Genomic DNA, 56,288 nt, shown 5'->3' with positions numbered 1-56,288 from the left:
GGCAACAAGCTCTCCCCGTTCATTATACGTATAATTATGTGTCAAATCGGGATTGGGAGTGTTGAAGTAATCCATTTTTGTCATGGGACGTCCCAGGATATCATAGGTATAATCAACCTTTGCGGGATAATTCTGCCCTCCGGGCCGAAGATAATCTACTTTAATGAGCAAATTCCTCTTTTCTTCCCGCGTATACCATCTTTTGAGGGTATTAGGGTAGGAAAGCGTCTCCAATAGCCCATGGTTAACATTGTAACCGTAATTAAAGGGAGCTTCCAAACCATCCATGGAGACATTCCCCAGCCTTCCCTTGGTATCATATCCATAGGAAACGGCCTGTACGGTTTCCTCCCCGCAAAGAAGGCTGTAGCCTGCAGCACGCCCCAGAGAGTCGCGAGTATTAGAGAGGACACAGGAAACAAGTCCTTGCATCTTTTCCGCCTCCAGTTCATTGTACTGGTTGTATATAAATTCCCGTGTCCCGGAGCCGTCCGAAACCGAAACAGGCATGCCGAGGTAGTTGTAAGAATAAGTGACCGGAGGCGTTTGCGTAGTAGAGGAATCGTCACAGATGACAGAGAGAAGTTCCCCGGTGAGCGGAGCATAAGTCCTTATTGCTGCGAGGGAACGGGGATTGATACTCCTCTCCAGCCGGTTCATGGAGTCATACTCATAGTTGGCGGAAGTTCCATCAGCATAGGTCTTGCTAAGAAGCAAACCGGTGGACGCGTCATAACGCCAAGTAGTCGTATCGCCATCCGTACGTTCCGTGGGATCTGAAACAATGGCCTCTTCCCCAGCCCGGAAAGTGGTCAGGGAAACCACGTTGTCCGCGTCATCATAGGCATAAAGGGCTGGCTGGACACCTGTACCGTATTCAGCAATTTTACGTCCCCGGCAGTCATAGGAGAAGCAGACCGTATTTCCCAAGGCATCCGTCACAAACGAGGGTTTTCCTGTGGCTGGATCATAGGATGTCGTGGTAACACCACCCATGGCGTTCGTTACCTTGACGGAGCGCCCGGCGACATCCTGCTCCAAGATGGTAGCATTGCCGCGGACATCCGTATTAATCAGTGTTAAACCATGTTCCGTATAAATGCGGGCGTGGGTGGTCGCGACGCCTGCCAGATCTGTTCCTGAAATCAGGAAACCATCTATCAAAACATCCTCCGCCATGGTATTGGAAGCTGGAGTTTGCCGTTTGATAATTCGTTTGGCGGATGTTGAATATTCCGTCCATGTAACGCCTTCATTACCCCGTGTATCCCTAATCACGGTTTTTCCGGCCAGGGTGGCATGAGTTGATGAAATGAGACTGATTTCCGAAGTCCTGACAGGGGCCCCTTCCGGCGTATAAATGGTAGAGGTCTCTTTCAGATAGACTCCATCTGATCCATCCTCAAAAGAGACAGCCCATTCCGTAATGCGGGAGTTGAGTTTTGTAGGGGAATCATCCAGCTTGACAGTTTCTCTGATGAGGTTTCCCATCGTATCATAGTCATAAAGAATGGGGGCCAAACCAACCGTCTGCTCCTGTGTTTTTTGCCCCTTTTCATTGTAGACATAGTCGGTAACAATCCATCCTCCTTCCGTATTGGGAAGTTCTTTCTTCACCGTCTGCCCGAATCCGTCCACGGTTTCCCGGGAGAGTACGATGCCAGCGCTACCTTCCGGGGAAGGGGTTGAAATGGTGGTGCGGACTCCGTTCTTGAGAGCCTCCACCATATAAATCAAGTGCCGCTGTCCTGTTCCTGATTGCTCCAGAAGAGTGCCGTCCGCGTGCTTCCGTGTGATAAGAGTAGCTCCTGTGGGAGTTGTTTCAGTTGTGGTCAATCCGTCTTCACTATAAGAGTAGGTTGTTACGCGCCCCAGTTTATCCGTGTAGGAAACACGACGTCCCAGCAAATCATAGCTCGTCCTGGTGATGGTTGTCATTGGACCGATGTCTACACGAGTTTCAAGAATACGGTCCATCGCATCCCTGGTATAGGAGGTGATCATTTCCGGAGTAGTTTCTGTTGCGGAGCGGATAACTTCTACAAGCTGCCGGGCCGTATTGTAGGAATAGGTAGTGAGAATACCGTCTTCATCCCGTTCCCACAGAGGACCGCAGCACATCATTTCACGTTCTGTAATACGGCCATTGGCGCGCGTGCGTTTAATCCAGCGGTTTTCACAGTCGTATTCGTAATCCATGGCTTCAACCAGCTTCCAAGTACCGTTAGAAAGCAGAACGTAATCTTCTATCCGCATGTCATTTCCCTGAGCAGAGACATAACGAATTTGACGCGTGCTTTGACCATGAACAGCTTTCCCCGATACTTGCGTTTCTTTCGTAACTTTGTAAAGAGATCCGTAAGAGTTATTGGGCTCATAGGTATAAGCTGTCTGTACTCCATTGATATCCCGGTGGAATTTAATTCGTCCTTGGGCATGGGGATTGGGAGCGGTGCCCAGCCAGGTTTCTGTCGCCTCAAACTGTGTTTTACCAGACCCAAGAGCCGTGGTCCGTTTTTCTACGCGGCGCACATGATTGACTGTGGAGTATTTGTAATTGATACGCCGGTACTGGGTAGCATTTCCTTCTTTAACAAGGGCGATGCGTTGATGGTCAATGTCCGAATCATAGAAATCCCCATCCTTATAATACGTATAGATAGCCTTGCGAGTGCCTCCGGCCCATGGCTCATACGAGACAGTGGGGCGGCTGTGCGTATCATAACCGCTAGACCAGATATTGTCTTTTGTGGAGGCGTTCTTATCCACTACATTGCCGCGCCCGGCATCGTCATAGGAATAGGTAGTCTTCCGGGAGATGGGACTGCCGTAAGCCATGGTTTTGTCATTTCTCTGCGTTCCTTCATCCGTCTTAGAGAAAGTTTCTGAAGTGCATGAAACTACCTCTCCCTCCATTCCTCTCTTGACTTTTGCAGTAAGCCTATAGCGGTTGCCTCCAAGTTCTTCTCGCTCTACCAGTGTGACAATCTCGTCTTCTCCGGTGCCTTTTGACATGCTCCAGGCGCCACCAGCCTGCCACCAAGATACCACATAAGGGGGACGACCAGCCGCCCGCTCTGTAACAATGATGCGGTCACGTTCTTCGTTGGGGCCAATATCAAAGGATTTGAAAGGTTCCCCTGTGAGCTGATACAAACCGGTGGAATTGTCTTTAACTCCTACCTGGTTTGGAAGATACAGGGCGATGGAGTAACCATTTTCACTAATATTTTCGATATTTGCCACCCCATCCCACAAGTTCCATATCTGACGCAGACTCCCGTCTTCAGCTTTTACAATATCAAGGTAACGGGCAAATTCGGAAGAAGAAATCTGTTTACCGGACCAAGTGTTATAACTGGAAGGCATTCCTGAAACAGTTGAATAAATAGTGGAACTTTTGGTATGTGTTTTAAATTCTATGTGGGAGGTTTCTCCCGAACTTCCGTATTGAACCCGGGCGGAGGTGGTTGTACCGGTAGAAACTCCGGCGCCGAAGATGGAATTGCCGTCTCCTCCGATGAGGTAATGATGTTTGCTTGTTCCGGAGACAACTTTCACCATGGTGTTGGGCTGGCCGATATAGCTGGAGCCGGATGGTTTCTCCAGACGACTTGCCATCGGATGATTGTAGGCAAGAGAGTGGATTGACCAAGCCGTTTCTGAAAAATTTTGGCCGTAATTTCAAGCATGCCTCCCGGTACGCCTCCCATGCCTCGGAAGGTACCGAAATTCGCCTGCCAAAGCATGTTGTTCTTGCTAATGGTAGCTGTGATATTTTTACCGCCGGAAGAACTGGCCCATTCTGCCGAGCGGATTTTCCGAGAAGCAGGGGCCCCTTCCTCTCCGCCCGGCTGCGTTGTATTTTCGTTCTGAGCTCCTTTCTGGCAATCGCAGTCATCTCGCTCACAATCTCCGGCATTGTCTTCATTGTCTTCCGGAACAGCTTTGCCCGGACTGGCATTCAGGCTAAATTCCAGGAAGGCTTTGTTAGCGTTCTTTTTATAGTCAATATTATCATAACTTAACGTAGCGCAATAAAAACCGGGAGGAAGTTTCCCGGAAGCAGAATCACTCTGTCCGGAGCTCCCCCATTCGGCCCCTGCTCAGGCAAGCTGATTTTCAAAGGACCCATGGAAAATTCGCCTAAATCGTCGACGCTCAAGTCTGCTGTAACTTGAATGGGTTCCCTGGTCTCCCCTGATGGATCACCAACTTTAACTATCCAGTAAAAATCCTTGTGGAAACCTTCAGAAGGAGGGCCCTCTTTAATGGATTCATGAATATTTTGAGGTTCACCAGTGCGCGTACGGGTAGCGGGAATGTAATATTTAAAACCAGGACATTCCTCAGCAAGAATCATGTTGGAGGAATCGGATCGGGATAGGGAATTTCCATTATCCCTGCTGTTATCGAATGTTTGTTCGTTCATCGATGTTGTTTTGTTAGATATTGATAAACAAAATATTGAGACTTGCATCACGATAGTATGCGTATTCTCAATAAGTATTCTCTGTAGCATACTTCTTTTTCAAGAATCAACGGAAAGAGTTGCCGGGTAATTCATGCCTGCAATGGCAGGAGAATAAAATTCGCATTGCGTTATTTTCGCAATCTCATTTTATAAGAGGAATTCTTTTCTTATTCCGCTTCATGGTTCACGTTCCAGCAGAAAAATCCATCCCCCTTCTCTTTCGCATATCAGTAAAATAAATAAATCCCGCGTATGATTCATCAAGAATTTGATCAAGTGGAATCTACGACAAAGAATATTCCATGGAATCAACCACGGAATATCGGAAAAGAAGGCTGTCTGCTACCAATTGAAGGTAACAGGAAAAAGTTAACAAAAAAGGCGGGGAAATCCCCGCCTGCTCAAGTTTTTTATCAGATGAAAACCTACTTACTCTCCTTTTTGGTTTCCGCCGGCTTCTCCGCTTCCACGTCAATGGGCTGGGAAAGCTCGGGAGAGGGGCGGGACTCCGGCTTGGAAGCGGGAGTATCGCTCATGGTTTCCTTCTCCGTCTTCAACAGCTCCTCTTCAAACTCGGACTTGGCCTTCTTGAACTCTCCCAGGCTCTTGCCCAGACCGCGGGCGAATTCGGGGAGTTTCTTAGCGCCGAACAGCAGGAAGACAATCACCAGAATGGCGATAATCTCCGGCGTTCCCAGTCCAAAAATAGCTAACGTGTTCATCATGGAGTGCTACGGTCTTTTTAACAGATTTTTTTCATGCCGGATACCTCATAATACGCTTCATGCGTCATCAGAGGATTGCTGTTCCTGTTTTTGCTGCTCCGCAAGCCTTCTGACGGCAAAACGGTGGAAACGCCAAACGACCAGGAAGATCACCAGGGAAAGCGCCGCCATGCTGCCCCACAGCAGCCAGAACGCGGCGGAAGCCGCCCCTTCGTCCCCCAGTTCTCCGGCCTGGTTCCAATAATAATAGGACAGCACCGGATTCCAGGACATGGAACTGCCCGGCAGAAGATGGAGGCGCGCCATGCGGTTCATGGCCGGCAGATAAGCCGCCTGGGCGGATGCTTTCATCAGGGAATCCCCCTGCGCATCATCGCCCCGCGTATAATACACCTGGGCCAGCATATACATGGCCTTGGGGTCCCCCGTTGCGTCTGCCGCGCGCCGCAGCAGCCTGTAGGCTTCATCCGCATCCAGTTCCCCGCCCTTCCCGTTCTGGAGCAATTCCGCGGCCTTCAGGGCGGCAGGGGGGTAACCGATGGCAGCGGCTTCACGGTACAGGGCCAGCGCACGCGCTGCCTGTTCTCCGGAAGGAGAGCCTTCCATCAGCATGTCCGCCAGGGCAGCCATGCTGTACGGATCCTTCCATTCCGCGCCTTTTTCAAACCAGTTGAGGGCTTTTTCCCGGTCAGGGGGCATATACTTACCGTCCCGGTACATCATGCCCAGTTCCATTACGGCGCCCAGATCCTTCCGGCCAGCCGCCTTTTCAAACCATTCCACGGCCTTGGCCGCATCCTGCGGGACGCCCAGACCATCCCGGTACTTGAACGCCAGAAGCCCCTGCGCCGTCAGGTTGCCGCTTTCCGCAGCATGAAGGAGGTACGGAACCGACTTTTCCGGAGAGCTGTCCGGAACCAGCTTCCGTTCATAAACAAGGGCCGCCCACAACGCCGCCTTGGAATCGCCGGCGTCAGCCTCTTTCCTCCATGTTTGGAGGGCTTTTTCATAATAGCGGGCCGCCATTTCCTCATTCTTCGGACCGCCTGTTCCCTTGGAAGCCATTACAGCCACCTGGTACTGTGCCGCGGCATTGCCGCCGTCAGCGGCGCGGGCAAACCAGTACCGGGCCTTTTCAAGATTCCTGGGGTACAGGCGGCTGCCTGTATAAAACAGCTTGCCCAAATCCAGCATGGAATCCACGTCCCCGCCATTGGCCTCCTTCTCCGCCAGGGAAACGTATTCAGACATCCATTTGGACGTCTCCGGGGCATTCCCCTCCACATCATAATGCACTGCCAGCTCCCGGGCGGCAGCTTTATCCCCGTTATGGGCTTTCTCCTGAAGACTGGACAGGTACGTCCCAAAATCCCCCTCACCGGCAGGAGCCGGGGAGGGAGCATCCTGAGACGCATGAAGCGGAGGCTGAACGAGGCACAGCCCACACAATCCGGCAAGGAGCCACCATTTGCACTGCTTCTTCATACCGGAACAAGTCAATCATTAACGGCCCCTGTTTCCGCGGGAGAAACCGCCGGAAGATCTGCCGCCAAAGCCCGGTTTGCGAAAACCGCCTTCACGACGCTGGAAGCCTCCCTCGCGGCGGTCTCCTCCGAAACCGCCTTCGCGGCGTTTAAAGCCTCCTTCGCGGCGGTCTCCTCCAAATCCACCTTCACGGCGCTGGAAACCTCCTTCACGGCGATCTCCGCCAAATCCACCTTCACGGCGCTGGAAGCCTCCCTCGCGGCGGTCTCCGCCGAAGCCACCTTCACGGCGCTGGAAGCCTCCCTCGCGGCGGTCTCCACCGAAGCCACCTTCACGGCGCTGGAAGCCTCCCTCGCGGCGGTCTCCACCGAAGCCACCTTCGCGGCGTCTGAAACCTCCCTCGCGACGGTCTCCTCCAAATCCGCCTTCACGGCGCTGGAAGCCTCCTTCGCGGCGGTCTCCTCTGAAACCCCCTTCACGACGCTGGAAGCCTCCCTCGCGGCGATTGCCACCGAAGCCGCCTTCCCGGCGCTGGAAACCGCCTTCGCGGCGTCCACGGAAACCATCTTCCCGGCGTTCACGGGAACGGAATCCGGAATCATCCCGAAGGTCTTCACCCTCCTTGATTTCATCCTCGTCCTCTGTATCCGCAAAGCGGGTTTTCATTTCCGGAGTAGGTTCATAAGAATCCCCGGCTTCAAAATCTTCCGGATTAAATACATAACCTTCATCAGAATCAGCGTTCTTCCCGCTCTGTTCGCCCTTGGCGGAAGTCCCGGCGACAAGCTGGGAAGCACCCAGGTATTTGCGCTGGCGGGGAGGATTCTTCAGCAGCAGGGCTACATCCGCATCATCCAGGAATCTCCAGCTTCCGGGTTCCAGATCGCCCCCCACAGGGAACCGATGCGCACGCGTACCAGCTTGCGGACGCGGAGGCCCAGGCACTGGAACATCTGGCGCACCTGGCGCTTCAGCCCCTGTTCCAGAACAACACAGGCGCGGCGCGCGGAAGCGCGGCAGACGTACTTGGCCTTGGCATTGCCTTCCGGAATGCGGACTCCGCGCAGGAACTGCATCAGCACGGAATTGTCAAAATTCTGATCTACCGTCACCCAGTATTCCTTTTCAATCCCGCCGGTGGGGTGGGAAAGGGTTTGGGTCAATTCCCCCTTGTTCGTCATGATCAGGAGGCCTTCGGAATCGGCATCCAGCCGTCCCACGTAATTCAGATGGCGCAGGCGCGGCGGCAGCAGGTCGTAAACAGTGCCTATGGCCCCCTGGGCTTCACGGCTGCATACGTACCCGCGCGGCTTGTTCAACAGCACCACGACTTCCTCCATGGGAGTCATGTGGCGGCCGTCCACTTTCACGAAATCCTTCTCCGTCACCCTCATTCCGGGCGTATCAATAACCTTCCCGTTCACTTCCACGCGTCCTTCCTCAATCAGTCTGTCAGCCACCCGGCGGGAATCAATGCCGCAGGATGCAAGGAATTTATTAATGCGGATACCTCCGTTTTCTTCGGAGCCATGTTGTTCTTCACTCATATTGGTATAATGTCCGCTATCTCAGCGGATGGTTTTGTATTGTTTGTATTACGGCAATTCGCGCGCCCCAAAAAGAGGGATGGCCTTCTTTGCCGGAAGAAAAAAGCCTCTCGGTTCATAGACATCCGAGAGGCTTCCTGTATTAGGAAAATGACTTGCCGTGCATGACTCCGCCGGGAAACTCTCCGGAGGGGGTAAAAGCAGGCTTAAGCTTCATGCTTGGTCTTCGGCAGGCCGAGAGGGCTTTGACCCTTCTTCCATTCGCCGCGTTCCTTGAGAAGCTTGACGCGTTCAAAACGCTTCAGGACGGAACGCTTGCCGCCTACGGTACCGGTTGCTTTGAGGCTGGAATGCTTGGACATGATCTTGTGTTTTGTAAAAGGTTCAGAAAGGTGCTTCACACCACCCTCACGGTGGCAGGCGAGGTCTTATAACGGAAGGCCCCGGTCTTGGCAAGAGAAATTTGACGCGGCGCTCAAATATCTCATTCCACGGCATCCTCCGGATGCGCCTTCAGCCACGCCCTCCATAAATCCGGACGGTTCAGCCGCGTACGCTCCAGAGATTTCCCGTGCTTCCACTTTTCAATGGCGGGATGGTTGCCGCCCAGCAGGATGTCCGGAACGGCCATCCCGCGGAACACGTTCGGCTTGGTATAGGCGGGCGCCTCCAGAAGGCCGTTGGAAAAAGATTCCTCCACGGAAGAGCGTTCATCCCCCAGCACACCGGGAATCAGGCGCGCTACGGCATCAATCACCACCACGGCGGCAATCGCCCCGTTCGTGAGAATATAATCCCCGATGGACAGCTCCACATCCACCAGCTCTTCCACCACGCGGTGGTCCACCCCCTCATAATGCCCGCAGAGAATGATGAGGTGGCCGCCGGATGCGGCCAGCTCCCCGGCCAGGGACTGATTGAAGGTGCGGCCCTGCGGGGTCATCAGCACCACGCGCGTTTCCGGCCTGCGGAGTTCCTCCACGGCGGCAAAAATGGGTTCCGGTTTCAACAGCATGCCCTGCCCGCCCCCGCAGAGGTAGTCGTCCGTCTTGCGGTGCTTGTCCACCGTCCAGTCACGGATGTTATGGCAGCGCACCTCCACCAGCCCCTTTTCACGGGCCTTCCCCAGGATGCTGCCGCCCAGGGGGGCTTCCACCATCTCCGGGAACAGGGAGAGAACGTCAATAATCAGTCCAGCGGCCATAAGAAGGGAAGGAAAACGTCAGCGTTCGCGCTTGTGGCCGCGCAGCATGGCCTCAATGAAGGGGTCCAGGTTGCCGTCCATCACGTCCTGAATGTTGCCGGATTCCACGCCCGTGCGCAAATCCTTCACCATCTGGTAAGGCTGGAAGACGTAGGAACGGATCTGGTTGCCCCAGCCGATGTCCCCCTTTTCACTGTACTGGCGGTCGGCTTCCGCCTGCTTCTTGTCTTCCTCAATCTGGTACAGCTTGGCGCGCAGCATGTTCATGGCCTCCTCCTTGTTGCGAAGCTGGCTGCGTTCGTTCTGGCAGGCTACAATCACTCCGGAGGGAATGTGCGTGATGCGCACGGCGGTTTCCACCTTGTTCACGTTCTGGCCGCCCTTGCCGCCGGAACGGTAGGTATCCACCTTCAAATCCTTGTCCAGAATCTCAATACTGATGGAATCGGAAACCTCCGGCGTAGCGTCCAGGGAGGCGAAGGAAGTGTGCCGCTTACCGGCGGAATCAAAGGGAGAAATGCGCACCAGGCGGTGGATGCCGCGTTCATTCTTCAAATAACCGTAAGCATACTCTCCATCCACCTTCAAGGTTACGGAACGGATGCCGGCGTCATCGCCATCCGTGCTTTCCAGATAAGTCACGGAAAAGCCGCGGCGCTCACACCAGCGGATATACATGCGCATCAGCATGGACGCCCAGTCACAGGCTTCCGTGCCGCCTGCCCCGGCGTGAATGGTCACATAACAGGAAGCCTGGTCCTGCGGGCCGTTCAACAAGGTCAGCAGCTCAAAATCCGCCAGGGACTTCTGCCATTTGGCAAACTCCTCCACGGCCTCCCGGCCCAGGTCGTCGTCATCCGCCTCCTGGGCCAATTCAATGGTAGCGTCAATATCCTCCAGACGGGATTTCAATGCGGAAAACGCCTCCATCCTGTGTTTCAGGGGATTCACTTCCGCCATCAGCGCCCGCGCGGCATTCTGGTCATCCCAGAAATCCGGAGCGCTCATGCGTTCGTCCAATTCGGCCACTCGTTGTTGAATGCCGTCCAGGTCAAAGATAGCTCCCGAGCTCGGAAAGACGGCTGTGCAAAACAGCCGTGTCGAGCGCCGAGAGATCTGCAGCGATATGGGGATCCATGCGCGGGAACCTATCACGAATCACCTGAACGGAAAAGGGCAAAATACCGATTCTCCCGGTCATTCTTTTTTCAAGGAAAATTTCTCATGGAGATACTCCATAAGATTCTGGCAAGGAACGGAAGATCCTTGTTCCCGGCAGTGCGGCTATCGGAAAAAGCAGGGGAAAGGACATATCCCACAGCCTGAACGAATCACAGGGCCGTGTATGGAGGTATCCCGTCCTTCCCGGATAGCCGGCACCCAAAGCGCAATGGAGGCTTGGTCCAAATCCCGCCCGCCACCGGAACTAAAACCTATCCGGCAGAATCTTCCCCGGCCCCCTCAAAAGGCCGTATCCGGCAGGACTTGAGCTTTTCAATCTCCTCAAAAGTCATGATATGCTCAATCTGGCAGGCAACCTCATTGGCGCGTTCTTCCGGAAGAGCCAGTTCCTCCCTCAGGAAATCAAACAAAATACCGTGGCTGACAATGATTTTTCCCGCGATTCTGCGGCCCTGGGGCGTCAGCTTGACGGGAGCATACTGCGTGTACTCCACCAGCCCCATGTCCGCCAGCTGCTTGACGGCAGACGTGACGGAAGGCATCTTCACCTTAAGCATCTCTGCAATATCCCGCACCTGGGCCGTTCCGCTCTTTTCAGACAGCAGCCCGATGGCCTCCAGATAATCCTCATTGCTCTTGGTCAGCTCCAACATGGTATAAGAGAACAGTTAATCCCTTAGGTGAAACTAACTCAAGACTTTTTCCATCCTTATTTGGAATGAGAAAAAAACCACCGCGAATATCACTATTCGCGGCGGTTAAATCAATCAGTGAATTACGTAGATAAGCTTACTTCTCTTCAGAAGGGCTCCATTCTTCGTTTTCACGGGTAGCCAGGTTGAAGGCGTGTTCCAGGCCCACCATGTCGCTGCTCGGGCGGAGAGCTTCAAAGGAGGCGGTTTCACGGCGGAGCTGTTCGGTGTCGTAATTGACGGCCTTGATGGAAAGGCCGATGCGGCGTTCGATGCTGTCCACCTTGATCACGCGGGCGGTGATTTCATCACCCACCTTGATCACGTCCTTCACGCGTTCCACGTGGTCTTCGCTAAGCTGGGAGATGTGAATCAGGCCGTCGATGTCCCCGTTCAGGTTCACAAAGGCGCCGAAGCTGGCGATCTTGGCCACTTGGCCGGTCACCATGTCGCCCACCTTGAAGCGGTCGTTGATGGATTCCCACGGATCAGACTCAAGCTGCTTGATGCCAAGGGAGACACGCTGGTCTTCCTTCTTGATTTCCAGAACGATGGCTTCCACTTCGTCGCCCTTCTTGAGGACTTCGGAGGGGTGGTTGATTTTGCGGGTCCAGCTCATGTCGGACACGTGGATCATGCCGTCGATGCCTTCTTCCAGGCCCACAAAGGCACCGTAGGGAGTAAGGTTGCGGACCTGGCCCTTGATAACGGTGCCGATCGGGAAGCGGGATTCGATATCCGCCCAGGGATTGTCTTCCAGCTGGCGAACGCCGAGGGAGATTTTCTGTTCCTTCACGGAAATGGAAAGCACCACGGCTTCGATTTCCTGGTCCAGCTTCAGCACGTCGCTCGGACGGGTGATTCTCTTGACCCAGGACAGTTCGGAAACGTGCACCAGGCCTTCCACGCCCTTTTCCAGCTCCACGAAGGCGCCGTAAGGCAGAAGCTTGGTCACGCGGCCCTTGACATGGGAATTGATCGGGTACTTGCGTTCGATGTCCGCCCAGGGATTGTCCGTCATCTGCTTCAGGCCCAGGGAAACGCGTTCCTTTTCGCGGTCCACTTCCAGAATCACGACTTCCAGGGACTGGCCGATGTGGAGCATTTCGCTCGGGTGGTTCACGCGGCCCCAGCTCATATCCGTGATATGAAGCAGGCCGTCCATGCCGCGGAGGTCGACAAAGGCGCCGAAGTCCGTGATGTTCTTCACGAGGCCTTCCACCTTGTCGCCTTCCTTGACGGTTTCAAGGAAGCGCTGGCGCTGGTCGGCGCGTTCGGCTTCGATCACTTCGCGGCGGGAAAGGACGATGTTCTTGCGGTCGTCGTTCACCTTGACGATTTTGAATTCGTAAACCTTGCCCACGTATTCGTTCAGGTCGCGCGGGGGAATGATATCCACCTGGGAACCGGGAAGGAAGGCTTCCACGCCAACGTTGACCATGAGGCCACCCTTGACGACGCTCTTCACTTTACCCTTGACCAGGCCGCCATCGCGGTACACGCCCACGATCTTATCCCAGTTCTGCTTATGGGCGGCCTTTTCCTTGGAAAGGACGACGATGCCTTCGTCGTTTTCGAGGCGTTCCAGAAGGACCTCAATCTGGTCCCCCACTTCGATTTCCTCGTCTTCAAACTCGGAAATGGAAATAGCGCCTTCGGACTTGTAGCCGATGTCCACCAAAACGACTTGGGGACGGATTTCCTGGATGGTTCCGGTAACGATGGAACCTTCACGCAATTCGCGGAACTTGCTGTCAATAAGTTCCGCCAGTTCAGTTGTGCTCATTTAAATGGTTGATGAGTTAGTATTGCCGATTTTTCTCATGGCCCCTTATTGGCCGGCGGGCAATCGGGGCGCCTTCCCCCGCCGGGCGAAAAATCGGTTGCCTTCAATACCAGTTTCACGCAAGAACTCAAGGCTTTTCTTGAAAAACTCCTTCCGATTTTTTTCCGGCCCTGCGGCGCCCTGACGGATGGCGGCAAAAACAAGCGCACAAAAACCTTGTAGCCCTCCCTCCCCATGTTAAATTCCGGCTAATGGGAAAATGCGGAACATCCGCATCCATCAACCACTCCCGCCGCAAAGCCATGAAAAAAATCATCCTGTCCCTCCTCGCTGCGGGGCTGTCCGGAACAGCCCTCCTTCACGCCGCGGAACCCGTCAAACTGGACCAGCCGGACCTGGAACGGGGGGCGCCAATTATGAAAGCCCTGTCCGACCGCCAATCCATCCGGAGCTTTTCTGAAAAAACGCTCTCCCAAAAAGATCTGTCAGACCTGCTCTGGGCCGCCAACGGAATCAACCGCCAGGAATCCGGCAAGCGTACCGCCCCGTCCGCCATGAACCGGCAGGACGTCAAAATTTACGTATGCACGAAAGACGCCTCCTACCTCTATGACCACAAGGCCCACGCCATGGTCCCCGTAAGCGACGGGGACGCGCGCCCGGCGGACGCGCCCGTTTGCCTGGTTCTTGTGACGGACACGGCGGAACCCTGGGCAGCCATGGACGCCGGCATCGTCTCCCAGAACATCTCCCTGTTCTGCTCCGGAACGGGACTGGCTACCTACCCACGGGCCAGCATGAACAAGGAGGCCCTGGCAAAAGCCCTGAAACTGGCCTCTCCCCAAACGCCCATGCTCTGCCATCCGGTAGGGTATAAAAAATAACAACTTCCGGTTCCATCCTTTGGATGGGCCGGAAAAGGGGCCATCCGGAACCGGAAATGAATTCCGCAACAGGCGGAATCAGGGCTCCGGCAGAATATCCACGTAAATGCCGGGAGAGCTCCCTTCAATGGGCATCGCGCCTACCGTCCGGGCATAAAAATCGGCCGGCCCTACCCCGCCGATGATGCCGTAGGCATGCCCCATCTCACGGAGTGCGTTCAATGCGGAAACCAGCAAAACCTTGCCCACGCCGCTCTTGCGCGCCTCCTCCGCAACCCCCATGGGGCCAAGAAAACCGCGCGCCGTCACGTCATAGCAGGCAAAGCCGAGAATCTTCTTCTCCCGTGTGGCAATATAACAGGAAATGGGCTGGCGGCTGAATGCAGTCTTCGTTTCACTCACCCACTTGGGAGAAAAATTCCGGCCTACCCATCCAGCCACCAAATGGCGTTCATAAGCCCCCGGCCGCCGGATCAAAATGCCGTCCTTCTCCAGCTTCCGCAGCTCTTCTTCAATATCGGGCAAATCATACAGCCGTACCAGCATATCCATCATAACCCCGGCACCGTATCACAACCAAGTGCCGCGGCGAATAAAAAAAACTGGACAAACCCTCCTTTCAACCGTAGACTTCGCCGCACCACAAACAACGAGCTGTAGCGCAGGCTGGTAGCGCGCTTCGTTCGGGACGAAGAGGTCGCAGGTTCGAATCCTGTCAGCTCGACCACTTTTTAAAGCTGCCTTCGGGCGGTTTTTTTGTTGTTTGAATACTGCTTTTCAAACAATTTCACACCTTAGAAACCCTATTTTCCTGTTATTTTACACTAAGGTGAATATAGCCCACTAAGTTTAATAAATGGTGCCATACTGATTGATTTTGAATCCATAAAGAGTATCAAGGACACAAAATCACATGAGCAAACCTCTCAGATTTACCATCTTCAAAATGCAACGTTGGGGCAAAATTCTCTACAGGATCAGAATACCGACCAGATTTGCAGCATCAGGGGAAAAAACCGACTTGTACTACAAAACAAGAGCTGAGGCTAAGAAGAACAAGCCCTGCTCAGAGAAAAGTTGCCTTGCCGCGTTCTCGCAAAGAGAGCAAGCATTCTTTGTTTTTAAAAAAAGGTTTCTGAACATCGTGTCTGGAGAAGGAACTTACAGGTTTCCCTCTCCTGGAATCCCTCATTAAACCTACCCTTCACAATCCAGCCTCATTTGAGCACGTTTCATTAACCTGTAAATTCAAAAAGGGTAAGAAAAAACAGACCTTGGACAAATCATACTCCAAGAAGAATTTCGAGGAAAAAATGCTCTTGGCAATAAGGCAATCAACTACGCCGTTGTCGTCTATGATTACGACAAAGATACTTTCCTTGACGAAAAAGCAACAACAAACACAGAGCCATCTTTCCAAGGGACTTTAATTGAAGACGTGCAAAGACACCAAGTTGAAAATCCACAATAAAAAGCCCCGCTCATATTTCATGAGCGGGGCTGTCCCAATTTTTCAAATTCACCTGGGGATTTGATCCATGACGATAAAATCCTTTTTCCCCACATACTCCCTCCGGGTACCAGGATCTCCATATCCGTCCCGGAAACGTACTTCCAGTTCGTATATTTTTCCGCTGGCCAGAGGTTGTAAATAGGTCAGCAGCAGGTATGCATCCTTGACGGGCACTTCATATTTTTCTCCGGGGTTCAAGGTAATAAAGCGCATAAGATCCGCGACACGTTCCATTTGATAGGAGGGAAGATACCATGCCGTTGGCCTTTCTCCCTTCTTTCCGTTTCCCTGACTCCATATCTTGATGATGATATTCGGCCCGCGTTCCTTGAGAGGATAGAAGTCGTCGAAAAGACGCACAGCCTTTTCTCCCTTGTTGGCAAACACAAGCTTGAAGTCCGGAAAAGCGGCTCTTGGATCGAACGAAGTCTTTTCCATCACCACGGAACATTCAATCCCATTGTCCGCCTTGTCCCCCCATGCAGAAGCATGGAGGGACAGGCTGGCCAGAAGTCCTAAAATCTGGAAGATTTTTTTCATTACAGCACGAGTTTAGTCGCCGCCCGGAGAGTCCCCAGGAAACAATTCTTACCCTGCTGATTATAGTAGCGCGTTTCCAGTTCACAAGAACATTGTTTCCAGTCTTCCAACTCGACGTTATCCAGACAAACCGGAATTGTCACATGGTATTCCTCTCCGGGTGCAAGCTCCCGGTAGTTCAATGCACGATGAAACGTCATTGTTCCCATCTTACGCTCAAGAACACGAACGTCTCCCCGTTCGGTTCCCAGAATCGTCATGAAGAAGAAATCGGACGTTTCGTCGTCGATTTCGTCCAGAATCCGGACAGGCAGACTTCCCTCGTTGCGGAAACAGACTGTAATTTCTCCCTGCATGAACCTGGATGTGTCAGCAATGGAGAGCTTCAGGGATGTTGATTCCTCCGCAACTGCCCTGCTCCGTGTTTTCCCTTCGTTGACCGGCGGCAGGAAGCAAGGAGGCTCAATCGTGCCGGGTTGAGTAATATCCGCAGAAACGTTCCATCCATTGGTTAACGCCTGTTCTATAACCTGAAGGGTAGCATTATTCAGGACTTGTTGTCCGGCACAATAGGGGCGGTCGTTGGCGCCGTCCGGCAAACGCATCACATAATCTTTAACTTCGAGCCATAAAATATCTTTCCACGTTTGGACAGCCTTATTCATAGCTTCTATGGCGTCATCCATCTCCGGCTTTTCAGTGCAGGAAACACTCTGCTTTTCCAATTCTTCCTGTATTTTTAATTCCTTCCAGTAGTATTTGTAAGCATCTTCCCATTGCCGGCGGTGGTGTTGTTCGTGCGCGAGCGAGGCGGCCTGAGTATGCCACTTCCACACTCCTGCACGAGATTGATAGCCGTTCATGCAGTCAACCGCTTCGATGGCCTCAGCCTCTGAAACGGGAGGGTTGGCCAAAGCATCTCTGTAAGAGTCAGTTTTCAGAGAAATCTTGGAACCACAAGTAACGAGCTGAAGGCGCAACCTCCATACATTGGCGGCCTCATCCTTGCAGGCGGTAACATAGAAATTTGGAGGCGTGCCCGTTGTTTCACTTCTATTCAGACTGTTGTCAATCGTAAATTCCGGGTGGTCCCATTGGATTTCGACTTGTTGAGAAGGTTCACATGTAATGGAAGCCTCCCGTTCAATCGTCCAAAGCTTGATTTTGGGAGATGCTGAAAATTCACGGTTCATGGTGGAGTTTCCCTGGTACTTCCCTTCCATAATAGGTTTGGTATCCATGGTAACGTTGAATGCAATGGCATTGTTGCTGACAGGCTTGTAAGCGTGATTGCTGTATATCAAAGAAACCTTGTAATACCCGGCTTTCAGATATCTTGAACCCGTTTCCAGAGACAATTTCCCATTGGGCGGATCTCCTTTTTTCCCGCAGAGAAGTTCTCCTGCAAGGCTGAGGTACCCCTCATCATCGGCTTCTACACCGAAATAATACAAGCCGTCATGTTCCACCTTGATGAACATTTCGGGAGCTCCGGCACAGGTGGCATAATCCGAAGGAGTTCCGTCAAAGCCATATATCATTTCATCAACACCGAGCGTCTTGTTGATAAGAGGCTCATACCCTTGATAAATGCAGACGGGATTAACTGCCTTGTTGATTGGTATGTAATTATTCATTGCTATTGTTTGCTGTTTATTTTTTGGAAAGACTGAACCATCAGTCTTCTAGTATCCTGCCGATGTTCCATTGAACATATCAACACGTTTAACGCGTAGTTCACCCCACATTCGCCACGTAGGGGAAGGTTAAAACGACACGATAATCAAGCGGAAAATAAAGGGTATGAAAGGGGTACAAGAACACAACCATTGACTATCAATAGCCAAAAACTGAATTCTCTTCGTTCGGGACAGAGCGGAAGCCAGAAGGGAACAGGCAAAATCAGGAATCTACACAAGAGAAAAAATTATGGAATTGAAGATTTCAGAAAAGGAGCGGCAAGAACTCTTAAATCTCTTGAAGCAAACCGAATCTGAAAAGGAAAAAGCAAAAGCCATATGTGAACAAAAGCGTGTAAACAAAGAAGAGGATAAGAAAGCATTTGAAGAAAAGCTTTCACGAATGACTCCCGATGAAAAAGCCAATTACATCTTTGCCAAACTGAAAAAGGGATATTCTGCGATCATTGAAGTTGCCATCAAAGAAAACATGCATGACCCTGACATGTTTGAGTTCATCTCTTTTACAGGGCAACCTCTAAAAGTTGAGTCTGGCCGGACAGACATAAAAGCCATTTACAAATTCAGAGGGAAAAACGCCCTTGGAGCCAAAGTCCTCAACTCTCTGGAATGCAAAATCAATACCGACACAGGAGCACTCTACGACATCCAAAATCCCAAAGCAGGAGAATGAACCTTCTCCACAAAAAAGCCCCGCTCATATTTCATGAGCGGGGTAGATTTTTCAGAAAAGTTATTTTGTCACAAATTCTTTCCTTGCCACGTATCCTACCGAATGGCTCGGTGTCCCGTAATCGTCCCGGTAAGTCACTTTCATCAAATACTTCTTCCCCCTTTCCAAGGGATGGAGGTAGATGACATGTTTCGCAAAATTCCGGATGGGAACCCGGAAAGGAATCCCGGGCTTCAAGGCGGTGAACTTCATGTTCGCTACACTGCGTTCAACACGGTAACGCGCCCAGTAATAAGCCATTTTTTTAGCTTCTCCATCCCATATCTCCAGAATGATATCCGGTTTTACGTTATTTGCAGGATAGAAGCTGTCCAGCAGGCGCACTTCTTTCCGGCTTTTATTGGTAAAGATCAGCGTAAAATCCGGAAAAGGCTTGCCCGTCTCGACAGGTTCGGATGCCAGAACAACGGAACATTCCACCTCCTTGCTCTCCGGCCAAAAGTTGAATTCGCCTCCCAGGGACGGGAGGCAGGTCAACAGGATCAGGCAGGGAAGAGAATTTTTTTCATAAAAGTACAGACGCGGTTGTTTCCAAAACTCCATGAAAACAGCCTGTTCCATGCCAGTTGCAGAAGAGCATTTCCAGTTCTCCGGATTGAACTTCCATCAATTTTCCTGAAATTTGGGAACTATCTACGGGAATGTCAAGCCTGTATTCTTCTCCGGGAGACAGCTCAAGACAGGGCAACTCCCGGGAGAAGGTGATTTTCCCTACCTTGGAATTCAATCGGTAGGTCCTCCCTGCCTGCAAACTTGTATAGAAAAAGAAATCCGACGTACGATTGTCAATCACATCAGGAAGTTTGACCACATCTCCGCTGATATTTTTTAAACCGACCCTTATTCTCCCTCTCAGCAAGTCCGCAGTATCCGCAATGAACAGCCGCAGAGGAGCCACAGTCCTGATTCTGGAGCCCCTGGCACTTTCCCCATTGACCGGAGGCAGATAACACACTGGCTCAATGACTCCAGGTTGGGTAATTTGACGCGGAACGTTGCTCCAGCCGTTCCGATCCACCAGATTGATGACGAACTCCGTGGCTTCATTCAATTTTTTCTGCCCGGCGTGATAGGGCCTGGTATTTTCTTTATCCGGCAAACTCAGGAAATATCTATCCGCTTCATCGTGGAATTTCTCCATAGTAGCTGCTATCTTCATTTTCATTTCTTTCAAGGCGTCATCCATTTCAGGAAATTGCCCACAGGACACCTGGATCTTTTCCAATTCTTCCTGCACCTTCAAGTTGGTCCAGTAAAAATTGCATGTGTCCTTCCACTGTTGCTTGTGATGCTCCTCATGGGCCAAAGACGCCGCAAGAGTATGCCACTTCCAAACTCCCGGACGAGACTGGTATCCGTTCATGCAATTGACAGCCTCAATAGCCTCGGCTTCGGTAACCGGTGGCTTGAAAAGAGTATCCCTATAGAAACCTGTATGAATTTCAATGTCACATCCGCTGGATACCATCTGGACGCGCAATCTCCACACATTGTTCTGGGTATCCTTGCAGGCAGTCGTACGAACATCCACCAATAGAGGGATACACTGGCACTCACCGGTCCCCTCATCTTGAGTCAGGGAATTTTTCTCCCATTTAATCTCTACATTTTGAGAAGGTTCGCATGTAATTCCTTCTTCCTTTTCAATCGTCCAAAGTTTGATTTTTGGCGAAGGAGAAAAAGAGCGTTTCATGGTTGATGCTGCAGAGTAGTCGCCTTCCTTAATGGGTTCTTTATCCATCGTCACATTCAAGGCGACGGCATTGCCGCTGACAGGCTTATAGGCGTTATTGGTATATGAAATCCTGACTTTGTAGAATCCGGGTTTCAAATACTGTTTTCCAGTAGCCAATTCCAAACGTCCGTGTTTTTCAGGAGCCTGTTTGTCACATACGCAGAACTCTCCAATGAAAAGTTGACCAATATCATCAGCTTCCACGCCAAAATGATACAGCGCCTCTTCTTCCACCTTGATGAACATTTCCGGTGCTCCGGCACAGGAGGCATGTTCGCACGAGCCTCCATCAAAAGTGAAGGTCATTTCATCGACACCTAGTTTCTGCGGAATGAGGGCTTCGTAACCGTCACAGAGAACCTTCGGACCAATAGCCTTATTGAAAGGAATATAATTATTCATTTTATTGAGTGTTGTTTATTTTTTGGAAAGACTGAACCATCAGTCTTCTAGTATCCTGCCGATGTTCCATTGAACATATCAATACGTTTAACGCGCAGTTCACCCCTCATTCGCCACGTAGGGGAAGGTTAAAACGACACGATAATCAAGCGGAAAATAAAGGGTATGAAAGGGGTACAAAAAGTATAACCATTGATTATCAATAGTTAAAAATTGAATTCTCTTCATTCGGGACGAAGAGGTCGCAGGTTCGAATCCTGTCAGCTCGACCATATTTCCCCATTGCAAGGCCTTGTAACCCATTCACGTTACAAGGCCTTTCTCTTTTCCGACTTGTGTATTCCGCGACCTTGTGGATAAACTATCCTGCCCCCGTACTTTTACTTGAACACCAGCTTGAGCCCTCTCTCCTGCGGTTCCATGCACAACAGCATTATCTTGTTCGTACGGAGAGATATGCACAGGAAAAGCGGCCTATCCATTCCGGAAATTTAATAGCCCCCGGCGCTCTGACGACTTGCGACATGGCTTTTATTCAAGGCCAGGCATCTGGCATGGGACTTTATCAGTCATCCGTCAAATTCCCATTGCCCAGAGCCTGCTTCTTTTTCTAAAATACAGGTAATGAGTGAATACTTCCTGAAACTCCCCGGCGATTCCCAGCCGAGAGCCTATTCCGAATATGAAGTCCGTGAATTTCTGGGACAGGGCGTGATCGACTCAACAACGCTCACCTGGAAACAGGGCATGGATGGATGGCAGCCTGTGGACCAGGTTCTGCCGTCAATGTCCCCCGTCCGGAAAGAATTGCAGGAGGCAGAAGAGGAAAACCAGCCAGCGGAACAGGAATACCGTTTGCGTTATCCTCTGGCCGGGCTTGCCAAATTATCCATCCTGGCGTGCTTCGTGCTGCTGCCTTTCATGCTCTGGAGCAGCTGGATTGTTTTCTCCAACAACGTCACCAATTATGAGGAAATCCAGATGCTCATCCAGCAGAACATGGCTCACCTGCCGTCCTTCGCGGTTCCGCTGGTTTTCCTTTTCAGCATCCTGTTCATTCCTTCCCTGCTCATCCAGTTGATCTGGCTGTACCGGGCATCCGCCAATGTCCAGGGCTTCCAAATTCCGGGGCTGCGGTTCACGCCATTCCTGAGCGTCCTCCTGAGCTGCATGCCGGTAGTCGGCATGGTGCTCAATGCCCTGATCCTTCAGGAATTATACCGGGCTTCAAAGAATCCGGCGGCATGGATGCTGCAAGCCCCCTCCCGGTCGCTGCGGCTGTATCTGCTCGTTACCACGGCTTTGACCCTGTGTGCGCTCTTCCCCTTTGGGGCGGAACATTACCTGACGGCATTTCTGGTGATCGGCTCGCTGATGACGGCGGCCAGCATTCTGTGGCTGGTCTGCGTCCTGCAAATCACCAGGAAGCAGCAGGAGCTGGTTTCCAAAAATCCGGACACACGCTCCTGACGGGGAAAACGCCGGGGTCAGCGGTCTCCCTTTTCCTCCGTGTCCGGACGGTCGTCCGGAAGGATTTTATCCAGCGCTTCCATACTATTGTCCTTGTACAGGTTCTCCAGCAGCTTTTCCCATCCCGCCGCCATTTGAACCTGTTTCAGGGCAATAACGGGATCAGGCATCATCATTTCCGGGGAGGGAGCGTATTGTTTCAATACTTCATCCGGATTGATCCGGTTGAACGTCGTTTTTCCATAGCCCGGCATTCCCGCTTCATGGGCGATGGATTCAATCATCTCAAAATGCAGATGCGCCAGATAGTTGCCGTGCGCCGTTCCGACCGTGCCGATCTGCTCTCCGCGCCCCACCAGCGCCCCCAAAGGAATGTCGCTGACGGTTTTCAAATGAGCGTACAGGCTCTGCACAAAACGCCCGTCCGGCAGGCGGTGGAGCAGGACGACGACATTGCCCCAGTCCGGCGAAGGCTCTCCCGCGTAAATCAACAGCCCGCGTCCAGCGGCCCTCACGGGCAGACCCTCATCCGTGTTCTCGCCACCAATCCCATTCAAATCCTGTCCGGTATGCCGCCCTCCACGGGCGGCATTCATATCACCCAGTCCCTGGGCAACATAGGTAAAGGCGCCGTTTTCATCTCCGAGAGGGGACGTGAACGCATCCGCCAGCGGAGCCTTTGCCAGCTCCTGGGGCGTCAGCAAAATCATCCGGTAATCCACAGGCACCGGAGCAGACCGGGGAACATCCTCATCATAAATATTATGGCGCATCCCGGCATCCGGAGAGGCGGCATGGCTGGTTTTATACCAGGCAAACGCCGTAATCAGGATGCAGGCCGTTCCCAGAAGGCCCAGAATGACGCGGGATGTCGTCTTGTCTATCATCGTGCCGACTTTATATCCAATGAGCCGTATTTACAATCACAAGATGGTCAGACCAGCGTCTCCGGAAACTTTTCCGTCCACAATTCGCGCGCCGCACGGATGTCCTCCGCGGAAGCGCGTCCGGAGAGTTCCCAGACGAGCGGAACTCCATGCGGGAAAAAAGGCAGCAGGCGTTCAAACGGCACTCCGCCGCCCAGCAGGGGAACCTGGTGGTCCCGCGACGGCCACTTGACGTCGTTTACATGCCCACCTATCAAATGGGAAGACATCCTGCGGAGAAATTGTTCATGATTCAATATAAGGAGATTGTGCTTCCTTTGAATATGACCGAAGTCATGCCAGTACCCGATGAAGGGATTTTCCCCAAATTCCTGCATCAGCAGGCCCATTTCATCCTCGCTGGGAACCTGTTCATAATGGCTGCGCCCTTCAATGCCCAGCTTTACGCCAAGTTCCGCAGCATGGGGCAGAAGCTGCCGGATGGCCTCACGGGCACGTTCCAGATAAACGGGAGCAAGCCGGTTGCGGCGGCGCACAAACTCCCCCTTGGTTCCGGCAAATGACTCCGTTTCCACCATTCCCTGACGCGCCAGGCTCTGCAAATGAGCCGTATCCGTACGCTTCACCAGAGGTTCCACCGTCCCCATGTGCAGCACAATGTATCCGGCGCCCAGGGCGGCCCCCTGCTCCATGGATTTTTTCGTCAGCTCAATCGCCTTGGCGCGCACCTGCGGCAAATCTGCGGTAAACGGCCTGCTGTCCGGAGCGTCCCCCACCTCGTCGATGGGTGCCGGGAAATAATTATGGACCCCGGCCACCTGAACCTTTCCGGCTTCCACCGCCCTCATGATGCCGGGCAGAAGGGAAAGCTTGATGCCGTGGGAAAGTTCCACATGGTCAAATCCCAGGGAGAGGATTTCATCAATCATCTCTTCCCCGTCCTGGTGGCGGTGGGAGTTCCAGCATGTAGAAAATACCAGCATAGGCAACGGTCAACTGTTATGAACTGATGGAGCCGGGGTCCGTATAGGAATCCTTCATCCATTCCCTGACGGCGGCAGTCATGCTGCCGGCCACATCCGCTCGCGGTTTGACGAAGGCCGGGACAAACCACGGGAACGCCCCCACCAGGTCATGAATCACCACCACGTCCCCGTCACACGTATGCGCGCCGGAACCGATGCCCAGCGTGGGAATGGGGGAATGCACGGTAATCTGGCGGGCCGCATGAGGCGTCACGCCCTCCACGACCACAGCGCAGGCACCCGCCTCCGCCACGGCTTCCACATCCTTCACCAGGGCTTCCTCCTCAGCGGAGGATTTCCCTTTGATTTTATATCCGCCTTCCTCCAGCACCTTTTGCGGCAAGAGGCCGATATGCCCTACCGCGGGAATGCCGGCATCCACAATGGCACGGATCTTTTCCGCCTGGGCGGCTCCCCCCTCCAGCTTGACGGCGTCCGCTCCGGCCTGGAACAGCCTCCTTGCAGACTGCACGGCCTGCTCCACCGTATCATAGGTATGAATGGGCATATCTCCCACCAGCAGGGCATTCTTCACGCCGCGCGCCGTGGCTTCCACATGGTGAATCATGTGGTCCAGCGTCACATGGGTGGTATCCGGAAACCCCAGAAGCACCATTCCCACGGAATCGCCTACCAGCACAATATCCACGCCGGCCTCATCCAGAAGGCGGCCCGTAGGGTAGTCATAAGCAGTCACCAGCGTCACGTGCCGCCTGTTCTTGCAGGCGCGGATGCGTTCCGCTTTTTCAAGAGATTGATTCATGATGTTCTATAAACATGCAGTTACCAGCGTTCCGATACCAGGAGCGGGTCAGCCTCATCCGTATCCAGTTCCGCCAGCAGGCAGGAAACCGTTTTAGCCTGGCGGGGCAGAATGAGGTCCGGCCTGATGTCGGAAAGAGGCTTCAAGAGAAATTTTCTCAAATGAGCCCTGGGATGGGGGAGAATCAGGCGGGGCGGATCGTTGACCACCATGTCCCCCGCGTAAATGATGTCCACGTCCGCCGTACGGGGTTCGCAGCGGATTCCGGAGCGGATGCGTCCCAGGGCGCGTTCTATGCCCTGGCAATGCACCAGCAGTTCTTCCACCGTACCGGGCCAGGTGAACTCCACCACGGCATTCAAATAATCATCCGCGCCATGCGGACATCCCTGCGGACTGGTAGCATACAGGGAGGATTGCAGGAAAGGATCGTCGGACAGGCTCATCTTCAGCAGATGGTCCCTGGCCTGAACCATCAGGCTGTTTTTGTCCCCCATATTGGATCCCAGTGCGATGCCGGCTCTCTTCATCAGCAAAAAAGGCATCATGGCCGTTCCGGGAAGGGGAGACGACCATGATGCGGAAAAATTATAATTGGGAAAGGCCCAGAACGTCTTCCATGGTATACAGCCCCGGTTCCCTGCCCTGCAGCCAGAGAGCTGCACGGACCGCTCCGGAGGCAAACGTCATGCGGCTGGATGCCTTGTGGGTAAGCTCCAAACGTTCTCCGTCAGAGGCGAACACCACGGTATGGTCTCCTACTACATCCCCTCCGCGCAGGGAATGCATGCCTATTTCATTGGCGGGACGGGGACCCACCAGGCCTTCGCGGCCAAAAACCACGCTGTCTTCATAATTCCTGCCAATGGCGCCGGACAGGATTTCCGCCAGCGTCCGGGCCGTGCCGGAAGGAGCGTCAATCTTGTGGCGGTGATGCATTTCCATCACCTCAATGTCGCAGCTGCCGCCCAGGATCTGGGCCGCCTTGCGCGTCAGCCAGAACAGGGCGTTTACTCCTGCGGAATAGTTGGACGCGAATACGATCGGGATGGATGCGGCTGCATCCATAATCTCCTGACGTTCCAGCTCCGTATGCCCCGTGGTGCCTATCACCAGGGGCTTGTTATTGGCTACGGCTTCCGCCAGCAGGGTGCTGGTGAAAGCATGGTGGGAAAAATCAATGGCGACGTCGCATTTGGCGAGAGCCGGATAAAGCTCCTGCCCCTGGTCGTACGTGGCGCCCACGCAGGTGTCCGGATTCTGCGTCACCGCCTCCTGGACAGCCTGGCCCATGCGGCCCGAAATGCCTGTAACAAGAATGGAAATCATATAGTTGAGATATCAAAGAACGTTGAAACGTTGAAGAAGCGCGGAAAGCTGGGCTTCCTTTTCTTCCGGCAAAGGAACCAGCGGAAGCCGCACGCCGGGCTGGATATCCCCCCTCAGCGCCAGCGCCGCCTTGATCGGGACGGGGTTGGAATCCAGTGTCATGAGGCCCTTCATCAGTGGATAAAATGTTTTCTGGAGGGAAAGCATTTCACCCATATTCTGATCCAGGCCGGCTTTCACGATGGAATTCATGATTCCGGGAACCAGATTGGACGTTACGGAAACCAAGCCACTGGCGCCACAGGCCATAAAGGGAACCGTCAGGCCGTCATCACCGCACAGGACGGTAAAATCTTCCGGAACCACCTGCATCAGCTGGTTCACGCGGTCCACGCTGCCGCCGGCCTCTTTCACGCAAATAATGTGGGGACAGTCCTTTGCCAGGCGTCCCACCGTCTCCACGCTGATTTCAATACCGCAACGGCCCGGGATGCTGTACAGCATGATCGGCAGGCGGGTGGCGTCCGCAATGGCCTTGAAATGGGCATAAACGCCATCCTGGGAAGGCTTGTTGTAATAAGGGCACACCTGAAGCGTACCGTCCACGCCCATCTTCTCCGCCTCCTGGGTCATATGGATGGCCTCCGCGGTAGAATTGGCCCCCGTACCTGCAACTACCTGAATGCGGCCTGCCGCGCTCTCCACGGCCAGTTCAATCACCCTCAAGTGTTCTTTTACAGTCAAGGTGGGGGATTCACCCGTGGTGCCGACGGCCACAATGCCGGCCACGCCGGCAGCCACCTGGGCTTCCACAAGCATTCTAAAAGCCTCTTCATCGACCCGATTGCCGACAAACGGAGTCACAATTGCTGTATAAAGACCTTGAAACTTCATAACCTTACTTGGAAATATACTATATTAACAGACACTTTTTGTCACGACAGAATACAGAAATATGGCATGCCTGTCAGGCATCCCGGAATACCGTTCGGGAACAGACGGAACAAAATTCCAGACAGGAGTTGAACAAGGAAAGAGATGCTTCCGTCCTCATGCCGGGCTTCCAAGCGGCTTTTCTTCCATTGACAACGATGTATTCACGGTGAATATGACGCCCTTCCCTCCCGCACAGAAATAACGCCGCCGCACACGCGGAGGAAGCCAGCCTGGACTGGGAGACGTGCCGAAATACCGGACGGTGAATCACAACCTGGTTTATCCTGACGTCCTTCCTATTCAGACAATTCTCCAACCCTGCGGCATCTTCCTTCCAACATTGTTCCCTCCATCTTACCTTTCTTCCGGAACGGGAGACCATATTCACAATCATGGCGCCGGAAACAAAAGCGTGCTCAAGCAGAATGGACAGGCGACTGCGTGCGGAACAATTCAGGCCCTGCACCTCAACCGCGGCATCCTCACAGTTGATCAAATAATCGACTCGTCCATAGAGGGTATGTACCAGCCCTGCGAAGGAAGCCAGATCCGGAGGATGGCCCAGACAGCCCGACATGCCAAAGTGATTGCCCCCTGGCAGACAGTCCACCACGCGGGAAGACTCTTCACCGGCTTCATGCAGCATGGCAACCACAGTTCCCCGGCACGCAAACGCCTTGGCGGCGAGGTATCCTATGTTGCCGGCGTTCCCCAGGATGACCGCAACGGGCTTCTGAATGATATGGGATTTCATACGCCGCCATTTTTGATGGAAGAACGGGTGCCGTCAATAGCAGGAATATTCTTAAACCGTTAATAAAGAAAGAGTGATAGTTAAGAAAATGTTACGTAAGGTAAGAACTCTATTACGACAGGGATAGCCGTCCTCCTTGTTTGCCTCATCCTCCTTCAGTTCCTTTTAGCAAAGTAGAGGAAGATCGCGCCATCAAGAAACCAACAAGCCCCGCCAGTTGAGGAACTGGCGGGGCCTGATGAAAAAAAATCCCGGCGGCGACCTACTCTTGCGGGACCTATCGTCCGACTACCATTGGCGCGGCAGCGTTTCACTTCCGGGTTCGGAACGGGACCGGGTGGGACCACTGCGCTCTGGCCACCGGGCTTCAGGGGGAAGAGTTTTTCATTTTCTTCATCCTGCCTGCCCGGGAGCCCTTGGGGGGGCTTTGAGGGGGATTTTTTAAGGGTTGTTGTGTGTGTGGCTAAGAAGATTTCCTCTCGTTACGAGGGGAAGGAATCAGCGTAAACTGACATCTGCGTGGCTGGTGGTGTTACTTTTAAACATACATCCAATGAACAAGACAACAGCAAGTTGTTATTCACGAACGGGAGTGATGTAATATGATGAAGTCTATTGGTGATTAGTATCGCTTGGCTCAATACATTGCTGCACTTACACCTGCGACCTATCAACGTGGTGGTCTTCCACGAACCTATAGGGAAAACTCATCTTGGGATGGGCTTGGCGCTTAGATGCTTTCAGCGCTTATCCCGTCCGCACTTAGCTACTCGGCCATGCACTTGACAGTACAACCGATGCACCAGTGGTGCGTCAGACCCGGTCCTCTCGTACTAAGGTCTGAACCCCTCAATTTTCCAACGCCCACAGAGGATAGAGGACCGAACTGTCTCGCGACGTTCTGAACCCAGCTCGCGTGCCGCTTTAACCGGCGAACAGCCGGACCCTTGGGACCTTCTCCAGCCCCAGGATGCGACGAGCCGACATCGAGGTGCCAAACCACGCCGTCGATATGAACTCTTGGGCGTGATCAGCCTGTTATCCCTAAGGTACCTTTTATCCGTTGAGCGACGGCAATTCCACTTTCTACCGCCGGATCACTTGGGCCTGCTTTCGCATCTGCTCGACTTGTTGGTCTCACAGTTAGGCGGGCTTATGCCCATGCACTCGACACCCGGTTGCCAACCGGGCTGAGCCCACCTTCGCGCTCCTCCGTTACTCTTTGGGAGGATACCGCCCCAGTAAAACTGACCGGCTGACACGGTCCTCTGGCCGGATTCACGGCTCAGGGTTAGATCCTCCAGTTTCAAAGGGTGGTGTCTCATTGATGACTCCGACGCCCCCTAAAGGGCGTCTTCAGCGTCTCCCACTTACTCTGAGCATTAAAACCGAAGAAACAATGACAGCTTACAGTTAAGGTCTATAGGGTCTTTCCGTCCTTCTGCGGGTAGGCGGCATCTTCACCGCCACTACAATTTCACTGAGCGCCTGGTTGAGACAGTGCCCAACTCGTTTCACGATTCGTGCAGGTCGGAACTTACCCGACAAGGAATTTCGCTACCTTAGGACCGTTATAGTTACGGCCGACATTCACCGGGACTTGGGTTCAGAGCTTCGCCTTGCGGCTAACCCCTTGCCTTAATCTTTCGGCATTGGTCACGTGTCACACCCTATACTTCGACTTGCGTCTTTGCAGAGTGCTGTGTTTTTGATAAACAGTCGGTTGGGCCATTTCTCTGCGGCCTGCATCGCTGCAGGCACCCCTTCTTCCGAAGTTACGGGGCTAATTTGCCGAGTTCCTTAACCAGGTTTCACTCTTACGCCTTGGTATATTCTACCCACCCACCTGTGTCGGTTTGCGGTACGGGTCGCTTAGCATACGCTGGGGCTTTTCTTGGCACTCGATCCAATGATGCGCTGAGTCCGTGGACTCAACTCGGAATTCAATAACCTAGTCATCTTTTCTCATGCGTCCCCCCAGTTTAAGGGTCGCGAGCTCAGGATTATTAACCTGATATCCATCGCCTACGCCTCTCGGCCTCGGCTTAGGTCCCGGCTAACCCAGGGACGAAACACGTTGCCCTGGAAACCTCGGGTTTACGGCGGCCGGGGATTTCACCCGGCTTTACGTTACTCATGTCTGCATACTCACTTGCATGTGCTCCAGGGTCAGTCGCCATCACCCTTCAACGCGCATGCAACGCTCTTCTACCACTCTACCGTAAGGTAAAGTCCAGAGCTTCGGTATAACGCTTGATCGCCAATCATTTTCGGCGCAGGATCACTCGATGAGTAAGCTATTACGCATTTTTTAAATGGTGGCTGCTTCTAAGCCAACATCCTCACTGTCTGTGTAATCCCACATCCTTTCCACTGAGCGTTATTTAGGCACCTTAGCTGCTGGTCTGGGTTGTTTCCCTCTCGACAATGAAGCTTATCCCCCACTGTCTCACTGCCACGTTCCATTGCACGGTATTCGGAGTTTGATAAGGTTTGGTAAGCGGGTGTGCCCCCTAGCCTTGTCAGTGCTCTACCCCCGCGCATCAGCACGTGACGCTGCACCTAAATGCATTTCGAAGAGAACCAGCTATCACGGGGTTTGATTAGCCTTTCACTCCTACCCTCAGCTCATCAGAGAACTTTTCAACGTTCACCTGTTCGGTCCTCCACATGGTTTTACCCATGCTTCAACCTGGCCAAGGGTAGGTCACCTCCGCTTCGGGTCCAGTACCTGCGACTTAATTCGCCCTATTCGGACTTGCTTTCGCTGCGACTCCGGGCCGGAAGCCCTTAGTCTTGCCACAAACACTGACTCGCAGACTCATTAAACAAAAGGCACGCCATCGCAGATTGCTCTGCTCTGACACTTTGTAGACATACGGTTTCAGGTTCTATTTCACTCCGCTCACAGCGGTTCTTTTCACCTTTCCCTCGCGGTACTTGTTCACTATCGGTCGCCAACTAGTATTTAGCCTTGCGCGGTGGTCCGCGCTGATTCATACATCGTTCCACGTGTGATGTATTACTCAGGATTCCACTAATTCCCACGCTGGATTTCGTCTACAGGGCTTTCACCTTCTACGGCCAGCCTTTCCAGGCTGTTCTACTATCCAGTATGGTCGAATATCTCGTGGTCCTACAACCCCGAAGGAGTACCTTCGGTTTGGGCTCCATCCGCTTTCGCTCGCCACTACTTACGGAATCGATTTCTCTTTCTTTTCCTCCGCTTACTGAGATGTTTCACTTCAGCGGGTTTCGCGTTTCATACCCTATGTATTCAGGTATGAACGATCGAGTATTGCCTCGATCAGGTTACCCCATTCGGATACCCCCGGATCATCGCTTGCTTGCAGCTTCCCGAGGATTTTCGCAGCTTGCCGCGTCCTTCTTCGCCTGTTGGCACCAAGGCATTCACCGTACGCCCTTACTTACTTCATCATATTGCAAAAGTTTTTTACCACTTCCACAATACCACAAAGCCCTTTCGTGACTTACTGTATTGTCTTATTTCTTGGTATGCATGTTTTAAATTGTGTATTGTAGTTGTTTTTCAACTACCCACTTTGTTGGAAAGCAATTGCTTCTCAGCAATTGTTTTCTTTGCCACGCAGATGTCAATTTTCGCTTTCCCTCAATAATCGATTTTTTTGGTGGGCCTGACAGGACTTGAACCTGTGACCCCGCGCTTATCAAGCGCGTGCTCTAACCAACTGAGCTACAGGCCCGGCTTTGGGTCTCTGAGAGACAGTTACCAAATACTAAAGTTTAGTTACTAAAGTTTTCCGGCTCCCGCCTTCTTACCGAAACTGGTGGAGGCACGGGGACTCGAACCCCGGACATCCAGCTTGCAAAGCTGGCGCTCTACCAACTGAGCTATACCCCCAGTTGCGGTTCTTTTTGAAAAAAGGTCGTCACGCACGTCGTGCCTAGTTTCGCTCCAAGCGAACTGGCTGTTTACACATCTTTGGTTCGTTGCGGGCCCTCGCGGGTTCCGCTCTCTCTTCCCTCGGGAAGAGATCCGACCTGTGCATTTTTCATGCACTTTCTCCATAGAAAGGAGGTGATCCAGCCGCAGGTTCCCCTACGGCTACCTTGTTACGACTTCATCCCAGTTACCAGTCTCACCTTAGGACCCTGCCTCCTTGCGGTTGGCTTCAGATACTTCGGGTGCGACCGGCTTCCATGATGTGACGGGCGGTGTGTACAAGACCCGGGAACGTATTCACGGCGCCGTAGCTGATGCGCCATTACTAGCGATTCCGGCTTCGTGTAGGCGGGTTGCAGCCTACAGTCCGAACTGGGCCCAGTTTCAGGATTTCCTCCGCCTCGCGGCTTCGGCCCCCTCTGTACTGGGCATTGTAGTACGTGTGCAGCCCTGGGCATAAGGGCCATACTGACCTGACGTCGTCCCCACCTTCCTCCCAGTTGATCTGGGCAGTCTCGCCAGAGTCCCCACCTTTACGTGCTGGTAACTGGCAACAGGGGTTGCGCTCGTTGCTGGACTTAACCAAACATCTCACGACACGAGCTGACGACGGCCATGCAGCACCTGTGTAACGCCTCCGAAGAGTCGCATGCTTTCACATGTTGTTCATTACATGTCAAGCCCAGGTAAGGTTCTTCGCGTTGCATCGAATTAAGCCACATACTCCACCGCTTGTGCGGGTCCCCGTCAATTTCTTTGAGTTTTAATCTTGCGACCGTACTCCCCAGGCGGCACGCTTAACGCGTTAGCTCCGGCACGCAGGGGGTCGATTCCCCGCACACCAAGCGTGCACCGTTTACTGCCAGGACTACAGGGGTATCTAATCCCTTTCGCTCCCCTGGCCTTCGTGCCTCAGCGTCAGTTAATGTCCAGGAACCCGCCTTCGCCACGAGTGTTCCTCTCGATATCTACGCATTTCACTGCTACACCGAGAATTCCGGTTCCCCCTCCATTACTCTAGTCTCGCAGTATCATGTGCAGTCCGGGGGTTGAGCCCCCGCCTTTCACACACGACTTACGAAACCGCCTACGCACGCTTTACGCCCAGTGATTCCGAACAACGCTTGAGACCTCTGTATTACCGCGGCTGCTGGCACAGAGTTAGCCGTCTCTTCCTCTTGTGGTACTATCTTTTTAATTTGCTCCCACATGACAGGGGTTTACAATCCGAAGACCTTCATTCCCCCACGCGGCGTCGCACCATCAGGGTTTCCCCCATTGTGAATGATTCTCGACTGCTGCCACCCGTAGGTGTCTGGACCGTGTCTCAGTTCCAGTGTGGCCGGACATCCTCTCAGACCGGCTACCCGTCATCGCCTTGGTGAGCCGTTACCTCACCAACTAACTAATAGGACGCGAGCCCATCCCCAAGCGCATTGCTGCTTTAATCTTGCGATTTTATGCGGTATTAATCCCAGTTTCCCGGGGCTATCCCACTCTTGGGGGCAGGTTACTCACGTGTTACTCACCCGTGCGCCACTAGAGAATTATTAGCAAGCTAGCAATTCTCTCGTTCGACTTGCATGTCTTATCCACGCCGCCAGCGTTCGTTCTGAGCCAGAATCAAACTCTCCATCAAATATAATTTTTGAAATTGCTGGACCAAATGGAATCTTTCGATTTCATCTGCGCCATGCTTCAGTCAGCTCTTCCCTCAAGTTGTGTCTCTTGAAGTCCTCTTCGCTCTGCCAAGCACGGCGCGCGTCACGACCTTTTTTCTTTCCCCTTGCTTCTACCAATCCGCCCCTCTCGGAGCTAGGTCGCTCCTTTGGGTTTTTTCTCCCTCACACGTCTCTCGACGCATTCGGGAAAACCCTCGGCGGGTTCGGTAGTCATTCCCTTGAAATCTTCTTATCGGCCCCTTTAATGAGGCTCTTCCGGGTGGCCGGCCCCGGCTTCATTCAGGCCCTCTTTCGAGTCCCTCCTGCCGCCGGGCTTTTCATCCCGTCGCCGTGTTGGCGTGCCGAGAAGTCTACCATTTTCACCTCCCTTGTCAATTTTTTTCGATATGTTTTTGCGGAGATTTTTTTAGAATTCTAAATATTACTGATTCTTAACGTATTACATTTTTCTCTTTTCCCGCAAAAAAGGCCCCTTTCATCACGAAAGGGGCCTAAACGTTTCAGAATTCTTAAGCTTCCGCCTGTTTTTTCTTCATGGCTACATACTGGTGCATGAGGGGTAATTCCCGGAGTGCATTCACAGCGTCTTTTTTCGCCTGGGCGTAGTCTTTTTTCTCCATGGCCATTTCCATCATGACTTGATAGCAAGCCGCATTATAACCACCGTCATCCCGCGTATTGAAGTCTTTCATGATCTGGAGGGCATGCCGGGCCGCTTGATAGTTGTATCCACGCATTTCATCCGACCCATTCAGGATTTTCAGGAGGTAAGAAGCCAGGGAGTCTTCCTTCGGAAAACGCTTCAGCACTTGGTCTATGATGTCCGCCACCTTTTGGTAGTCCTTCTCCTTCCAGGCTTTCCCCGCCTGAACTTCCGCCACTGTAGAGGCAAACCATCCGTCATCGGCAAATCGCTCGGCGTTTTCCTCAATCAGTTTTTTGTATTCATCAAATTTCTTTTCCTTGCGCAGTTCAAAAGATTTTTTGATGACAGCCTGCAGGGCCTGCTGATGAGCTTTGCGCTTCGCATCCTCCTCAGCAAACCGGTTCTTGTCAAAAGAGTCCCAGAGGGCCGTTTCCGCCACCCACGCGGGCATCCTTTTAATTTCCCCTGCCCACAGCAATGTTCCGTCACGAACGACGGCGGCGGCAGGGAACGAATTAAGCTTCAGGGAATCAAAAAGTTCCATCACGGAATGGTCCGACGGAATACCGACAGGGTAGGCAGTCCATCCTTCCGGACCAGACAGATATTCCTGCATCTGTTTTTGATCCATCGGAATGACACCCAATACCACAGCCTTCACCTTGGGATTGTCCAGAAGACCATATTTTTTCAGGACTACATCAAGCGTTTTCCCCGGAGCTCCATCACTCCACATGCCATTGTTCCTCGCAGCTCCTCTCCAGAAGCTGATAAATACGGTTTTGTCAGAAGGCAAGCCCGTCAGCCCGGGATGATTGAACCAATTCAGCTTGCTGAAAAGGGGCGTGTATTCCTTGTCTTCCTGCACAGGCCCCATTTCCTGCATTTTCCGAGGAGGCTCCGGCTTAATTTCCTCAGCTACCTGGTCCACAAGGGATTGGAACGTCTCCGAATTGCCCGAAAGCTGCTGCAGCTTCGTCCACGCCTTGCTGATGGAGGTCAGGGAAAGCGCCTTTTCCATATCCCGAAGCGCTTCCTTCATGTTGCCCTGCCGCTCCCGGAGTTCACCCATCAGACGCCAGGGAAGGGAAGCTTCCTTGTTGCCTTTCCTTGAGATTTCAATGCAACGGTTCAGACACCGCTCCACCAGAGCGGCATCCATCTTGCCGGCAGGAACTGATTTTCCTTCCATCAAGGTTCCAGCCACATTGATCTGCACGCGGTAGTTGTCCGGATATTCCTTGCACAAGCTGTCAAGTACCGACTGAGCTTCCTGGAATTCTCCTTTTTCCGCTAGTACGATGAACGGGATCATCTTCAGTTGAATCATCTGATCCTGTTGAAATTCCCTTGAATCCTGGATTTGCTTTAAAAACGCCATGGCTCCCTGTTTTCCTTCTTTCCGGACCACCTCGCCCAGCTTTTTCGAGACTTCCCGATAACGCTTCCACTCACGGGCGCCCGCATCAGAATTTTCCGACGGAAGGGAAGCGGCGGAAAAATCAGGTTTCAACATGGCCTGCATGATTTCTTCCGAGAGTTTTACGGGATGTCCGCGCCAGATGAGTTTACCGTTCTTTACGGCAAAGGCATGCGGAATGCCGTTCACATCCATAGGAGCCAGCCATTTTTCCCTGGTTCTCTTTCCATCCACATCCACCGCCATTGTGTAAGTAAGGGGAGACGGCCGATTTTTTAAAAATTCCTTCAGAGCCTCCGGAGATTTCCGGTCCATGACATTGACTCCTATGATTTGCATGCCCGGGTTGTCTTTAAATGCCTGATGCAGTTGTTCCATATGGGGCATGGCGGCCAGGCACGGTCCGCACCAGGTGGCCCAGAATTCAAAGATGTATACCTTGTCCTTTTCCCATTCCTTGACAGGCGTTCCCTGCAGCCATACTTCCGGCAATCCCTCCAGGGAAAGGGTGGGAAGAGCATCCGCAGAAGCGGCAGTTTTATTTTCTTTTTTTTCAGGAGAGGCAGCCAGTAAAGGCATTCCCGCAGACATCATAAAAACCGCGGAACACCCCAAGGCGAATAAAGAGGAATTTAACATGATAACACGGTACTCCCGGAACGGGCTTCGTCAAGCCAATAGAAGAAGATGAACCAGAAAGGATCCCTCCCAACGGGCGCTCCTTTTCCGGAACAGCGGTAAAAATACCTTGAAGAAGGAAGAATATTAAACATGAAGTTTTTCGTCTAAAATAAGAAAACAGGCGCTTCCAGGATTCACATTTTTTTGAGTTTCATTGGATTTAGGAAAAACGATTTACCTTTTCGGATACACAAAGACAATATTATTTTCTAAAATAGAAAATATGCCAGAAATGGCTTGCCAGATTTTTCTGAATGCGAAAAATGCGCGCATGGATGAAATGAAGTCCAGCATCAGAAAGTTTCTTGCCCTTACGAAGATGACACGTGACGAGTTCGCCGATCTTTGCGGCGTTAGCAAAAGCCAGGTTGATAAATGGCTTTCTACTGTTCCTATTCCCCGTGCACGACAACGCCTCATCATCAGAATCATGAAAGAGGAGTACGCCAAACACGCACGTTTGGTGCAGACCAAGAACCCGAACAGTATTTATGTTCCCGTTACTCCTCAAAAGTATGAGAAGTTCAGAAATGAAGCGGAACGCCACGGTTTGACCGTTCCGGAATGGGCCAGTGAGGCTTTGGATGCTCTTTCCAGCATCAAGAGCAAAAGTTAAAAGCAGGGTTCACTATCCCGGAACAGTTCCAAGGAAAGAGAAAATAGCGTTTCAAACGCTGCCATCCTATTTTTTCTTTCATCACATAACCTGCATCAATTCATGTCTGACGACGATATACGCACCATGGTCAAGGAATGGCTGCAATGCCAAAAACGCAAGTCCTACCAATTGGCGGAGGAAATAGGAATCCGGCCCCAGACGTTTTACGCACAGATGAGCGTTCGCAAAATATCGGCCAATACGAAAAAAGCACTTTCCCGAATCATTCCGGAGCTGGCTGCCGATGCGGATTTAAACGCTTCTTCCTCTGAGAAAGAAAACAATCCTGAAAAGCTTAAAATCAAGGAATGGCTCCGCACACACGGTAAAACGCGCCAATGGCTGGCGGAACAATGCCGGGTTTCCGTCCGCACCGTGCACACCTGGTTTGCCTTTCGCGGCAGCATTCCCGTCACCCAGTCCCTTTTCATCGGCAAGCTGATGAGTGAGGGCGAACCCTGGAAAATTCAAATATCAAATACCATTCCCGTGATTTTTTCAGAGACGGAAATGAGCATTATCCACAAGTTTCAGGAACGCCATCCGGAGATTGACCTTCCCATGTACGGCATGCATAAAATTCTGGAGTTGTGCGTAAATGTACTCGTTCAGGATGAATATTCAAATCCGCTCCAAACTTCCGGTTTCATCAGAACCCCAGAGATTTGCACCCGGCAGTCAGAATAAAAAATATTCAGCCTCCCGGTTCCCTTTCTGTGAATACATGCGCTATTGAATGCACTAGCCCCGTGCGCGGACCATCTCCGGAACGCCTCAGTATTCCCGCCAGTCTGAACCGTTTCTTTCCATCCAGTATGGCGCCCATTCGGAGGCCCTTCCCTCCCCTTCCGGTGTGATGACGGCAGAAGGATTTTTTAACTACGGCCCCCATTCCATCAGTTCCATCGCCCAACAGGATTGATTGAAGAACAGGAGGCCCCCTTTTCCGTGCACAAGATAAGAACGGGAACTGCTATTTCTTCCGACAACGGAGCAAGACAGCCACACGGGATAATGCCGCTTTATTCAGGCCGCCCATCCGTATTTGCACCATTTCCGGCCCCGTGCCACCGTTCTTGCAGGGATGCTTCCACCGATGAAAGAAACTTTTCCCTCACATGAAAGAACCCCGTTTTTCTTAAAAAGAATACGGGGTTCCGAAAGATGGCACGTCCAACTGGATTCGAACCAGTGACCCACTGCTTAGAAGGCAGTTGCTCTATCCAACTGAGCTATGGACGCATGGTGCGGAAAAAGATTAACAGAGTTCATCTCGGCTTGGCAAGCCCGTATCTTTTAAAAGCGCGCTTTCAGCCGCCGGGTCAGCAGTTATCCGGGAAAGAGATGCCTGCCAGGGCAGTCCCGAATTCCCGCACCAGCGGTTCCTGACGGGAGAACATGCGTTCCCGTTCTTCCGGCTCCGTGTCTATGTAGCCGTGCAGGTGCAGGAGACCATGCACCATGTACCGGAAGAGCTCCCTGAAAACCGGCTCATTGAATTCCGACGCCTGCCGGATGGCGGTATCATAACTGACGATGATTTCCCCCATTCCGTCCCCATGCGGGAAGGTGATGACGTCCGTCACCGTGGGATCATTCAGAAAACGGGCGTGCACGTCCCGGATCACGTCATCGTCCACCACGCTTATTTCCACCTCGTCCAATACGGAGAGGACGGGCACAGGGCCTTCAGGCAATGCCAGCACAGCGGGGAGGCAGGCATCCAGGGCGCGGGCCAGGGCATCCGCAACGGACGGACTGAGACGCCCTTCTTCCAGATGATTATAAAGTTCAAGACGCGGTTTCATTTTTCTCCGTATCCGTCCCGTCCTTCTGCTCCACCTCTGCGGGCTTTTCCTGCTGACCGGCATCGGGCAGTTCCATGATTTCCGGAACAGCTTTGCCTTCCTTTTCCTTTTTCTCCGCTTTTTCCTCTTCCTTCATGGCAGTCACCACAGGAAGAACAGGCTTTTCAATTTTTGCCTCCGGATTGTGGGAAGGATACGCAATGCGGTTGTGGTGAATGCTTTTCAGCGTCTTGATGAAGCTGTTGCGGATTTTCTTGAGATCCCCGAAGGTAAGGCCGCAATCGTCCAAATGGCCGTCCACCACCCTCTGCTTCAGGAGTTCATCCACCCTTTTCTGCATTTCCTCACAGGAGATTTTTCCCATGGAGCGCGTGGCGCTTTCCACGATGTCCGCCAGGCTGACGATGCCCGTTTCCTTGCTCTGGGGGTTGGGGCCCTTGTAGCGGAAGTTGGATTCCACCACTTCCGGCACATCGTCCGGAGAGGCCAGCCCGCTTTCCACCCGGCTCAGAATTTCATCCCGGTATTGAAGGGCCTTCCGGTAAAAGAAGTAGGCCAGCGAGGTGCCGTGATGCTGCTCAATAACGTCCACCAGAGGACGCGGAAGGTTGTTCGCCCTGGCCAGCTCCACCCCGTCCTGAACGTGGTCGATGATGATGCGGGCGCTCATGCTGGGCGTGAGCTCATCATGGGGGTTGGGGCCGTCCATGATGTTTTCAATGAAGTAGAGGGGGTTCTGCATTTTGCCGATGTCATGGTAATAGGCCGCTACCCGGCATTCAATGGGGTTGGCGCCGATGGCTTCCGCCGCCGCTTCCGCCAGCTGGGCGACCATCAGGCAGTGGTGGAAGGTACCCGGAGCTTCCATTTGCAGCCTCTTCATCAGCGGGCGGTTCATGTCCGCCATTTCCAGCCAGGAAATGGGCGTAATGATTTTAAAGACCCCTTCTATAATAGGCAGTACGCCGCTGATCAGCACGCTGGTCAGCATGCTTACGCCAAACGCCACGGCCAGGCATACCAGTACGCCTACCAGGTTGTAGTCCCACGCCTGGAGATTGATGACGCCCATGATGCAGCACAATACCATGACGAGCAGCCCCACGAAGAAGCCCGCACGCAGCAACTGGGCACGGTTCCGCAGGTTATGGGTAAGCAGCACGGTGAGCATGCCGGAGAGGGAGCTCAAGATCCAGAATTGGACCTGCTTTTCCGGTACGTACTGCTCCGGCAGGATGAAGAATCCACCGAGCATGCAGATGGAGATGGTGGCGAACATGCCCAGCAGCGGCCCCAGCAGCACCGTTACAATCAGCGGTGCCATCATATAGGGCAGGTACAGGAGTTCGTTGCCGATGTCGGACGTAATATCAGCCGTCACATGCCGGATAAGGCCAAAGAACAGGAGCTGGACCAGAATGGCCCCCCACGTGACGACAAAGGTTTTGTTTTTCCTGCGCAGGGAACCGGCGCAGAGCCAGTACATGGGCATCAGCGCCAGCGTCACGGAGAAGAGCAGAAAGGCTTCCGACACATGGTGCCAGACGGATTTCCCCCAATGGGGACTGTAACTGCCCATCCATTGAAGAACGATGAAGACCAGCACGCACAGGCCCACGGATACCGCCAGGCTGGAGTCCAGTCGGTCACCGGGGAGCGGGGCACGGAGGCCGCCTCTTCCGGTTTTTTTCCTTCTTTTGCCGCTGCTGCGGCATGTTTTTTCAGAAAATGAAACATGATTGATTATTTGGGGTACACTTCGGAAACCTCCGGAATAGTGCCCAGCCTGGCCATCTCCTCTTCAATGAGGGGATTGACACCCTGCTGCACCATTTCCATGGAGACTCTCAGGGCATTGCGGATAGCGACGGGGGTGGAGCTGCCATGCGCAATGATCGTCACGCCCCGGACGCCCAGCAGGGGGCTTCCCCCACGGAGTCTGCAGAGGCGCGCCTTCATGGCGCGGAATGCGCCGGAAGCGCAGGCGGCTCCCATCATGCGGAGCGGGTTTGCCTGAAGTTCCTCCTTCAGCCATTTGCCGAACGCCTTGGCGGTGGCCTCGCAGGTTTTCAGCAGGACGTTCCCGGTAAAGCCGTCCGTCAGCGCCACGTCTATTTCATGTTCAAAGAGATCGTGGCCTTCCACATTGCCCACAAATTTAAAAGGGAGCGCGCCGCGCTCCTCCAGATGCTTCAACAGACAAAAAGTTCCCTTGGTAAAGTCCGTTCCCTTTTCATCCTCGGAGCCATTGCTCATGACGCCCACCTTGGGCATCGGCTTGCCGTATACGGAACGCGCCAGAATGCTGGCCATAACGGCATAGCCCACCAGATGACGGGGCTTGGCGTCCGGATTGGCTCCGGTGTCCGTCACATTGCAGACTCCGAATTCATTCGGAAGCTGGGTCACGATGCCCGCGCGCTCCACGCCGTCGAGCAGCCTGAGCTTGATGGTGGCGGCCGCTACGGCCGCGCCCGTGTTGCCCGCGCTGACCACGGCGTCCGCATCCCCGGTCTTGACCAAGTCCACGGAGACGGACATGGAAGAGTTTTTCTTTTTCCTTACCGCCAGCAGCCCGGATTCATTCATTTCCACCACTTCCGCGGCGGGAACGATTTCCACGCGCGGGCCGGAAAGCCCCCAGCGGTCACAGGAGCTGCGCACCACCTCTTCCCTCCCCACAAGATAGATTTTTTCAATGAGAGGGAAATCCTGCAGGGCCCGCTTCGCCCCGTCCATGTTAATATCGGGCGCATTGTCGCCGCCCATCACATCCAGTGCAATCTTCATAGTATTTGTTGAAGAAGTGTGTTAGCAGAAAAAATAGCCTGCTTCAAGCAAGTTCAGCCGCTTTGCGGAGCAAAAGCGGCTGGAGAGGTCTACATGGTAGCGCCGCAGTACGGCGATAACTTTCAAGGCAAATGCGGCGCCTGCGGAGCTTACGCTTCCGCCTTCACCACGATTTCCTTGCCGGAGCGGGTCGTGTACGTACCGCAATTGGGGCAGGCGGTATGACCGGGGGTGCTGCTGCCGCAATTCTGGCACTTGCGGAGCTTCGGAGCACGCCATGCCTGCGCGGCAAGGCGGGTACGCTGCTTCATCTTGGACGTTCTGCGCTTAGGTGCTGCCATAATTTTAGTTGGTAAAAAGGTGATTAATGATGATCCCCCAGCTCATTGAGGGCGTCCCACACGCCGCTATTCTTGCTCGGGGCAGAACTGTTTACACCCGTTCCCCCCTCTTTGTCCACTCCAAAATATGGAGTTTTCGCCATACAGTCATTTTCCATGCCTCCGTCCGCACATTTCGGATAGGCAGGAAAATCCAGGACTATTTCCTCCCTCATGGAGTCTGAAACGTCCACAACACTCTGTGCGTCAATTTCAAAAGAGGCGGCAAAATCGCTCACCTCCACCACGTAGTCAAAGTAGCCCAGGCAGCGCACGCAACGGAATTTGAACGGAGCGGAAATATTGCCCCGTACGAATAATTCGTTTTCAAATCTCTGCACCTGCAAGTCAAAAGCAAGAGGCCCAATGGAAGTAACCTCTTCATCATCGATGCCGAAGATTTCGGAATCCAGCTCACCGCTGTATTTTTTCCCCGCTTCCGGCAAGTTTTCAAGCTCTACCAGCAATCTTTTCATGAATGCATCTTACAGGCAGACTCCACGCCTGACAAGCAGACAGGGCGGCACCATCCCCGGAAAAGGGCAGGAATGACACATCCCCTCCCTCCCACCGGCGGCACTAATTCCGCTCCGGCCTAACCGGGAGGCCATTCCAGCTTGCGGCCTGCCAGCAGGTGCATGTGCAGATGGGGTACCGCCTCTCCGGCGTCCGGGCCGTTGTTGATGACTAGGCGGAAGCCGCTTTCATCCAGGTGGAGGGTCCGTGCAATCCGTCCGGCGGCCAGCATCATATGGCCCAGCAGGGCGGCATCTTCCTCCCCTGCACCGGAAAGGCGGGGAATGGGTTTGCGAGGAACCAGCAGCAGGTGTTCCGGAGCCTGGGGGCTGATGTCCCGGAAGCAGACGCATTGTTCATCCTGGTACACGATGTCCGCAGGGATTTCCCCGGAACAGATTTTTTCAAATAACGTAGCGGCCATAAGTTCAAAAAGGGATTCGCGGTGACTGTAGCATATCCGGGGAGCCGTGGACAAGTCATTCCCTGGAGGCGGAGGCGCGGCGCAGGCGGTCCATGATGGCCCGGCCCAGCCCGGCTTCCGGAACGGGTTCCGCCACGATGACGTCAATGGCTTCATTTTCATCCATCTGCCTCATCAGGGCAAACAGGCGCACGGCAGCCTCCGCCAGCCGTCCGCTGCCGGGGCTCATGGCCACCACTTCCGTCCACCTGCCCTCCTGGGCAAGATCAGACGTTCCCTCATAGGAGAGCAGACCGTACCGCACTCCTTCCACGGGCACGAATTCTTCCCCGGCTTCCAGCAGCGTCATGGGTTTGCGCGGAGCGTAATGGCTGCCGAGCTGGCCCGGAGCATCCGCCGGAGCTTCTTCCGAAACGGGACGGACAGCAGGCTTGCGGCGCACCACCTTCACCAGGTTCCGGAACTGCTCCCGGGTCACCGGACCTTCACGCAGCAGTTCCAGCGCGGGCTTTCCCTTCTCGTCAAGCATGGGACGCACGATGGTGCTTTCCAGCCCCTCGGAGCAGGCTCCGGCGTCCAGAATCATTTCTATGCGTCCATCCAGCTCCTTCTGCACGGCGGAGGCGGAAGTAGGGCTGATATGGCCGAAGCGGTTGGCGCTGGGCGCAGCCACGGGACGGCCCAGCGCTTTCGCCACCCCGCGCATGGCGGGATGCGCGCTTACGCGCACGGCCACCGTAGGCAGGCCGCTGGTCACGATGTCCGGGATGATGTCCGCCTTCGGCAATACCATCGTCAGCGGCCCCGGCCAGAATTTGGAGGCCAGCGTATGCACCAGTTCCTTCAGTTCCTCCGGAATGGCGGTGTATTTGTCCACCTCCTTTCCATGATGAACATGGATAATCAGGGGATTGAAGGAGGGCCTTCCCTTGGCTTCAAAAACTCTGGCTACCGCTTCCGGATTCAAGGCATCCGCTCCCAGGCCATACACGGTCTCCGTGGGGATTCCCACCAGCGCTCCCGCAGCCAGCGCTTCCGCCGCACGGACATACAGCTTGCGGTTGTCTGACAGGGGGTCTACCTCGAACATTTCGGTTTGCATGGCCTTATCCTTGCCTGAAGGAAGCTCCTGCGTCAAGTAAGACCTCCTTCCCCGGAGGGGAGAAGCCGTCAAATTCGCGGAAGTGCGGCATCTCAGCCGGACATGAAGGTTCCTGGCCTTCCCCTATTTGCCAAACCGGGTCTCCTTGACCCTTCCCATTGCGGCATTCCGCCCGGAGCGGAAGAGGGAGACGGAAAAGGCCATACGGCTAAAAAGTTGTTTTCTCACGCCGCCGGATTGAGTACAATCAGGCCATGAAGGGGGCCGCGCCAACATCCTTGCCAAACATCATCCTGATCGGGCTGATGGGGTGCGGCAAAACGACCATCGGGAAGGAATTGCACCGGGAGACGAGCCTTCGTTTCACGGATACGGACCAGATGATCGAGCACCAGACGGGAATGAGCATTCCGCAGATTTTCAAGGCTCATGGAGAATCACATTTCCGTGACCTGGAAACCGGAATTCTGCGCCAATTGCATGGGGCGGCCAGGCAAAGCCGCATTATTTCAACAGGCGGCGGCATCACTATCAGGCCGGAAAACCGGGACCTGCTGAAAAAGCTGGGCTTCGTCGTCTGGCTTCATACGGATGTGAACACCCTGTACCAGCGCATTTCCAGATGCACCAACCGCCCCCTGCTCCAGCAGCCCAATCCCAAAGCCGTGCTGGGGCGCCTCATGAAAGAGCGGCATGATTTTTACCGGGAAACGGCGCACCTGACCATTGACACGGCCAATCTTCACATTCATGAGATCGCGTTCGGCATTCTGGAATCCGCCAGGGTGTTCCAGTCCCGCCGGCAGTGACGCCGGGCCGTTTTTCTATGTACGGGAGATTCCCGACGCAGGGATGCCACCTGACAATTCTCCCGCATCAGCGCAAGAAACAACAAAAGGCGGTCCCCGTCAGAGGAACGCCTTCAGGAAAGATGATGAAGAACCGGGCTTAGGCCTTGCGGGCCTTGCGGATCATGGAATTGACCGTTTCAGAGGGCTGCGCGCCGTTGGCAAGCCACTTGTCAACCTTTTCCAGGTTGATGGTGTAGTTGACGCCTTCCTTCATGGGATCATAGGAGCCCACTTGTTCGATGTAACGGCCGTCGCGACGAGCACGGCTGTCGACAACTACGATTTTATAGTAAGGACGGTCCTTGGAACCCTGACGGTTGAGTCTGATTGCTACTGCCATATCAATTATAAGTAAAAGGTGTTAATGGGGAACTTGCGCGCCTTGTCACTCACATGCGTGCGCGTTCAGCTCCCCACAGCGGGTGCAGATGTATGCGATATAATGGAGTCATTGTCAATACCAGAGTTATTTTTCCGAGAAAAAAGCCGTTCCCTCCCATCTCCGCATCAGGAAAAACTTTCCACCGCCATGCGCCCGAAGGAGTACAGCATGCTGAGGCCGAACCCCGCCAGCACAAGAGACAGCACTCCATCCACCCCTCCGGCATGCCGGTCATAAAAGGACCGGATAGGCTGCCAGCGGAAAACCAGAGCCCACAGAATCCACCCCGCCGTCCCAGTCACCACAATCAATGCGCCAAGGAACAGGGCATAGGAAGGGTCATGATTCTTTTCCAGCAGCGGGGCGGAGAGGGCCACGAAGAAGAACGTGGCCTTGGGGTTCATCAGGTTGGTCACCAGGGCATCCCGGTAAATGCCGGAAGCCGGGGGAATATCCCCGCTCCCGGCAAGGCTGCCCTTCCTCCCCCGCGGCCATATCTTCCACGCCAGGTACAGCATCCAGCAGGAGGCGGCACAGAAAAGCACCAGCCCCAGGGAGCTGTGAAAAACGGAAGCCCCCACCGTGCAAGCCAGCGCCGCGTGGGCGACCACCCCTGTTCCAATGCCCAGAGCCGCCATCACCCCGGCGCCAAAGCCGTAAGCCAGGGTGCTCCGGGTGACAAAAGCCTGGTCAGGGCCCGGAGACGCCTGGGAGAGCAGCAGGATTCCTGCGAATATGAGTTCTTCCGTCATGGGATAAAACGGCCTTATGCCCTGGGATGCGCCTGCCTGTAAACTTCCGCCATTCTGGCCCGCGTCACATGCGTATAAATCTGAGTGGTGGACAGGGAGGCATGGCCCAGCAGTTCCTGGACGGAACGAAGATCCGCCCCGGCATCCAGAATGTGCGTGGCAAACGTGTGCCTGATCTTGTGGGGGGAAATGGTGAAAGGAATGGAAGACAGCTTCACGTACTTGTCCAGCATCATCTGAACGGCGCGCGCGCTGAGCCGGGTTCCTATGCGGGAGACAAACAGGGGGGAATTCTAGGCAGGCAGGCCATGGAGGCATAGGCCTCCAGAGCCGCCAGCGCAGGAGCGCCCACAGGCAGAATGCGCTCCTTGCGCCCCTTTCCCATCACCCGCACCCCCCGGAAACGGTGGTCCACGCTGCTGACGTCCAGCCCCACCAGTTCACTCAGGCGCATCCCGCAGGAATAAAAAAGTTCCAGAATAGCCGCGTCACGGTAGGGAAGCCACGCGGGGGCATTCGCAGGAACGGGCGTCTTGTACGGCAGCTCCAGCAATTCCAGCATCTGGTTAAGCGTCAGGAAAACGGGCAGGTTTTTCTTTTTCCTGGGGAGGGAGACGCCCGTCATCGGGCTCGCTTCCAGGCTGCGCCGCCGCATCATGAAACGGTAAAAACTGCGCAGGGCGGCAAACCTCAGGCGGATGGAGGCGGTAGCGGCCTCATCCTTCAGTTCCTGGAACAGCCAGTCCCTCATCTGGTCCGGAGTACAGTTTTCCCACCCCGTGAACATCCCGTCCGCCCAGGCCCGGAACTGGCGCAGCGCGCGGGCATATACCTCCACCGTATGGGGAGGCCTGCTTTTCCACCTCCAGATATTGCAGGAAGGCCTGTTCCGGTTCCAGAGGGTTCTCCATCATGAAGAATAAAATTATTCCGTGCCCTTCTCCTTTTCCTCCCCGCTGTTCACGGGAGCCTCCTTCAGCAGCACTTCACTGATATTCGCCCGGATGAACAGGTCAATGTCGTCCGGTTCCTCCATGGCATACAGGGGACTGTCCTTATGGCTGTCCGCCAGAGCCTGCTCCTTCTCCACCGGGCTGAGCACGCCATCCTGGTCCAGGTCGTAAAGGTCCATCATCTCCTTCATTCTGGCCCAGTACAGAGCCGCCGCATCCTTCATGACAGCGGCATGCTCCTCCGGATCAATGCGGCCGTTTCCGTTGGCGTCATACTTCTGCATCAGCATGTTCCGGGTCAGCAGGAACAGGCCGGGAGCCACCATGAAGCGCTTCCGGGCCGCCGTCCGGATTTCCACCATGGGCATTTCCCGCCCTTCGCCGGGAGGGGGGAGGAGGGGGCAGCTCGCCCCGCTTGTCCGGGGCGGCGTCCGGCCTGCGGGAACCGCGGCGTTTCTCCACATGCTCCCGGAAGGCCTTGTACTCTTCCGGAGAAAGCTTTCCGTCCCCATCCTTGTCAAACTGCATCAGGAACTTCTTCCGGGCTTCCCTTTGCGCAGCGCGCGCATCCTCCACCAGCCGGGCCTTGTCCTGTTCGGACAAAATGCCCGTTCCTGTGCTGTCATACCGGCCCAGAACCATCTGGCGGATCAACAGGGTTACCTGAAGACATTCCAGTCCGGGCCTGGGAACAGGCTCCCCTTCCCTGCGGTCTACGGAAGCCGCGGTCTGACCTGCCGCAGGCGGCAGAAAACCGAACGCCAGCGCCGCGGAACAGGACAGGATGAACGTGTGAGGCAATCTCATGATCATTCTTATTAACCCCGCCGGGAAAAGACGGTTTCAAAAATAAACATCCGCCCTTGCCGTCAGGCGACACGGGCGGATGCTGAAAACGTACGGAAGGCGGAAAACCTTACTTCTCCACTTGAACGATGGCGTTCTTTTCCAGTTCAACCACCACGCCTTCCGCAATCTTGAGGGAGACGGTGCGGTCATTCACCTTTTCCACAAATCCGTGCAGCCCGGCGTTCGTGACCACCTTGTCCCCGCGCTGCAGGGCCGCGATGCGCGCCTGCTGTTCCTTCTGGGCCTTTCTCTGGGGGCGGATCAGCATCACCCAGAACAGGACGATGATGATCACAAACATGAACATGGGGCTGCTGAGAATCTGCTGGAACATATTGGAGGGTTCCTGTCCGGCGGCGGCCGCCGCATCCTGAGCCTGTGCTAACATGAAGATATTCATAAAATGTCGTTTGCTTTGTACCGCGCGATGAATGAATCCTTGAAGGAGCCGAACGTGCCGGCGGCTATGGCCTCACGCGCCTGAGCCATTAGCCGGAGATAGAATTCCAGATTCTGGAAAGAAAGCAATCTTAAAGCGAGTATTTCACCGGCTTTGAATAGGTGGCGCACGTAAGCGCGGGAGAATTGTGTGACATGCGGATGCCCTTCCGGGTCGATCGGGCGGGAATCCGCCGCCCAGCGCTGGTTCTTGATATGCATGGGGCCGTCCGGAGTCAGGGCCACGCCGTGGCGCGCCAGGCGGGTAGGCATCACGCAGTCAAACATGTCCACGCCGCGGGCGATCATCTCCAATAGCTGGGGAGGCGTGCCCAGCCCCATGGCATACCGCGGCTTGTCCTCCGGCAGCCAGGGTGCGGAATGGTCGATGGCCCGGAGCATCTCCTCCTCCGGCTCTCCCACGGAAACGCCCCCGATGGCATAACCGTCAAACTCCATGGCGGCCAGTTCCTCCGCGCACCTCTTTCTCAAATCCGCATACACGGACCCCTGCACAATGCCGAAATGGTGCTGACGCCCTTCCCCGGAACGGGGCCGGTGCTCCTGCACCCAGTCCTTGCAGCGGCGCGCCCACCGGAGCGTATAGCCCAGGGAGGCTTCCGCGTACTTCCTGTCGCAGGGATAAGGGGGGCACTCGTCAAACAGCATGGCAATGTCACTGCCCAAGTCCGCCTGGATCTCCATGGAACGCTCCGGACTCAGCATCATGTACGCGCCGTCCAGATGGTTCTGGAAGCGCACCCCTTCCTCCGTAATCTTGCGGAGCTTGGCAAGGGACCAGACCTGGAAACCGCCGGAATCCGTCAGAATGGGGCGGTTCCAGGAGGAAAACCGGTGCAGGCCGCCCATTTCCCGGATCAGGGCGGAACCGGGACGCAGGGACAAATGGTAGGTATTCCCCAGAATAATCCGGGCCCCCAGCGTCTCCAAATCCTGCGGATGCATGGTTTTCACGGAACCCTGCGTTCCCACCGGCATGAAGATGGGGGTGGGAACCCGGCCGTGCGGCAAATCAAGCGTGCCCAGGCGCGCAGCCGTGGAGGAATCTTTCTGGTGAAGTGTAAAAGGCATCGGAATCAGGCTTTCTGCAATTTAATGAAGCGGGCGCGGTAAATCGGTTTTCCCATGGACTCCCATTGAAGCTGGAAATCCGTCCGGGGATAAAAAAACTCATCATCCTCCCAACCGGACCGGCTGAACAGGCCGCTGCGCGCCACATGGTCCAGCACCCACAGGAAATACTCCTCATGATCCGTTTTAAACAGGAACTCCCCGCCGTCCGCCAGGGAACGGTGCAGCACGGGCAGAAAATCATCCTGCACCAGGCGGTTCTTGTGGTGCCTCTCCTTGGGCCACGGGTCCGGGCACAAATAGTGAAGCCGGGAAACGCAGCCGGGCCGCACCATCCATTCCAGGAAATAACGGCTCTCCACCCGGAGCACCTTCACGTTTTCCAGGCCGCGGACGGCTGCCCGGGAGCAAACGCCCCGCACGCGGCCCAACAGCCGCTCAATGCCCAGAAAACGGCGTTCCGGATAATGGGCCGCCATCTGGAGCAGGAACCCTCCGTCTCCACAGCCCAGATCCACTTCAAACGGGCCGTCCGTTCCAAAAATATCGGAAGGCGCCAGCACCTTGAAAAAATCGTCTGGAATGAAGGCCGGATTTGTCATGGGAATCAACGTGCGGATAAGATGCGTTACAAAACGGACTCTGTCAAATGAGAAGAGCCCCTCCCCGCAAACATGGCGGGAAGAGGCCCGGCAAGGCGGAACGGCCGCACCCGGACAGCCGGACGGCATCAGCTCCGGTAATAAAGGCGGTTGTAAATCTTGCGGTCAAAACGATAATAGCGCGCGGCGCGGTGGGCCACGCCCTCCTCCTTCTCATCCAGCGGCACAATGTAGGGACGGGAGGCAATCTTCTTGTGGAAATTGCGCACGTCCATGGGCTTGCCGTGAATCTCCTCATTCAGCCGCCGGAGCTGAAGCGCCGTAAACTTGGCGGGCAGCATGTCGTAAATCAGCGCGGGCTCCTTCTTCACGGAAGAACGTATCCTCTCCAGAGCCAGATCAATAATGTCCCGGTGGTCAAACGCCAGCTCCGGCAGGCCGTCCACGGGCACCCAGCGGGTTTTGTGGCTCTCCATCAGCTTGCGCAGCTTGGTGGAAATCCTCAGCATGGCCATGTAAGCCACCGTCACCAGGCGGCCTATCTTCTGGCCGGAGATGGCCTCCACCCACTCCCTGTCCGCCGGATTCTTGATGCGCGACGGCGCGCCGAAGGTATGGAACTGCTCCAAATGGGGGAAGACATGCCGGTCATGTCAAACAGGATACGGCGTGCGGCGGCGTCAAGTTCCTCCTCCTCATAAATCAAATCACCGGGCAGCTTGGAAATAGCGCCGGTATGGCCGGGTGCGACATGTGTCTTTTCAACCAGAAGGACCTTCAGCCCTTCCTCATCGAACCCGATCAACACACAATCCACTGAGAGATGCGGATAAAATGCCTGTCTGCTCATTATGTTATCTATTATTTGTAGTAAGTTCCCAGAATCGCACCAACGCTACGCAAGCGGCCCAGTCAAGTCAACCAAAATCAAAACAAGATCGGCAAAGGCCATTCCATCCCTCTCCCTGTCCCTGCGGCCCGGCTGCCGCAGACACGCCAGCATTCCCGGCAGCGGCGTCCTCTCCGGAGCGGGAAAACGCATCGGCGTCTTGCATTACCCCATCTTCCCGGCCATATAATAAGGTATGCAGACGGGCATCATCAGGGGAGCGGCCATGCTGGCCGGGCTGTTATGGCTGGCCTCCTGCTCCTCCTCACCCAAAAGCCGGGACTATACGGGCTACATGACCCGCCCCTACACCATCCGGGGCCACCGCTACCACCCCATGAGCGTGGAACAGGCGCTGTCCTATGAACAAACGGGCATCGCCTCCCATTATAATGAATGCGCGCTGTGGGGGCTCGTCAGCGGAGAAACGGCCATCGGGGAAAACGTGCGCCCCTGGCACCTGCACGCGGCGCATCCCACCCTGCCCCTCCCGTGCGAGGTGCTCGTCCAGTCCCTCCGCACGGGAAAAACCGTGAAAGTGCGCGTCAACGACCGGGGCCCCTTCATCAAAAACCGCATCATTGACCTTAGTGAAAAAGCTGCAGAACGGCTGGACATGAAACACCACGGACTGGACAGGGTCAGAATCACCGTCCTCTCCGTGGGAGACGGGAAATGGAAAAGGGAAGCGCCGCCCTACGCCACGCCGGCCTGACCCTTCACTTCAGCACGTTCTGCGTGGTCTTGAAATGCATCTTGGCCACCTTCGGAAGCATCTGCTCCCCATGCTGGGCCACCAACTGGCGAGCGGCCTTTACCACCTGGCCGGAAGCCCCCAGCGGCAGCTTCATGCCGGCGGCCTCTCCCGCCGCATCCATCCAGTTCACAAAACGTTCGCGCGCCAGAATGGACGCCGCGGCCACCGCCACGTCACTTTCCGCCCGGACGCGCTGTTCCAGCCTGATGGACAGCTTTTTGGCCGCCAGGGCCCTTTTCAGTACAAACGGATTGGCAAACTGGTCGCTCAGCGCCATGGGGCAGTCCGGCACCTTGGCCGCCAGGCCCTCAATCACCGTGGCATGCCCCCAGGCCAGAAAACGGTTCAAATTCTTGAACTCCGGATAAAGCTGGTTGTACCTCTCCGGGCCGATGCTCACCAGATGGAACCGGATGCCGGGCACCCTGCGTATCCCTTCCGCCAGGGAACGGATTCTGGAGGAAGAACCCACCAGCTTGCTGTCACAGACGCCCAGCTTGCGCAACGCGGCGCCTATGCGCCCGTCCGCATAAACACCGGCCACCACCAGAGGGCCGAAATAATCCCCCTTGCCGCTCTCATCAATGCCGAAATGGGCTCCCTTACCCCCCTCATCCTCTTCCGCTTCCTCCTGCAGTGACAGGAGGCCGGTCACCTGCGGCTCCAGCGTAAACTCTATAAAATCGTCCGTTCCCTTCCCCTGTAAAAGAAGCTTGTTCTTCTTCTCATAAACCGTCACCAGCAGGGAAGGCCCGGCAAAGGAAAAGCGCGCGTAGGGAACCTCCCTTCTTTCAAACCCCTTTCCCTCAAGAATGGACTCAAGCCTTCCGGCCTGAGCGTCAGTCAGCATGGTTGTAAACGTGGTGCGCATATGCTCCCTCCCGGCGCCGGAACGCCCGGCGGGAAATAATGGAAGCATTCAAACCGTTCCGGTCAAGCAAAATCCCCGCATCACGCAGTTGAGGACGCAAAAATCAAGCATGCCACGGATTATGTGATTTTTTAGGAGACAAATCACGCACGCTGAACTATAAAACTCATACATTCATATCATTCTGCACTCCATATGGCTAAAACATTAACAAAACGAGACCTCGTTAACAAGATCAGCGCCGAAACCAACTTCACCCAGATTGAAGTGTTCGACATCGTACAGCGTGCCGTGGACATTATCTCCAGCACACTTGCGGAAGGTGACCGTGTGGTGATTCGCAACTTTGGTACCTTCCAGGTGAAGGAAGTGAAGCCCAAGGTAGGCCGCAATCCCAAGAATCCTGACCAGGACGTGCCGATTCCGGCCCGCTCCGTCGTCAAATTCAAGGTCGGCAAGGAACTGAAGGACCAGGTCGCCAAGCTGACCGCCTCCAAGTAATCCCCGCAGGGACCAGACAAATTACACCGGGCGTCTCCATTCAGCGATGGAGGCGCCTTTTTGTTTGCAATTTGCGCGGCAATCGGGAATATAGGGAACCGTGAGCATGTTCCGGATACAGCACATTCTCCTGATCGCCGCCGCAGGGCTCTGCTCCTGCGCCACCGAACGTACGGTGACCACCAGCCTTCAGCCCAAACAGCGCCCGGACTCGGCAAAAACGGACGCGGAGCTGATGGATGCCCTGGAGGCGAAATTCGCCGGCGGCTTCGGCCAGCAGACGGACAAGGAAGGCAACACCAAGATGGTCTCCCAGAAACGGAGCTCCTTTGAAGGACTCCGGTACAACGGCGACATGTCCCAATTTGAGAAAAAGGCCTTTGAAACCACCGCCTTTGAAAAAAAGAAATTTGACGGAGCCGCCACACAGTTTGAAACCAGGAAATGGGACGGCGTCAAATCCTTCACGGATGGAAAACTGGAAACACCGGACTTCATTGCCCGGGCCAAGGGCGTGAATACCCAGTCCTGGCAAGATGCCTCCAAACAATACGCCACGCAGCAATCCGACCTTCAGGGCCGCTCCTGGAAGGAGGCGGACAAACACCTCGGACGCACCGTCAACCGGGACATTGAAGCCAAGCGGCAGAGCTTTGAACAACCCACCATGATGAGCGCTCGCCAGGCCCAGGCCCGCACCATCCAGGAAACACGGGAAATGATGGGGCGGACGGACTAGCGCGCCAACGTTCCGGACGTGATCCCATGCCACATTTCAGGTTCGACATTGTTTTCAGCCGCCCTCTATAATCCCGCCCGTGAGTGCCAAAGACGTTCCACCTTCCATCACCCTGCCTACCAGCGACTACTATACCATTGTCAAAATGAGCAATCATGCCGTCGTGGGAGTATTCCGCCAGCATGTCTTTGCACGCCGCGGCACGCGCCGTTACGCACCCCCATTCCGGAAGAGCACGACTCCTACTGCGTTAAAAGAACTCCGGAACGTGTCATGGTGCAAATCTTTCATGACGGCAACGAAGTTTACCGTTGCATTTTTGTGCCGCCTGCCGATTATTGACGGCAGGACAACCATGAAAGCGCCTTTTTTCAGTCTGGCCTTCTGCCTCATTACAAGTCTGATTGCAGCCTGTTCCTCCCCCTCGGGACCCAATGCGTGGACGCCGGTCACTTCCGGCCCACCGCGTGCGCCCATCCCTCAGAACGAAGTTCTGGTCATTGATGAATACCCCATGGGGGAATATACCAACGTAGGGCACTTTAACGGTCCTGAAGGGCGCATTGTCCATGTCTCCATGGAAGACAAGGAACTGATCGACTACTTCACCAGGGAGGCTGCCGCCATGGGCGGCAACACCGTCGTCATCAGGGAACCGCGCATCCGCTACCGTTCCGGTGAAGGCAAGAGCAGCCGGGTGGACGTCATCCATGTGCGGGAGGAAATGGGAACGCACGGCGCGGAAGACCTGGGCATGGACTCGCTCCCCATTGATGAAGAATCCCTGCGGATTTATTAATCCGGCCCCACTACCCTGCGCGATCTCCCGCCCGGGGCTTTTTTCAGCCTTTTCTATTGGCCGCGCCGCAATGCGGGCACTCCGCATGGGAATTCCCGTCCTCCACATAAAACCGGAACCCGCATATCCGGCACCGCACCTTGCGCCTCCGGTCCAGGAAAGACCGTACCCACCCCATTGCCAGGCAAATGAACACTACGGCGCAAAAACCGCCGGACGCCAGCAAAAACAGGCGCAGCAAAAAATCGTGAAGGGTCATGCTCACGGCTCTTCCTCCTTCCATTCAATGGACATGGTGCCGCTCCGCGGCTCCCGGGACGGAACCCAGCGCAGGGAGCGGGCAAACCTCATGGCGGACTCGTCCGCTCCATTGCTGCCGGAAGACTCCAGCAGCAGCACCTGGGAGGGAACGCCCCATACGTCCACTACCACAAAAAACTCGCTTCTCAGCCCCGTATGGTCCTCGCTCCTGGAAAAACCGGACAGGGAGCCGGCTGTAACAATCCGGCCGTCCAGCCCCGGAGAACAAAAAGACAGGTAGGGAATGCACGTGCCGGAAACATCCAGGGAAGGATTCATCATGGCGCGTATATGGAAATCCGGATGCTGCCACATGCGCCACACCTGGTCCGCCACGGTGGGGACGGACACGGGGGGAAGAGGAGCCAGAGGCGTATCGGCGGAGCGCAGGGAAGGCAGAGTCACGCCCGTTTCCCCAATCGGGCCGGCTGTCACCGGATTAGCCCAGACGGGGCCCCTCACGGGCAGCGGAGTATTGCGCAGCACATACTGGTGCAGGCGCGGATTATCCGCAGGAAGCAGAACCACGGCGCCCGGCTGGTCCCCACGGCGGCGGACTCCCGGCACCTCCACATGGACAAACACGGCGGCCACGGATGCGCAAACGCCGAACAAAAGCATCCACAGCAAAATGCGCCAGCGCAAAATGCCGGTCTCCCGCCAGTCAAACGTCAACCCCACGTGGAGGTCGAAAATCTTGGCCCGGCTCTTTTTGTTCAGCTTCATGCGGCAGAATGGAAAAAAATCAATCCGCAGGCTCGGCGGCAATATAGCACGTCATTCCCTTGGCAAGCACCATATCCACCAACTGCTGTTCCAGAGCCCGAGAAACGGCGGAATCCAGCCGCAAGGCAATCCCCACGCGTCCCCCTCCATCCCCCTCGTTCTCCCGGGAAATCCGGTCCAATTCTGCGGAAACGCCGGGAAGGCCGCCTTCAATCAGGCGGTTCCCAATGTAAAAAGCGGGCTGGTCGCCGGCCGTGACGGAAATAAACTCCACATCCCCCACAATATTCATCAGGAAACGGGAGGACGGGGCCTTCACCTCATACCCGTACGCCATCCCCACGCGGGAAGTCATGATTGTCAGCACGCAAACAAGCACGACCAAATCCAGCAGGACGACCACCTGCATGAAAAACGCCCCGGTGGGCAACGTTGAGCGCGTCTTGATCTGCATGCCTTTTTTCCTTCCCTGTTACGCTTACACTCCCCGTCCGGCCATGCTCTCCCCCTCCTCGCGCCTCTGGCGGGCGTCGCACACCAGGCACACGGCCTCCGTGCCGGCCCGTTCCAGGGAATGCACGATCTGGCGGGAGCGGGAAGCCAGGTAGGAATAAAACAAATAAGCGGGAATCGCAATGCTCAGCCCAAGGGCGGAGCTCAGCAGGGCCTGGTAAACGGCGTCCGACATGGCGAGGGTGGGGGCCTTCCCTTCCAGGAGGCCCGGCTGGGAATAAAAACCCACCAGCCCCTGAATCGTCCCCAGGACGCCTATCAGCGGACTCACCGTAGCCACCACCAGGAGGCCGCGGATATTCTTCTCAATCTGGAACACCTCCATCTGCACGGAATCCTCCGCCACGGTCCGGAGCTCTTCACGCCGCAATCCGGCATGCGCCAGCACGGAGGCAACCACACGGGCCGCCGGGCCAGGCAGAATGGAAGCCTCATGCCGGGCTTCATCCGTCTTTCCGGCATTCACCAGCTTGGAA

The 56,288-nt window shown here is 54.6% G+C and carries 55 protein-coding genes, 4 tRNA genes, 3 rRNA genes and 1 pseudogene (2 of these 63 only partly in view); 12 read left to right on the top strand and 51 right to left on the bottom strand.

Annotation, left to right across the window (positions count from 1 at the left end; all coding sequences use genetic code 11):
* The 11 genes from PVA48_RS09865 to PVA48_RS09815 form a co-directional block, all read right to left on the bottom strand.
* Positions 1-3,621: the 5' portion of an RHS repeat domain-containing protein gene (locus tag PVA48_RS09865; RefSeq protein WP_423231667.1), read on the bottom strand. It extends 1,572 nt beyond the left edge of the window; 3,621 of the gene's 5,193 nt are visible here — the first part of the coding sequence; its start codon is at positions 3,619-3,621; the stop codon falls past the left edge of the window.
* 403 nt (positions 3,622-4,024) lie between these two features.
* Positions 4,025-4,432, bottom strand: a complete 408-nt coding sequence (locus PVA48_RS09860; RefSeq protein WP_423231666.1) for a hypothetical protein — start codon at positions 4,430-4,432, stop codon at positions 4,025-4,027.
* Positions 4,433-4,899: 467 nt separating this feature from the next.
* Complete coding sequence (gene tatA / locus PVA48_RS09855; protein WP_102729105.1) at positions 4,900-5,199, bottom strand: Sec-independent protein translocase subunit TatA/TatB; 300 nt, start codon at positions 5,197-5,199, stop codon at positions 4,900-4,902.
* Positions 5,200-5,256: 57 nt separating this feature from the next.
* Positions 5,257-6,684 carry a tetratricopeptide repeat protein gene (locus PVA48_RS09850; RefSeq protein ID WP_102729106.1) on the bottom strand — a complete coding sequence of 476 codons (1,428 nt, stop codon included), beginning with the start codon at positions 6,682-6,684 and terminating at the stop codon, positions 5,257-5,259.
* A gap of 11 nt (positions 6,685-6,695) precedes the next feature.
* Complete coding sequence (locus tag PVA48_RS09845) at positions 6,696-7,316, bottom strand: hypothetical protein (RefSeq protein WP_423231665.1); 621 nt, start codon at positions 7,314-7,316, stop codon at positions 6,696-6,698.
* Positions 7,317-7,523: 207 nt separating this feature from the next.
* Positions 7,524-8,231, bottom strand: coding sequence for a pseudouridine synthase (locus tag PVA48_RS09840; RefSeq protein WP_423231664.1), 708 nt, complete (start codon positions 8,229-8,231; stop codon positions 7,524-7,526).
* A 206-nt stretch (positions 8,232-8,437) separates the two neighbouring features.
* Positions 8,438-8,593, bottom strand: coding sequence for a small basic protein (locus PVA48_RS09835; RefSeq protein WP_012419301.1), 156 nt, complete (start codon positions 8,591-8,593; stop codon positions 8,438-8,440).
* A gap of 122 nt (positions 8,594-8,715) precedes the next feature.
* Positions 8,716-9,435 (bottom strand): tRNA (guanosine(37)-N1)-methyltransferase TrmD, encoded by a 720-nt coding sequence (gene trmD, locus PVA48_RS09830; RefSeq protein WP_102712393.1) that lies wholly within the window; start codon positions 9,433-9,435, stop codon positions 8,716-8,718.
* A gap of 18 nt (positions 9,436-9,453) precedes the next feature.
* Positions 9,454-10,573, bottom strand: a protein-coding gene (gene prfB, locus PVA48_RS09825) for a peptide chain release factor 2 (protein ID WP_215443679.1) whose coding sequence is annotated in 2 segments (ribosomal slippage) — positions 9,454-10,488 and positions 10,490-10,573 — 1,119 coding nt in all. Because the reading frame shifts where the segments join, the coding sequence is not laid out codon by codon here.
* A gap of 295 nt (positions 10,574-10,868) precedes the next feature.
* Positions 10,869-11,270: a metal-dependent transcriptional regulator gene (locus tag PVA48_RS09820; protein WP_022396955.1), complete on the bottom strand. Its 402-nt coding sequence runs from the start codon at positions 11,268-11,270 to the stop codon at positions 10,869-10,871.
* Between the two features lie 136 nt (positions 11,271-11,406).
* A complete protein-coding gene (locus tag PVA48_RS09815) occupies positions 11,407-13,095 on the bottom strand; it encodes a 30S ribosomal protein S1 (protein WP_102712389.1) in 1,689 nt (562 codons plus the stop codon).
* Positions 13,096-13,397: 302 nt separating this feature from the next.
* On the opposite strand from PVA48_RS09815, the gene PVA48_RS09810 reads away from it, so the two are divergent.
* A complete protein-coding gene (locus PVA48_RS09810; protein ID WP_102729120.1) occupies positions 13,398-13,979 on the top strand; it encodes a nitroreductase family protein in 582 nt (193 codons plus the stop codon).
* A gap of 78 nt (positions 13,980-14,057) precedes the next feature.
* On the opposite strand, the gene PVA48_RS09805 is transcribed toward PVA48_RS09810, so the two are convergent.
* Positions 14,058-14,534 carry a GNAT family N-acetyltransferase gene (locus PVA48_RS09805; protein WP_102722899.1) on the bottom strand — a complete coding sequence of 159 codons (477 nt, stop codon included), beginning with the start codon at positions 14,532-14,534 and terminating at the stop codon, positions 14,058-14,060.
* Positions 14,535-14,629: 95 nt separating this feature from the next.
* On the opposite strand from PVA48_RS09805, the gene PVA48_RS09800 reads away from it, so the two are divergent.
* Positions 14,630-14,706: transfer RNA gene (locus PVA48_RS09800), tRNA-Pro, on the top strand.
* A gap of 792 nt (positions 14,707-15,498) precedes the next feature.
* Here PVA48_RS09800 and PVA48_RS09795 read toward each other — a convergent pair.
* Together PVA48_RS09795 and PVA48_RS09790 are read right to left on the bottom strand one after the other, a co-directional pair.
* Complete coding sequence (locus PVA48_RS09795; RefSeq protein ID WP_102729108.1) at positions 15,499-16,032, bottom strand: hypothetical protein; 534 nt, start codon at positions 16,030-16,032, stop codon at positions 15,499-15,501.
* Positions 16,032-17,669 (bottom strand): PA14 domain-containing protein, encoded by a 1,638-nt coding sequence (locus PVA48_RS09790; RefSeq protein WP_102729109.1) that lies wholly within the window; start codon positions 17,667-17,669, stop codon positions 16,032-16,034. The genes PVA48_RS09795 and PVA48_RS09790 overlap by 1 nt, the downstream gene beginning before the upstream one ends.
* A 292-nt stretch (positions 17,670-17,961) precedes the next feature.
* Between PVA48_RS09790 and PVA48_RS09785 the strand changes: the two genes are divergently transcribed.
* Positions 17,962-18,405 carry a hypothetical protein gene (locus PVA48_RS09785; RefSeq protein WP_102729110.1) on the top strand — a complete coding sequence of 148 codons (444 nt, stop codon included), beginning with the start codon at positions 17,962-17,964 and terminating at the stop codon, positions 18,403-18,405.
* Positions 18,406-18,465: 60 nt separating this feature from the next.
* Here the strand turns inward: PVA48_RS09785 and PVA48_RS09780 are convergent, their stop codons facing one another.
* The gene (locus PVA48_RS09780) at positions 18,466-19,026 is read right to left on the bottom strand and encodes a hypothetical protein (RefSeq protein ID WP_423231663.1); all 561 of its coding nucleotides are present in this window, start codon (positions 19,024-19,026) and stop codon (positions 18,466-18,468) included.
* Positions 18,971-20,602, bottom strand: a complete 1,632-nt coding sequence (locus PVA48_RS09775; RefSeq protein WP_423231662.1) for a hypothetical protein — start codon at positions 20,600-20,602, stop codon at positions 18,971-18,973. Before PVA48_RS09775 ends, PVA48_RS09780 begins: the two co-directional genes overlap by 56 nt.
* A gap of 624 nt (positions 20,603-21,226) precedes the next feature.
* Between PVA48_RS09775 and PVA48_RS09770 the strand changes: the two genes are divergently transcribed.
* Positions 21,227-22,072: a GYF domain-containing protein gene (locus PVA48_RS09770; protein ID WP_022396960.1), complete on the top strand. Its 846-nt coding sequence runs from the start codon at positions 21,227-21,229 to the stop codon at positions 22,070-22,072.
* A 17-nt stretch (positions 22,073-22,089) separates the two neighbouring features.
* On the opposite strand, the gene PVA48_RS09765 is transcribed toward PVA48_RS09770, so the two are convergent.
* From PVA48_RS09765 to dapA, 6 genes are read right to left on the bottom strand one after another with little or no spacing between them, the layout of a single operon-like run.
* Complete coding sequence (locus PVA48_RS09765; RefSeq protein ID WP_102729114.1) at positions 22,090-22,959, bottom strand: M23 family metallopeptidase; 870 nt, start codon at positions 22,957-22,959, stop codon at positions 22,090-22,092.
* 47 nt (positions 22,960-23,006) lie between these two features.
* Positions 23,007-23,942 carry a sugar phosphate isomerase/epimerase family protein gene (locus PVA48_RS09760; protein ID WP_102729115.1) on the bottom strand — a complete coding sequence of 312 codons (936 nt, stop codon included), beginning with the start codon at positions 23,940-23,942 and terminating at the stop codon, positions 23,007-23,009.
* 16 nt (positions 23,943-23,958) lie between these two features.
* A complete protein-coding gene (gene panB / locus PVA48_RS09755; RefSeq protein ID WP_102729116.1) occupies positions 23,959-24,747 on the bottom strand; it encodes a 3-methyl-2-oxobutanoate hydroxymethyltransferase in 789 nt (262 codons plus the stop codon).
* A 20-nt stretch (positions 24,748-24,767) separates the two neighbouring features.
* Positions 24,768-25,295: a 2-amino-4-hydroxy-6-hydroxymethyldihydropteridine diphosphokinase gene (folK, locus tag PVA48_RS09750; protein WP_423231661.1), complete on the bottom strand. Its 528-nt coding sequence runs from the start codon at positions 25,293-25,295 to the stop codon at positions 24,768-24,770.
* A gap of 40 nt (positions 25,296-25,335) precedes the next feature.
* Positions 25,336-26,076 carry a 4-hydroxy-tetrahydrodipicolinate reductase gene (dapB, locus tag PVA48_RS09745; RefSeq protein ID WP_102722906.1) on the bottom strand — a complete coding sequence of 247 codons (741 nt, stop codon included), beginning with the start codon at positions 26,074-26,076 and terminating at the stop codon, positions 25,336-25,338.
* Between the two features lie 12 nt (positions 26,077-26,088).
* The gene (gene dapA / locus PVA48_RS09740) at positions 26,089-26,970 is read right to left on the bottom strand and encodes a 4-hydroxy-tetrahydrodipicolinate synthase (protein WP_022396966.1); all 882 of its coding nucleotides are present in this window, start codon (positions 26,968-26,970) and stop codon (positions 26,089-26,091) included.
* 304 nt (positions 26,971-27,274) lie between these two features.
* Between dapA and PVA48_RS09735 the strand changes: the two genes are divergently transcribed.
* A complete protein-coding gene (locus PVA48_RS09735) occupies positions 27,275-27,829 on the top strand; it encodes a hypothetical protein (protein ID WP_146021202.1) in 555 nt (184 codons plus the stop codon).
* A 186-nt stretch (positions 27,830-28,015) separates the two neighbouring features.
* On the opposite strand, the gene rrf is transcribed toward PVA48_RS09735, so the two are convergent.
* The 6 genes from rrf to PVA48_RS09705 all read right to left on the bottom strand — a co-directional run bounded on the left by rrf (position 28,016) and on the right by PVA48_RS09705 (position 36,018).
* Positions 28,016-28,131: ribosomal RNA gene (rrf, locus tag PVA48_RS09730) — 5S ribosomal RNA — on the bottom strand.
* 237 nt (positions 28,132-28,368) lie between these two features.
* Positions 28,369-31,204: ribosomal RNA gene (locus tag PVA48_RS09725) — 23S ribosomal RNA — on the bottom strand.
* Between the two features lie 210 nt (positions 31,205-31,414).
* Positions 31,415-31,491 (bottom strand) — tRNA-Ile (locus PVA48_RS09720).
* An 82-nt stretch (positions 31,492-31,573) separates the two neighbouring features.
* Positions 31,574-31,649 (bottom strand) — tRNA-Ala (locus PVA48_RS09715).
* A gap of 170 nt (positions 31,650-31,819) precedes the next feature.
* Positions 31,820-33,330: ribosomal RNA gene (locus tag PVA48_RS09710) — 16S ribosomal RNA — on the bottom strand.
* Together the 16S, 23S and 5S rRNA genes with 2 tRNA genes alongside form the textbook arrangement of a ribosomal RNA operon.
* 552 nt (positions 33,331-33,882) lie before the next feature.
* Positions 33,883-36,018 carry a TlpA disulfide reductase family protein gene (locus tag PVA48_RS09705; RefSeq protein WP_180973693.1) on the bottom strand — a complete coding sequence of 712 codons (2,136 nt, stop codon included), beginning with the start codon at positions 36,016-36,018 and terminating at the stop codon, positions 33,883-33,885.
* Positions 36,019-36,343: 325 nt separating this feature from the next.
* Here PVA48_RS09705 and PVA48_RS09700 point away from each other — a divergent pair, with 325 nt between their 5' ends.
* Positions 36,344-36,736 carry a hypothetical protein gene (locus PVA48_RS09700; protein WP_022395910.1) on the top strand — a complete coding sequence of 131 codons (393 nt, stop codon included), beginning with the start codon at positions 36,344-36,346 and terminating at the stop codon, positions 36,734-36,736.
* A gap of 102 nt (positions 36,737-36,838) precedes the next feature.
* Complete coding sequence (locus PVA48_RS09695) at positions 36,839-37,465, top strand: hypothetical protein (protein ID WP_146020157.1); 627 nt, start codon at positions 36,839-36,841, stop codon at positions 37,463-37,465.
* Between the two features lie 478 nt (positions 37,466-37,943).
* Here PVA48_RS09695 and PVA48_RS09690 read toward each other — a convergent pair.
* The 8 genes from PVA48_RS09690 to PVA48_RS09655 form a co-directional block, all read right to left on the bottom strand.
* Positions 37,944-38,020, bottom strand: a tRNA-Arg gene (locus tag PVA48_RS09690).
* An 80-nt stretch (positions 38,021-38,100) separates the two neighbouring features.
* Positions 38,101-38,586 carry an rRNA maturation RNase YbeY gene (gene ybeY, locus PVA48_RS09685; protein WP_180975201.1) on the bottom strand — a complete coding sequence of 162 codons (486 nt, stop codon included), beginning with the start codon at positions 38,584-38,586 and terminating at the stop codon, positions 38,101-38,103.
* Positions 38,570-40,204, bottom strand: a complete 1,635-nt coding sequence (locus PVA48_RS09680) for an HD family phosphohydrolase (protein ID WP_423231660.1) — start codon at positions 40,202-40,204, stop codon at positions 38,570-38,572. Before PVA48_RS09680 ends, ybeY begins: the two co-directional genes overlap by 17 nt.
* A 125-nt stretch (positions 40,205-40,329) precedes the next feature.
* A complete protein-coding gene (plsX, locus tag PVA48_RS09675; protein ID WP_423231659.1) occupies positions 40,330-41,376 on the bottom strand; it encodes a phosphate acyltransferase PlsX in 1,047 nt (348 codons plus the stop codon).
* Between the two features lie 149 nt (positions 41,377-41,525).
* Complete coding sequence (gene rpmF / locus PVA48_RS09670; RefSeq protein ID WP_012419324.1) at positions 41,526-41,717, bottom strand: 50S ribosomal protein L32; 192 nt, start codon at positions 41,715-41,717, stop codon at positions 41,526-41,528.
* Between the two features lie 23 nt (positions 41,718-41,740).
* Positions 41,741-42,232 carry a YceD family protein gene (locus tag PVA48_RS09665; protein WP_022397821.1) on the bottom strand — a complete coding sequence of 164 codons (492 nt, stop codon included), beginning with the start codon at positions 42,230-42,232 and terminating at the stop codon, positions 41,741-41,743.
* Between the two features lie 119 nt (positions 42,233-42,351).
* A complete protein-coding gene (locus PVA48_RS09660; protein ID WP_022397820.1) occupies positions 42,352-42,696 on the bottom strand; it encodes a histidine triad nucleotide-binding protein in 345 nt (114 codons plus the stop codon).
* Positions 42,697-42,751: 55 nt separating this feature from the next.
* Positions 42,752-43,798 carry an L-threonylcarbamoyladenylate synthase gene (locus PVA48_RS09655; protein WP_423231658.1) on the bottom strand — a complete coding sequence of 349 codons (1,047 nt, stop codon included), beginning with the start codon at positions 43,796-43,798 and terminating at the stop codon, positions 42,752-42,754.
* 278 nt (positions 43,799-44,076) lie between these two features.
* Here PVA48_RS09655 and PVA48_RS09650 point away from each other — a divergent pair, with 278 nt between their 5' ends.
* Positions 44,077-44,607: a shikimate kinase gene (locus PVA48_RS09650; protein WP_180971073.1), complete on the top strand. Its 531-nt coding sequence runs from the start codon at positions 44,077-44,079 to the stop codon at positions 44,605-44,607.
* A 139-nt stretch (positions 44,608-44,746) separates the two neighbouring features.
* Here the strand turns inward: PVA48_RS09650 and rpsP are convergent, their stop codons facing one another.
* From rpsP to PVA48_RS09600, 10 genes and pseudogenes are all read right to left on the bottom strand, one after another.
* Entirely contained in the window at positions 44,747-44,989 is a 243-nt protein-coding gene (gene rpsP, locus PVA48_RS09645; protein ID WP_012419329.1) for a 30S ribosomal protein S16, read from the bottom strand.
* A gap of 167 nt (positions 44,990-45,156) precedes the next feature.
* Positions 45,157-45,783 carry a LysE family translocator gene (locus PVA48_RS09640; RefSeq protein WP_022397817.1) on the bottom strand — a complete coding sequence of 209 codons (627 nt, stop codon included), beginning with the start codon at positions 45,781-45,783 and terminating at the stop codon, positions 45,157-45,159.
* 14 nt (positions 45,784-45,797) lie between these two features.
* On the bottom strand, positions 45,798-46,019 hold the full coding sequence (locus PVA48_RS09635) for a tyrosine-type recombinase/integrase (protein ID WP_423231657.1): 222 nt from the start codon (positions 46,017-46,019) through the stop codon (positions 45,798-45,800).
* A gap of 29 nt (positions 46,020-46,048) precedes the next feature.
* Entirely contained in the window at positions 46,049-46,621 is a 573-nt protein-coding gene (locus PVA48_RS09630) for a tyrosine-type recombinase/integrase (RefSeq protein WP_423231656.1), read from the bottom strand.
* An 87-nt stretch (positions 46,622-46,708) separates the two neighbouring features.
* Positions 46,709-47,062, bottom strand: coding sequence for a hypothetical protein (locus PVA48_RS09625; RefSeq protein ID WP_423231655.1), 354 nt, complete (start codon positions 47,060-47,062; stop codon positions 46,709-46,711).
* A complete protein-coding gene (locus PVA48_RS09620; protein WP_423231654.1) occupies positions 47,007-47,543 on the bottom strand; it encodes a hypothetical protein in 537 nt (178 codons plus the stop codon). The genes PVA48_RS09625 and PVA48_RS09620 overlap by 56 nt, the downstream gene beginning before the upstream one ends.
* Positions 47,544-47,652: 109 nt before the next feature.
* The gene (gene yajC, locus PVA48_RS09615; RefSeq protein ID WP_240454344.1) at positions 47,653-47,973 is read right to left on the bottom strand and encodes a preprotein translocase subunit YajC; all 321 of its coding nucleotides are present in this window, start codon (positions 47,971-47,973) and stop codon (positions 47,653-47,655) included.
* Positions 47,974-47,981: 8 nt separating this feature from the next.
* Positions 47,982-49,115, bottom strand: coding sequence for a tRNA guanosine(34) transglycosylase Tgt (tgt, locus tag PVA48_RS09610; protein ID WP_022397813.1), 1,134 nt, complete (start codon positions 49,113-49,115; stop codon positions 47,982-47,984).
* 5 nt (positions 49,116-49,120) lie between these two features.
* Entirely contained in the window at positions 49,121-49,717 is a 597-nt protein-coding gene (trmB, locus tag PVA48_RS09605) for a tRNA (guanosine(46)-N7)-methyltransferase TrmB (RefSeq protein ID WP_423231653.1), read from the bottom strand.
* Positions 49,718-49,845: 128 nt separating this feature from the next.
* A pseudogene (locus PVA48_RS09600) lies at positions 49,846-50,567 on the bottom strand (NUDIX hydrolase).
* Positions 50,568-50,802: 235 nt separating this feature from the next.
* Between PVA48_RS09600 and PVA48_RS09595 the strand changes: the two are divergent.
* Positions 50,803-51,321: a septal ring lytic transglycosylase RlpA family protein gene (locus PVA48_RS09595; protein WP_022397810.1), complete on the top strand. Its 519-nt coding sequence runs from the start codon at positions 50,803-50,805 to the stop codon at positions 51,319-51,321.
* Positions 51,322-51,325: 4 nt separating this feature from the next.
* Here the strand turns inward: PVA48_RS09595 and rnhC are convergent, their stop codons facing one another.
* Complete coding sequence (rnhC, locus tag PVA48_RS09590; RefSeq protein ID WP_215832632.1) at positions 51,326-52,213, bottom strand: ribonuclease HIII; 888 nt, start codon at positions 52,211-52,213, stop codon at positions 51,326-51,328.
* A 180-nt stretch (positions 52,214-52,393) separates the two neighbouring features.
* On the opposite strand from rnhC, the gene PVA48_RS09585 reads away from it, so the two are divergent.
* The 3 genes from PVA48_RS09585 to PVA48_RS09575 all read left to right on the top strand — a co-directional run bounded on the left by PVA48_RS09585 (position 52,394) and on the right by PVA48_RS09575 (position 54,273).
* On the top strand, positions 52,394-52,735 hold the full coding sequence (locus PVA48_RS09585; protein ID WP_306419612.1) for an HU family DNA-binding protein: 342 nt from the start codon (positions 52,394-52,396) through the stop codon (positions 52,733-52,735).
* Between the two features lie 100 nt (positions 52,736-52,835).
* A complete protein-coding gene (locus PVA48_RS09580) occupies positions 52,836-53,474 on the top strand; it encodes a hypothetical protein (RefSeq protein WP_423231652.1) in 639 nt (212 codons plus the stop codon).
* Between the two features lie 79 nt (positions 53,475-53,553).
* A complete protein-coding gene (locus PVA48_RS09575) occupies positions 53,554-54,273 on the top strand; it encodes a hypothetical protein (protein ID WP_423231651.1) in 720 nt (239 codons plus the stop codon).
* 43 nt (positions 54,274-54,316) lie between these two features.
* On the opposite strand, the gene PVA48_RS09570 is transcribed toward PVA48_RS09575, so the two are convergent.
* The 4 genes in view from PVA48_RS09570 to PVA48_RS09555 are tightly spaced (at most 24 nt apart) and all read right to left on the bottom strand, a layout consistent with a single transcriptional unit that may run on beyond the window.
* Positions 54,317-54,538 carry a hypothetical protein gene (locus PVA48_RS09570; RefSeq protein WP_423231650.1) on the bottom strand — a complete coding sequence of 74 codons (222 nt, stop codon included), beginning with the start codon at positions 54,536-54,538 and terminating at the stop codon, positions 54,317-54,319.
* Positions 54,535-55,299 (bottom strand): energy transducer TonB, encoded by a 765-nt coding sequence (locus PVA48_RS09565; RefSeq protein ID WP_102749453.1) that lies wholly within the window; start codon positions 55,297-55,299, stop codon positions 54,535-54,537. The genes PVA48_RS09570 and PVA48_RS09565 overlap by 4 nt, the downstream gene beginning before the upstream one ends.
* A gap of 19 nt (positions 55,300-55,318) precedes the next feature.
* Positions 55,319-55,753 carry a hypothetical protein gene (locus PVA48_RS09560; protein WP_022397804.1) on the bottom strand — a complete coding sequence of 145 codons (435 nt, stop codon included), beginning with the start codon at positions 55,751-55,753 and terminating at the stop codon, positions 55,319-55,321.
* 24 nt (positions 55,754-55,777) lie between these two features.
* Positions 55,778-56,288, bottom strand: partial view of a MotA/TolQ/ExbB proton channel family protein gene (locus tag PVA48_RS09555; protein ID WP_022397803.1) — the 3' portion only. It continues 140 nt past the right edge of the window; the window shows 511 of its 651 coding nt (coding positions 141-651); its start codon lies beyond the right edge, outside the window — the gene reads right to left on this strand; it ends in the stop codon at positions 55,778-55,780.

The sequence above is a fragment of the Akkermansia sp. JRP_AM1 genome (assembly GCF_049262625.1).
GTDB classification, from domain to species: Bacteria; Verrucomicrobiota; Verrucomicrobiia; order Verrucomicrobiales; family Akkermansiaceae; genus Akkermansia; species Akkermansia massiliensis.
This window is presented reverse-complemented; position numbering and strand designations above follow the sequence as displayed.

Excerpts from the sequence above, each read along its gene's own strand:
- PVA48_RS09790 (WP_102729109.1), bottom strand. The coding sequence starts at position 17,669 with ATGAATAATTACATACCAATCAACAAGGCAGTTAATCCCGTCTGCATT.
- PVA48_RS09770 (WP_022396960.1), top strand. The coding sequence starts at position 21,227 with ATGAGTGAATACTTCCTGAAACTCCCCGGCGATTCCCAGCCGAGAGCC.
- PVA48_RS09660 (WP_022397820.1), bottom strand. The coding sequence starts at position 42,696 with ATGGCCGCTACGTTATTTGAAAAAATCTGTTCCGGGGAAATCCCTGCG.
- PVA48_RS09620 (WP_423231654.1), bottom strand. The coding sequence starts at position 47,543 with ATGAGATTGCCTCACACGTTCATCCTGTCCTGTTCCGCGGCGCTGGCG.
- dapA (WP_022396966.1), bottom strand. The coding sequence starts at position 26,970 with ATGAAGTTTCAAGGTCTTTATACAGCAATTGTGACTCCGTTTGTCGGC.
- PVA48_RS09565 (WP_102749453.1), bottom strand. The coding sequence starts at position 55,299 with ATGAAGCTGAACAAAAAGAGCCGGGCCAAGATTTTCGACCTCCACGTG.
- PVA48_RS09700 (WP_022395910.1), top strand. The coding sequence starts at position 36,344 with ATGCCAGAAATGGCTTGCCAGATTTTTCTGAATGCGAAAAATGCGCGC.
- PVA48_RS09815 (WP_102712389.1), bottom strand. The coding sequence starts at position 13,095 with ATGAGCACAACTGAACTGGCGGAACTTATTGACAGCAAGTTCCGCGAA.
- tgt (WP_022397813.1), bottom strand. The coding sequence starts at position 49,115 with ATGCCTTTTACACTTCACCAGAAAGATTCCTCCACGGCTGCGCGCCTG.
- PVA48_RS09780 (WP_423231663.1), bottom strand. The coding sequence starts at position 19,026 with ATGGAACAGGCTGTTTTCATGGAGTTTTGGAAACAACCGCGTCTGTAC.
- rnhC (WP_215832632.1), bottom strand. The coding sequence starts at position 52,213 with ATGCTGACTGACGCTCAGGCCGGAAGGCTTGAGTCCATTCTTGAGGGA.
- PVA48_RS09835 (WP_012419301.1), bottom strand. The coding sequence starts at position 8,593 with ATGTCCAAGCATTCCAGCCTCAAAGCAACCGGTACCGTAGGCGGCAAG.
- PVA48_RS09760 (WP_102729115.1), bottom strand. The coding sequence starts at position 23,942 with ATGCTGGTATTTTCTACATGCTGGAACTCCCACCGCCACCAGGACGGG.
- PVA48_RS09840 (WP_423231664.1), bottom strand. The coding sequence starts at position 8,231 with ATGAGTGAAGAACAACATGGCTCCGAAGAAAACGGAGGTATCCGCATT.
- PVA48_RS09805 (WP_102722899.1), bottom strand. The coding sequence starts at position 14,534 with ATGATGGATATGCTGGTACGGCTGTATGATTTGCCCGATATTGAAGAA.
- PVA48_RS09625 (WP_423231655.1), bottom strand. The coding sequence starts at position 47,062 with ATGGTGGCTCCCGGCCTGTTCCTGCTGACCCGGAACATGCTGATGCAG.
- PVA48_RS09665 (WP_022397821.1), bottom strand. The coding sequence starts at position 42,232 with ATGAAAAGATTGCTGGTAGAGCTTGAAAACTTGCCGGAAGCGGGGAAA.
- PVA48_RS09695 (WP_146020157.1), top strand. The coding sequence starts at position 36,839 with ATGTCTGACGACGATATACGCACCATGGTCAAGGAATGGCTGCAATGC.
- PVA48_RS09850 (WP_102729106.1), bottom strand. The coding sequence starts at position 6,684 with ATGAAGAAGCAGTGCAAATGGTGGCTCCTTGCCGGATTGTGTGGGCTG.
- rpsP (WP_012419329.1), bottom strand. The coding sequence starts at position 44,989 with ATGGCAGTAGCAATCAGACTCAACCGTCAGGGTTCCAAGGACCGTCCT.
- PVA48_RS09785 (WP_102729110.1), top strand. The coding sequence starts at position 17,962 with ATGGAATTGAAGATTTCAGAAAAGGAGCGGCAAGAACTCTTAAATCTC.
- trmB (WP_423231653.1), bottom strand. The coding sequence starts at position 49,717 with ATGACAAATCCGGCCTTCATTCCAGACGATTTTTTCAAGGTGCTGGCG.
- trmD (WP_102712393.1), bottom strand. The coding sequence starts at position 9,435 with ATGGCCGCTGGACTGATTATTGACGTTCTCTCCCTGTTCCCGGAGATG.
- PVA48_RS09795 (WP_102729108.1), bottom strand. The coding sequence starts at position 16,032 with ATGAAAAAAATCTTCCAGATTTTAGGACTTCTGGCCAGCCTGTCCCTC.
- ybeY (WP_180975201.1), bottom strand. The coding sequence starts at position 38,586 with ATGAAACCGCGTCTTGAACTTTATAATCATCTGGAAGAAGGGCGTCTC.
- PVA48_RS09640 (WP_022397817.1), bottom strand. The coding sequence starts at position 45,783 with ATGACGGAAGAACTCATATTCGCAGGAATCCTGCTGCTCTCCCAGGCG.
- tatA (WP_102729105.1), bottom strand. The coding sequence starts at position 5,199 with ATGATGAACACGTTAGCTATTTTTGGACTGGGAACGCCGGAGATTATC.
- PVA48_RS09845 (WP_423231665.1), bottom strand. The coding sequence starts at position 7,316 with ATGAAATCAAGGAGGGTGAAGACCTTCGGGATGATTCCGGATTCCGTT.
- dapB (WP_102722906.1), bottom strand. The coding sequence starts at position 26,076 with ATGATTTCCATTCTTGTTACAGGCATTTCGGGCCGCATGGGCCAGGCT.
- PVA48_RS09775 (WP_423231662.1), bottom strand. The coding sequence starts at position 20,602 with ATGAATAATTATATTCCTTTCAATAAGGCTATTGGTCCGAAGGTTCTC.
- PVA48_RS09860 (WP_423231666.1), bottom strand. The coding sequence starts at position 4,432 with ATGAACGAACAAACATTCGATAACAGCAGGGATAATGGAAATTCCCTA.
- PVA48_RS09705 (WP_180973693.1), bottom strand. The coding sequence starts at position 36,018 with ATGCCTTTACTGGCTGCCTCTCCTGAAAAAAAAGAAAATAAAACTGCC.
- yajC (WP_240454344.1), bottom strand. The coding sequence starts at position 47,973 with ATGTTAGCACAGGCTCAGGATGCGGCGGCCGCCGCCGGACAGGAACCC.
- PVA48_RS09655 (WP_423231658.1), bottom strand. The coding sequence starts at position 43,798 with ATGCAAACCGAAATGTTCGAGGTAGACCCCCTGTCAGACAACCGCAAG.
- PVA48_RS09820 (WP_022396955.1), bottom strand. The coding sequence starts at position 11,270 with ATGTTGGAGCTGACCAAGAGCAATGAGGATTATCTGGAGGCCATCGGG.
- PVA48_RS09595 (WP_022397810.1), top strand. The coding sequence starts at position 50,803 with ATGCAGACGGGCATCATCAGGGGAGCGGCCATGCTGGCCGGGCTGTTA.
- PVA48_RS09810 (WP_102729120.1), top strand. The coding sequence starts at position 13,398 with ATGAAAAAAATCATCCTGTCCCTCCTCGCTGCGGGGCTGTCCGGAACA.
- plsX (WP_423231659.1), bottom strand. The coding sequence starts at position 41,376 with ATGAAGATTGCACTGGATGTGATGGGCGGCGACAATGCGCCCGATATT.
- PVA48_RS09560 (WP_022397804.1), bottom strand. The coding sequence starts at position 55,753 with ATGCAGATCAAGACGCGCTCAACGTTGCCCACCGGGGCGTTTTTCATG.
- rpmF (WP_012419324.1), bottom strand. The coding sequence starts at position 41,717 with ATGGCAGCACCTAAGCGCAGAACGTCCAAGATGAAGCAGCGTACCCGC.
- folK (WP_423231661.1), bottom strand. The coding sequence starts at position 25,295 with ATGATGCCTTTTTTGCTGATGAAGAGAGCCGGCATCGCACTGGGATCC.
- panB (WP_102729116.1), bottom strand. The coding sequence starts at position 24,747 with ATGAATCAATCTCTTGAAAAAGCGGAACGCATCCGCGCCTGCAAGAAC.
- PVA48_RS09635 (WP_423231657.1), bottom strand. The coding sequence starts at position 46,019 with ATGATGCTGGACAAGTACGTGAAGCTGTCTTCCATTCCTTTCACCATT.
- PVA48_RS09765 (WP_102729114.1), bottom strand. The coding sequence starts at position 22,959 with ATGATAGACAAGACGACATCCCGCGTCATTCTGGGCCTTCTGGGAACG.